50 protein-coding genes, 2 tRNA genes and 1 other RNA gene (2 of these 53 only partly in view) are annotated in these 57,407 nt (G+C 61.4%); 43 read left to right on the top strand and 10 right to left on the bottom strand.

The features are described 5' to 3' along the window. Positions 1-4,874, top strand: partial view of a beta-N-acetylglucosaminidase domain-containing protein gene (locus LK434_RS09760; RefSeq protein WP_006720662.1) — the 3' portion only. Its footprint begins 229 nt before the window's first position; the window shows 4,874 of its 5,103 coding nt (coding positions 230-5,103); its start codon lies off the left edge, out of view; the stop codon is at positions 4,872-4,874. A 165-nt stretch (positions 4,875-5,039) separates the two neighbouring features. After that, positions 5,040-6,245 carry a DUF362 domain-containing protein gene (locus LK434_RS09765; protein WP_006720663.1) on the top strand — a complete coding sequence of 402 codons (1,206 nt, stop codon included), beginning with the start codon at positions 5,040-5,042 and terminating at the stop codon, positions 6,243-6,245. Positions 6,246-6,436: 191 nt separating this feature from the next. Here LK434_RS09765 and LK434_RS09770 read toward each other — a convergent pair whose 3' ends face one another. Both LK434_RS09770 and LK434_RS09775 read right to left on the bottom strand, forming a co-directional pair. Next, positions 6,437-7,075, bottom strand: coding sequence for a helix-turn-helix domain-containing protein (locus LK434_RS09770; protein WP_006720664.1), 639 nt, complete (start codon positions 7,073-7,075; stop codon positions 6,437-6,439). Then, positions 7,056-7,733, bottom strand: a complete 678-nt coding sequence (locus LK434_RS09775; RefSeq protein WP_006720665.1) for a DUF3990 domain-containing protein — start codon at positions 7,731-7,733, stop codon at positions 7,056-7,058. Before LK434_RS09775 ends, LK434_RS09770 begins: the two co-directional genes overlap by 20 nt. A gap of 315 nt (positions 7,734-8,048) precedes the next feature. Between LK434_RS09775 and trhA the strand changes: the two genes are divergently transcribed. The 7 genes from trhA to LK434_RS09810 all read left to right on the top strand — a co-directional run bounded on the left by trhA (position 8,049) and on the right by LK434_RS09810 (position 15,301). Then, positions 8,049-8,873 carry a PAQR family membrane homeostasis protein TrhA gene (trhA, locus tag LK434_RS09780; RefSeq protein WP_227917742.1) on the top strand — a complete coding sequence of 275 codons (825 nt, stop codon included), beginning with the start codon at positions 8,049-8,051 and terminating at the stop codon, positions 8,871-8,873. A 103-nt stretch (positions 8,874-8,976) separates the two neighbouring features. Next, complete coding sequence (locus LK434_RS09785; protein WP_006720668.1) at positions 8,977-10,431, top strand: hemolysin family protein; 1,455 nt, start codon at positions 8,977-8,979, stop codon at positions 10,429-10,431. A 45-nt stretch (positions 10,432-10,476) separates the two neighbouring features. Continuing rightward, positions 10,477-11,121, top strand: coding sequence for a hypothetical protein (locus LK434_RS09790; RefSeq protein WP_006720669.1), 645 nt, complete (start codon positions 10,477-10,479; stop codon positions 11,119-11,121). A 91-nt stretch (positions 11,122-11,212) separates the two neighbouring features. Beyond that, positions 11,213-11,593: a YtxH domain-containing protein gene (locus LK434_RS09795; protein WP_006720670.1), complete on the top strand. Its 381-nt coding sequence runs from the start codon at positions 11,213-11,215 to the stop codon at positions 11,591-11,593. Positions 11,594-11,615: 22 nt separating this feature from the next. After that, complete coding sequence (locus LK434_RS09800; protein ID WP_006720671.1) at positions 11,616-12,428, top strand: PRC-barrel domain-containing protein; 813 nt, start codon at positions 11,616-11,618, stop codon at positions 12,426-12,428. Positions 12,429-12,445: 17 nt separating this feature from the next. Beyond that, on the top strand, positions 12,446-13,840 hold the full coding sequence (locus LK434_RS09805; protein WP_006720672.1) for a polysaccharide deacetylase family protein: 1,395 nt from the start codon (positions 12,446-12,448) through the stop codon (positions 13,838-13,840). Between the two features lie 9 nt (positions 13,841-13,849). Further along, positions 13,850-15,301, top strand: coding sequence for a polysaccharide deacetylase family protein (locus tag LK434_RS09810; RefSeq protein WP_227917743.1), 1,452 nt, complete (start codon positions 13,850-13,852; stop codon positions 15,299-15,301). An 81-nt stretch (positions 15,302-15,382) separates the two neighbouring features. Here the strand turns inward: LK434_RS09810 and LK434_RS09815 are convergent, their stop codons facing one another. Further along, positions 15,383-16,681, bottom strand: a complete 1,299-nt coding sequence (locus LK434_RS09815; protein ID WP_006720674.1) for an RNA-binding domain-containing protein — start codon at positions 16,679-16,681, stop codon at positions 15,383-15,385. A 254-nt stretch (positions 16,682-16,935) separates the two neighbouring features. Between LK434_RS09815 and LK434_RS09820 the strand changes: the two genes are divergently transcribed. From LK434_RS09820 to LK434_RS09870, 11 genes are all read left to right on the top strand, one after another. Beyond that, the gene (locus tag LK434_RS09820; RefSeq protein WP_006720676.1) at positions 16,936-17,679 is read left to right on the top strand and encodes a sugar isomerase domain-containing protein; all 744 of its coding nucleotides are present in this window, start codon (positions 16,936-16,938) and stop codon (positions 17,677-17,679) included. Between the two features lie 11 nt (positions 17,680-17,690). Next, positions 17,691-18,419 (top strand): N-acetylmannosamine-6-phosphate 2-epimerase, encoded by a 729-nt coding sequence (locus tag LK434_RS09825; RefSeq protein WP_040360884.1) that lies wholly within the window; start codon positions 17,691-17,693, stop codon positions 18,417-18,419. Next, positions 18,394-19,605 carry a MalY/PatB family protein gene (locus LK434_RS09830; protein WP_198002271.1) on the top strand — a complete coding sequence of 404 codons (1,212 nt, stop codon included), beginning with the start codon at positions 18,394-18,396 and terminating at the stop codon, positions 19,603-19,605. The genes LK434_RS09825 and LK434_RS09830 overlap by 26 nt, the downstream gene beginning before the upstream one ends. Positions 19,606-19,656: 51 nt before the next feature. Further along, a complete protein-coding gene (locus LK434_RS09835) occupies positions 19,657-20,142 on the top strand; it encodes a PTS system mannose/fructose/N-acetylgalactosamine-transporter subunit IIB (protein ID WP_006720679.1) in 486 nt (161 codons plus the stop codon). 33 nt (positions 20,143-20,175) lie between these two features. Beyond that, entirely contained in the window at positions 20,176-20,937 is a 762-nt protein-coding gene (locus LK434_RS09840) for a PTS mannose/fructose/sorbose/N-acetylgalactosamine transporter subunit IIC (RefSeq protein ID WP_006720680.1), read from the top strand. 2 nt (positions 20,938-20,939) lie between these two features. Then, positions 20,940-21,758, top strand: a complete 819-nt coding sequence (locus LK434_RS09845; RefSeq protein ID WP_006720681.1) for a PTS system mannose/fructose/sorbose family transporter subunit IID — start codon at positions 20,940-20,942, stop codon at positions 21,756-21,758. Positions 21,759-21,895: 137 nt separating this feature from the next. After that, positions 21,896-22,708: a MurR/RpiR family transcriptional regulator gene (locus tag LK434_RS09850; RefSeq protein ID WP_006720682.1), complete on the top strand. Its 813-nt coding sequence runs from the start codon at positions 21,896-21,898 to the stop codon at positions 22,706-22,708. A gap of 361 nt (positions 22,709-23,069) precedes the next feature. Continuing rightward, on the top strand, positions 23,070-24,962 hold the full coding sequence (locus tag LK434_RS09855) for a magnesium transporter (protein WP_006720683.1): 1,893 nt from the start codon (positions 23,070-23,072) through the stop codon (positions 24,960-24,962). Positions 24,963-24,974: 12 nt separating this feature from the next. Then, positions 24,975-26,216, top strand: a complete 1,242-nt coding sequence (locus LK434_RS09860) for an Nramp family divalent metal transporter (protein ID WP_006720684.1) — start codon at positions 24,975-24,977, stop codon at positions 26,214-26,216. Between the two features lie 178 nt (positions 26,217-26,394). Next, the gene (locus LK434_RS09865) at positions 26,395-26,685 is read left to right on the top strand and encodes a type II toxin-antitoxin system Phd/YefM family antitoxin (RefSeq protein WP_006720685.1); all 291 of its coding nucleotides are present in this window, start codon (positions 26,395-26,397) and stop codon (positions 26,683-26,685) included. Beyond that, positions 26,678-27,103, top strand: coding sequence for a type II toxin-antitoxin system VapC family toxin (locus tag LK434_RS09870; protein WP_006720686.1), 426 nt, complete (start codon positions 26,678-26,680; stop codon positions 27,101-27,103). The genes LK434_RS09865 and LK434_RS09870 overlap by 8 nt, the downstream gene beginning before the upstream one ends. A gap of 75 nt (positions 27,104-27,178) precedes the next feature. Here the strand turns inward: LK434_RS09870 and LK434_RS09875 are convergent, their stop codons facing one another. Both LK434_RS09875 and LK434_RS09880 read right to left on the bottom strand, forming a co-directional pair. Continuing rightward, positions 27,179-29,290, bottom strand: a complete 2,112-nt coding sequence (locus LK434_RS09875; protein ID WP_040360888.1) for an acyltransferase family protein — start codon at positions 29,288-29,290, stop codon at positions 27,179-27,181. A 185-nt stretch (positions 29,291-29,475) separates the two neighbouring features. Further along, positions 29,476-30,027, bottom strand: coding sequence for a LemA family protein (locus LK434_RS09880; RefSeq protein WP_006720688.1), 552 nt, complete (start codon positions 30,025-30,027; stop codon positions 29,476-29,478). A gap of 233 nt (positions 30,028-30,260) precedes the next feature. Between LK434_RS09880 and LK434_RS09885 the strand changes: the two genes are divergently transcribed. The 3 genes from LK434_RS09885 to tadA all read left to right on the top strand — a co-directional run bounded on the left by LK434_RS09885 (position 30,261) and on the right by tadA (position 32,979). Then, complete coding sequence (locus LK434_RS09885; protein WP_006720689.1) at positions 30,261-30,854, top strand: TetR/AcrR family transcriptional regulator; 594 nt, start codon at positions 30,261-30,263, stop codon at positions 30,852-30,854. Positions 30,855-30,878: 24 nt separating this feature from the next. Next, a tRNA-Ser gene (locus LK434_RS09890) sits at positions 30,879-30,968 on the top strand. A 67-nt stretch (positions 30,969-31,035) separates the two neighbouring features. Continuing rightward, positions 31,036-32,979 carry a tRNA adenosine(34) deaminase TadA gene (gene tadA / locus LK434_RS09895; RefSeq protein WP_006720690.1) on the top strand — a complete coding sequence of 648 codons (1,944 nt, stop codon included), beginning with the start codon at positions 31,036-31,038 and terminating at the stop codon, positions 32,977-32,979. Here the strand turns inward: tadA and LK434_RS09900 are convergent. Next, entirely contained in the window at positions 32,976-33,269 is a 294-nt protein-coding gene (locus tag LK434_RS09900) for a hypothetical protein (protein ID WP_006720691.1), read from the bottom strand. The genes tadA and LK434_RS09900 overlap by 4 nt on opposite strands. Beyond that, positions 33,270-33,557, bottom strand: coding sequence for a type II toxin-antitoxin system Phd/YefM family antitoxin (locus LK434_RS09905; RefSeq protein ID WP_227917744.1), 288 nt, complete (start codon positions 33,555-33,557; stop codon positions 33,270-33,272). A 203-nt stretch (positions 33,558-33,760) separates the two neighbouring features. Here LK434_RS09905 and ffs point away from each other — a divergent pair. The 20 genes from ffs to LK434_RS10005 all read left to right on the top strand — a co-directional run bounded on the left by ffs (position 33,761) and on the right by LK434_RS10005 (position 54,965). Then, positions 33,761-33,856, top strand: an RNA gene (gene ffs, locus LK434_RS09910) — signal recognition particle sRNA small type. Between the two features lie 213 nt (positions 33,857-34,069). Beyond that, positions 34,070-35,890 (top strand): ABC transporter ATP-binding protein, encoded by a 1,821-nt coding sequence (locus LK434_RS09915; RefSeq protein ID WP_006720695.1) that lies wholly within the window; start codon positions 34,070-34,072, stop codon positions 35,888-35,890. Continuing rightward, the gene (locus LK434_RS09920; RefSeq protein ID WP_006720696.1) at positions 35,883-37,856 is read left to right on the top strand and encodes an ABC transporter ATP-binding protein; all 1,974 of its coding nucleotides are present in this window, start codon (positions 35,883-35,885) and stop codon (positions 37,854-37,856) included. The genes LK434_RS09915 and LK434_RS09920 overlap by 8 nt, the downstream gene beginning before the upstream one ends. 517 nt (positions 37,857-38,373) lie before the next feature. Beyond that, complete coding sequence (locus LK434_RS09925; RefSeq protein ID WP_006720697.1) at positions 38,374-39,636, top strand: MFS transporter; 1,263 nt, start codon at positions 38,374-38,376, stop codon at positions 39,634-39,636. A gap of 121 nt (positions 39,637-39,757) precedes the next feature. Then, positions 39,758-40,387 carry a QueT transporter family protein gene (locus LK434_RS09930; protein WP_006720698.1) on the top strand — a complete coding sequence of 210 codons (630 nt, stop codon included), beginning with the start codon at positions 39,758-39,760 and terminating at the stop codon, positions 40,385-40,387. Positions 40,388-40,467: 80 nt separating this feature from the next. Then, a complete protein-coding gene (locus LK434_RS09935; RefSeq protein WP_006720699.1) occupies positions 40,468-41,652 on the top strand; it encodes a glycosyltransferase in 1,185 nt (394 codons plus the stop codon). After that, complete coding sequence (locus LK434_RS09940) at positions 41,652-43,052, top strand: sensor histidine kinase (protein ID WP_006720700.1); 1,401 nt, start codon at positions 41,652-41,654, stop codon at positions 43,050-43,052. Before LK434_RS09935 ends, LK434_RS09940 begins: the two co-directional genes overlap by 1 nt. A gap of 72 nt (positions 43,053-43,124) precedes the next feature. Next, positions 43,125-43,859, top strand: coding sequence for a LytR/AlgR family response regulator transcription factor (locus LK434_RS09945; RefSeq protein ID WP_006720701.1), 735 nt, complete (start codon positions 43,125-43,127; stop codon positions 43,857-43,859). After that, on the top strand, positions 43,859-44,314 hold the full coding sequence (locus LK434_RS09950; RefSeq protein ID WP_006720702.1) for a metallophosphoesterase: 456 nt from the start codon (positions 43,859-43,861) through the stop codon (positions 44,312-44,314). The genes LK434_RS09945 and LK434_RS09950 overlap by 1 nt, the downstream gene beginning before the upstream one ends. A 160-nt stretch (positions 44,315-44,474) precedes the next feature. Continuing rightward, a tRNA-Asp gene (locus tag LK434_RS09955) sits at positions 44,475-44,552 on the top strand. Positions 44,553-44,780: 228 nt separating this feature from the next. Further along, positions 44,781-45,266 carry an RrF2 family transcriptional regulator gene (locus LK434_RS09960; protein ID WP_040360890.1) on the top strand — a complete coding sequence of 162 codons (486 nt, stop codon included), beginning with the start codon at positions 44,781-44,783 and terminating at the stop codon, positions 45,264-45,266. A 33-nt stretch (positions 45,267-45,299) separates the two neighbouring features. Beyond that, on the top strand, positions 45,300-46,400 hold the full coding sequence (locus LK434_RS09965) for an HhH-GPD family protein (protein ID WP_006720704.1): 1,101 nt from the start codon (positions 45,300-45,302) through the stop codon (positions 46,398-46,400). Positions 46,401-46,610: 210 nt separating this feature from the next. Beyond that, positions 46,611-47,150 (top strand): rubrerythrin, encoded by a 540-nt coding sequence (rbr, locus tag LK434_RS09970; RefSeq protein WP_006720705.1) that lies wholly within the window; start codon positions 46,611-46,613, stop codon positions 47,148-47,150. Positions 47,151-47,357: 207 nt separating this feature from the next. After that, positions 47,358-47,756 (top strand): hypothetical protein, encoded by a 399-nt coding sequence (locus LK434_RS09975; protein WP_050754964.1) that lies wholly within the window; start codon positions 47,358-47,360, stop codon positions 47,754-47,756. A gap of 145 nt (positions 47,757-47,901) precedes the next feature. Beyond that, positions 47,902-49,233 carry a DNA recombination protein RmuC gene (rmuC, locus tag LK434_RS09980; protein ID WP_040360892.1) on the top strand — a complete coding sequence of 444 codons (1,332 nt, stop codon included), beginning with the start codon at positions 47,902-47,904 and terminating at the stop codon, positions 49,231-49,233. Between the two features lie 12 nt (positions 49,234-49,245). Continuing rightward, positions 49,246-49,908, top strand: coding sequence for an endonuclease III (gene nth, locus LK434_RS09985; protein ID WP_006720708.1), 663 nt, complete (start codon positions 49,246-49,248; stop codon positions 49,906-49,908). An 84-nt stretch (positions 49,909-49,992) separates the two neighbouring features. Beyond that, positions 49,993-50,946, top strand: coding sequence for a PRD domain-containing protein (locus LK434_RS09990; RefSeq protein ID WP_187371203.1), 954 nt, complete (start codon positions 49,993-49,995; stop codon positions 50,944-50,946). 197 nt (positions 50,947-51,143) lie between these two features. Beyond that, positions 51,144-52,739 (top strand): PTS transporter subunit EIIC, encoded by a 1,596-nt coding sequence (locus tag LK434_RS09995; protein ID WP_040360893.1) that lies wholly within the window; start codon positions 51,144-51,146, stop codon positions 52,737-52,739. A 36-nt stretch (positions 52,740-52,775) separates the two neighbouring features. Then, the gene (locus LK434_RS10000) at positions 52,776-54,098 is read left to right on the top strand and encodes a 6-phospho-alpha-glucosidase (RefSeq protein WP_006720711.1); all 1,323 of its coding nucleotides are present in this window, start codon (positions 52,776-52,778) and stop codon (positions 54,096-54,098) included. A gap of 453 nt (positions 54,099-54,551) precedes the next feature. Then, the gene (locus LK434_RS10005) at positions 54,552-54,965 is read left to right on the top strand and encodes a hypothetical protein (protein WP_148334522.1); all 414 of its coding nucleotides are present in this window, start codon (positions 54,552-54,554) and stop codon (positions 54,963-54,965) included. Positions 54,966-55,242: 277 nt separating this feature from the next. Here the strand turns inward: LK434_RS10005 and LK434_RS10010 are convergent, their stop codons facing one another. The 3 genes from LK434_RS10010 to istA form a co-directional block, all read right to left on the bottom strand. Next, entirely contained in the window at positions 55,243-55,944 is a 702-nt protein-coding gene (locus LK434_RS10010) for an ATP-binding protein (RefSeq protein ID WP_050754973.1), read from the bottom strand. Between the two features lie 136 nt (positions 55,945-56,080). Then, complete coding sequence (gene istB / locus LK434_RS10015) at positions 56,081-56,860, bottom strand: IS21-like element helper ATPase IstB (RefSeq protein WP_006722192.1); 780 nt, start codon at positions 56,858-56,860, stop codon at positions 56,081-56,083. Beyond that, positions 56,857-57,407: the end of an IS21 family transposase gene (gene istA, locus LK434_RS10020; protein WP_227917745.1), read on the bottom strand. The gene runs 682 nt beyond the window's last position; 551 of the gene's 1,233 nt are visible here — the last part of the coding sequence; its start codon lies off the right edge, out of view; it ends in the stop codon at positions 56,857-56,859. The genes istB and istA overlap by 4 nt, the downstream gene beginning before the upstream one ends.

Here is a 57,407-nt window from a genome sequence, read left to right on the forward strand (position 1 = left end):
CGCTCAAGCTCAAGGGCATTGCAGCCACGGCGAGTGAGACCGTTCCCCAGGGCAAGGGCACCGCGGTGCTCGTAGGTGTCAGGGGCTCCAAGGGCGCTGTCGATACGTATGTCGACAAGCTCGTCAAGGAGAACAAGCTTTCCTTGACCGACGACCTGTTCGGCAAGACCGACGCCTACCTGCTGGCCTCTGTGCCGGACGAGGGCAAGATTATCGTGCTGGGCAAGGACACCGATGCCGCGTTCTACGGCCTGACCACGCTGTACCAGATCTTCCAGCAGGTCGAGGGCGATACGCTGCGCGCGTTCACCGCATGCGACTACGCCGACGTCATCACCCGTGGCTTCATCGAGGGCTACTACGGCAACCCCTGGAGCACCGAGGACCGCGTTGAGCTCATGCGTTGGGGCGGTCACTACAAGCTGAACGCCTACTTCTACGCTCCCAAGGACGATCCCAAGCACAACGCCAAGTGGCGCGAGCTTTATACCGACGAGGAGCTTACGAGCAAGATCGAGCCGCTCGCCAAGGCGGGCAACGAGTCCAAGTGCCGCTTCGTCTTCGCGCTGCATCCGTTCATGAGCAATCCCATCACGAACGCCAACTACGCGGAGTCCGTCAAGACCCTCAAGGCGAAGTTCACCCAGGTTATGGATCACGGCGTTCGCCAGATCGCCATCTTGGCGGACGATGCCGCCAACCAGGGCAACGATCTTTACATCAAGCTCTGCAATGAGATGACCAACTGGCTGCGTGAGCAGCAGAAGGCCAAGAATTCCGACGGCACGCTCAAGTACCCCGGCCTTAAGGACACGCTCATTTTCTGCCCGGTCAACTACATGGGCCAGGGCGAGGCATGGTACAAGCAGCTGCCTTCGAACGTTCAGGTCATCAACACCGGCGGCCGCGTGTGGGGCAAGATCGACAACAAGTTCGCCTCGGCGTTCCAGAAGAACTCCGGTGTCGCGCCGTTCATGTGGATCAACTGGCCCTGCTCCGATAACGACAAGGACGCCCTGCACATGGGCGGCCACAACAACTTCCTGGGCTCCGACCTCAAGCCGGGCCAGGTTAAGGGTGTCGTTATCAACCCGATGCAGCAGTCCGAGCCCTCGAAGCAGGGCATCTTCATGAACGCCGACTTCACCTGGAACCTGTGGGAGTCCGAGGCTCACGCCAACGACACTTGGGAGAAGTCCTTCAGCTACGTTGACCACAACTCCCCGATCGCCACCGAGGGCTCCAACGCCCTGCGCAGCCTGTCCAATCACATGAAGCGCATGTACGGCGGCGGTGCCACGTGGGAGAACGGCGAGTCTGCGGAGATCAAGGACGAGCTCAATGCGTTCCGTTCCAAGCTCACCGCCGATACCGTGACTGCCGACGATTGCGACAAGATGATCGCCATCTTCGAGCAGATCAAAAACGATGCCAAGGTGTTCCGCGAGAGCGCCGGTACTCCTGCCATGCTCAAGCAGATGGAGCCCTGGATCGCTACGTTCGATGATCTTACCCGCGCGGCGATCACCGAGCTGAACGCGGTCAAGGCGTCCATCAGCGGCGACAACAACGAGTTGATCACCCTGTTCGCCGAGGGCACTTCCGCCTTCGATCAGGCGAACAACCACGAGCTGTGGTACATCAACCACTACGAGAAGGCCCGCGTGGGCAAGGCGTATATCACGCCCACGGTCAATGCGCTGAACGACTACGTGGCCGAGAAGGCGACGCTTGCCGCCGACCCGGACGCAGTGGTGACCAAGCTGGTGACCAACCGCACCGACACTCCCGTTGGCAGCAAGGATGCCGTTTTTGACGGCGATCCCACCACGGGCGCCGAGTACCGCGACCCGAACAAGGTTGCCCAAGGCGATTACTTTGGCATGACGCAGACCAAGCCGTTCGACCTCGACACGGTGACGTTCGTTCAGGGTAGCGGCAAGAACTTCTTCGACTGCAGCAAGGTCCAGTACTTCAAGGACGGGGAGTGGAAGGACGTCCCGAACGCCCAGGAGTACACCACGAGCACCGTCACGGTCGCCGATCTTGGCCTGAAGCAGGTCGAGGGCGTGCGCCTGGTGGCCGTTCGCGCCAACAAGCTCGACGCATGGCCGACCATCAACGAGATCATGGTCAACCAGGAGATTGAGACCTCCAGCACGTTCACCGGTACGGTGACGCTTGCCAAGCAGGAGTCGGCAGACACCTCCAAGCCCCTGCAGAATGCCTCCGACGCCAAGGACAACACCGAGGCGTGGTTTACCGAGAAGCGCGCGGGCGAGGGCAAGCACGACGGCACCGTGAAGGACGCCGCCGTGATTGTGACCTTCGACACGCCCAAGACCATCGACGCCATCGTGTTCAAGCAGGGCGGCAATTCCTCCGATGTCATCGACAAGGGCTCCGCGTACTGGCAGGGCACCGATGGCGCATGGCACAAGGCCGGCGATGTCACGAGCGACAAGAACCAGACCATCAAGCTGTCCTCCCTGGTGGAGGCCAAGGCCATCAAGGTCGTGAACGACCAGGCCAAGGAGGTCTGGTGGCGTGTGGTTGACCTGCATGCGACCTACGGCAAGTCCGCGGCCACGCAGGCTATCACCACCAACATGCCCGTGTACCAGACGAACAAGATCGAGCGCGCCATTGACGGCAACGACTCGACGCAGTTCTGGAGCAGCCGTGCCACGCAGGCCAACGACTGGGTGATGCTGAACTTCGGCGAGAGCAAGTACATCGACACGGTGCGCATGCTCCAGGGCGCTTCGGACTGCTTCACCAAGTCAAAGCTCTACTACACCACCGATAAGACCCCCAGCCAAAACGGCAACTGGACCGAGCTCGCCACGCTCAGCGGTGCGGCAGACCAAACGGTTGCCTTCGACCGTGTCGAGGCCACCGGTATCAAGGTCGTGGCAACCCAGGGCACTGCCAATTGGTTCCAGCTCTTCGAGCTCCAGGCTTTCGAGAAGTTCTCCTACACCAAGGACAATCTCTACGCCAACTTCGACCTTGCTAACGTGGACCTTACGGCCCGCGTGGGCGATGGCGCCTTCAAGACAACCGACGGTGCCGTGACGCTCGCCAAGAAGGGCGATGTCATCGCAATCGACCTGGGCTCCGTGCGCCGCGACATCAAACTGGCGAACCTTGACGGGCAGAAGCTCGTGAACGCTGAGCTCGTGTGCTCGCAAAACGGCCTTGAGTGGGTGAAGTCCGACAAGTCGAACGTGGAGCGCGCCCGCTACGTGGGCTTCCGCGCCACGGGCGACAACGCGACCGTGACCTTCAAGGCCCTTGAGGGCACCTACCTGTTCTCGCTCTCCCCGAACATGGTCAAGAGCGGGCTGCCGGGCAACCAGACCCTTGACGTTTCCAAGATGTTCGATGGGAATGTGACCACGGCCACCAAGTCCTCCGGCGCTCCCGCCGAGGGCAGCACCGTGGTGATCGATCTGGGCCAGACGCGCACGATCAACTCCTTCGAGTACTTCGTGCCCGAGGCGAGCCTCGACTTCATCCGCAACGCGGTTGTCGAGATCGCCGATACGCCCGATGCGGCCGATAAGGACTGGAAGCTCGTGCTCGACATCAACAGCAAGGGCGCCATCCAAGACCCCGGCACGCAGGCGACGGCAAAAGAGGCTGGCTGGCTCACGCACTCCAGCGAGACTCCCGGCAATATGTTCATCGAGGCCAAGGGCCTTGATTTGACCGGACGTTATCTGCGCATCCGCTTCACCAAGGCATATCCCGACCGCTGGGTCGAGATCGGCGAGCTGCGCATCAACAAGGGCGCGTACGTCTCCACCTACGCCGGTGGCGACTTCGAGTCCACAGTGACGGAGCAGCAGGGCAAGACCCCGCAGAACCTGATCGACAAGAACCTGCTCACCCCGTGGGCTCCTCAGGGTTCCAAGGCCGGTTCGCTCGTCTACCACGTGTCTGCCCCGCTTAAGGCAGACGGAACTCCGTGCCAGGGCGTTCGCATCGTCTCTCATGGCAAGCCGAGCAACGTGACGGTCAAGGCGGTTCTGTACACCGATGACACGTACAGCAAGACCGAGACGGTCGAGCTGGGCGTCGACAACAAGGTCCTCAAGGAGTTCAGCTTCGGCAAGCTCAAGGACAACGGTCGCGCACTTGCCGAGTACACCGCGGTGAAGGACATCATATTCGAGTGGTCCGAGGGCACCGAGCCCCAGATTGCCGAGGTTTACCTCCTCGGCGCGCTGACCGGCGTCGACTCCGATGCGCTCGCAGAGCTTCAGGCGCTGATTGATACTGCCAAGAAGCAGGACACCAGCACTTGGACGACCGACTCCAAGGATGCGCTCAACGCGGCGATCTCCCAGGCTGAGGAGGCCCTCAAGTACCCTGAGAGCCTGACCGCCGACCAGGTCGAGGACCTCAAGTCCGCGATCGAGACCGCGCTGAACAGCCCGGTTCTCAAGTACACCGGCACCGAGCTCTCTGAGCTGGTTCAGGGTGCGCTCACCGACGGTTCCAAGTACACGGCAAGCAGCTGGAAGGCGTATCAAGATGCGCTCGCAGCCGCCCAAGCCGGTTTGGAGAAGGGCGACAACCTGTCGCAGGCCGAGGGCGAGCAGCTCGTGGCCAACCTGAAGGCCGCGCTTGACGGTCTCGTGCTCGTCGGTGACGGCGGCAACAACGGCGACGGCAACCAGGGTGGTAACGGCAACCAGAGCGGTAACGGCAACCAGGGCAACGGCGGCGCCAATGGCGGCAACAAGCCCAACGGTGGCCTGCCGCAGACGGGAGACCCGTCCACGCTGCTCTCCGCAGTCGCGCTTGTCGCCGGTGGCGTTGTCACGGCTTCCGGTGCCTTTGCGGCATCGCGCAAGCGAAAGTAAGGAGCCTGCCTCTGCCGGCGTCTTCTGGGCGCAGGGCTAGGGTATGCACCTGAGCGAAACCTCCCACTCCCCAAGCAAAGCGAGGGGGTGGGAGGTTTCTTGCGTTGGAGCGGGCTTGAGGGCGTACCATACGGTGGTAACGAGACGTTGACCGAGAGGGGTTGTATGGCCACCGAGACCACCGCCGCCGTTCCCGCCAAGGTGTACTACACCAACTTGCGCACGCACGGGCGCGAGAGCCAGATCGACAAGCTCAAGCGCCTCATCCGCCGTGCGGGCATTGAGCAGATCGACTTCGAGAACAAGTTCGTCGCCATCAAGATCCACTTTGGCGAGCTGGGCAACCTGAGCTTTTTGCGCCCCAACTACGCCCGTGCGGTCGCGGACGTGGTCAAGGAGCTCGGCGGCATGCCGTTCTTGACCGACTGCAACACGCTGTACGTGGGCAGCCGCAAGAACGCGCTCGAGCACATTGACTGCGCGTACCAAAACGGCTTCACCCCGTATGCAACCGGCTGCCAGGTGATCATCGCCGACGGCCTCAAGGGCACCGACGAGACGCTCGTGCCGGTGCGGGGCGGCGAGTACGTGCAGGAGGCCAAGATCGGCCACGCCCTCATGGACGCCGACATCGTGATCTCGCTCACGCATTTCAAGGGCCATGAGCAGGCGGGCTTCGGCGGCTGCATGAAGAACCTGGGCATGGGCGGCGGCAGCCGCGCGGGCAAGATGGAGCAGCACGCATCGGGCAAGCCCAGCGTGGACGCGAGCCGCTGCGTGGGCTGCCATGCCTGCGAGCGCATTTGCGCCCATGGCGCGGTGGGTTTTGCCGGCACGCGCGAGCGCGTGCTCAAGAACGGGCAGACGGTCACGACCCCGGTGGCGAGCATCGACCATGAGCGCTGCGTGGGCTGCGGCCGCTGCATCGGCGCGTGCAACCAGGACGCCATCGAGGCGGATTACGATGCCGCGGCCGATGTTCTCAACTGCAAGATCGCCGAGTACACCAAGGCGATCGTCCAGGACCGCCCGCAGTTCCACATCTCGCTTGCCATCGACATCAGCCCCAACTGCGACTGCCACGGCGAGAACGACACGCCCATCGTGCCCGACCTCGGCATGTTCGCGAGCTTCGACCCGGTTGCCATCGACCAGGCGTGCATCGATATGGCGATTAAGGCCCCGGCGATGCCGGACACCGAGCTCACCGAGATGCGCGACAAGTTCGAAGCGGCGGGCGGCGTTCCCGAGCGCTGCCAGCACGACCACTTCAACATGACCCATCCGGACACCAACTGGCGCTCCATGATCGAGCACGGCGAGAAGATCGGCCTGGGTACCAGCGAGTATGAGCTGATCGAGGTCAAGTAGGGCCGTGGCCTATTCCGCGCGGGCATCGTATTTTCGCGCGTGAACCACCTCCCATTTCTTGGACGTGGAGACAAAAGTCCAAAAATGGGAGGCATTCCTATATCAATTGGCTTGAGATGCAGACGTGATTGAAAACTCGGAGAGCTCGATGCTGCCATGTTTGCGGCGGCGCGTGGCCCTGCTTGTCTGGGTCATACATCGAGCAGCGCGCGCGGGTCGGGCGCACCCACGGCCTGGGCGAGCCTCAGCACTGTCTCGAAGCTCGCGCGATTGACGCGTTTTTGACCTTGTTCATATTGTTGGATGCTTCGAACTGGCACTCCCGAAAGCGCGGCGAGTTGGCTCTGCGACAGTCCGGCGGACGTTCGGTACTTCTTAAGTCGCGAGGCGGGGGTGTTTGCGCCCATGAGTTCATCCATGCGCGCGACAAAATGTTCAAGATCCATTTCATGGTACGCGGGGTACATGCTCACGATTGAGGTGATGGGCACGCCCTCCAAAACGGTCGCGAACGGAAGCGCCTTGCTCCACTGGTAGTGCGCGAGCGCCCATCCTGCCCAGTATTCGGGACTTCGACTTGCGGTGTAGCGTGCCATGACGGCCCCGTCGCCGATTGTGCTCGCGAGTACGCTGCGGGCGAGTTCGACGCCCGATTGACCTGCGATGGTTCGCACATCTCCACGCTCGAACTTCGATGCGATCCCCGTGCTCAAAAACAACCGGCAGAATTGCGAGAGATCCATGTTTTCGCAGTGGGCCGCGTAGTCGAAGGCTCGGCCGAGCGATGTGCGTGCGATGCCGAGATAGGCCTCATCGTAGGCGTGGATCACCGGGCTTCATCCCCTCATCTATGATCTGGAGCACGTAGATGTCGCCCTTCTTACGTTTGTTGCGCGAAAGGTCGAGGTAATCGCGACGGGCGGTTTGGTCCCGCACCTGCTTTTTCCCATACCAGTCGATAGCACGGGCCTCCTTCGCCTCAATAATCGTGAGGCGCTCAAACGCCCGCTGGCTCTTGATGACAAATTGACTCCCGAGTTTCCCCAGGTGCATGGCATGTTGCAACTGGCGTAGGGAGATGGTTCCGTTGATGAAGTCCTGCGCAAAGGAAAAATAGCTGTCGTCCGCGCGGTATCCGGTAATGATGTCGTAGTCGCGGTAGGCGGGCAGGAAGTTCGCAAGAAGGTACTCACGTGCCTCGAATGTCAGCGGGGAGGGAACATCGAACTCGCGGTTTTCCAGGAGGACGGCAAGCCAGCCGAGCGTCGAGTATTCATCGCTGTTGAGGTGCAGGATGCTGAGTCCCGCGAGATCGATGTCATATACGTTGGCGAATCCGTCTCGCGCGATGTCAACAGCCCATTCCTGTGCCATGCAGAGCTGCTCGGTGCAGTAAAACCCGGGACCGTAGTCGTTGTGCGTCCGGCCTCCGCCAAAGATAGGGCGCTCGACGATGTGACTTGATCCGTGAAAAACACGTTTTCCCATGCCTGCTCCATTCTATACTCCTTTGGGAGTATACCCAATATCGATGGAGAGGACATAGTAAAGGGCCGGTCTGTGGAACCAAGTCGCGCGGCGGAAGAGCTTGGTCGAGGGGTATTGGTCAGGCGTGCTGCCGGTTGGCAGTCGGAGGTGCGCGGGCCGTCGGGTCTCCGGCCATCCGCCGGAAGGTTGGAGACGAGTGTCGGTCGTCTGGAGGGGAGGACGGGCGGAAGAGTGAGTGGACTGGATGCGACCGCAGTGCACGCATCTGCTATAGTATTGAGCAGTGTATCGATTTTGGAGGATGAGCCGAAAGACATGCCTGACTCGAGTGACAGTCCAACGCCGCGACCTGACGTTGCGGCTGCCCCTGTTCCCATAGTGCGCGCCGATGCGGCGACGCGCGCCCAGCGCCTGCTGCAGGCGGTGGGTTCGAGCGCGCGCACGGCCGTCGCCACGGCGGCGGCTCCGGTCAAGGCCGCGGCCCGCGCGGTGCGCGATCGCCAGCGCCCGCAGTATACGCTTGGTGAGGAGATCGCCAACGCCGTCACGCATGGCATCGGCGCGGGGCTCGCGGTTGCGGCGCTCATCGTCATGATCGTCAAGGCGGCCGTTGCGGGAGCCCACCCCGCCTCGCTTGCCAGCGCCATCATCTTTGGCATCGCACTCATCTTGGAGTATCTCGCCTCCACGCTCTACCACGCCATCGCGGTGCCCGCCGCCAAGCGCGTGTTCCGCATCATCGACCATAGCTGCATCTACGTGCTCATCGCCGGCACCTACACGCCGTTTTGCCTCATCACGCTCGCGGACGCGGGCGGCATTCCGCTGTGCATCGCCGTGTGGGCGCTCGCCGTGGCGGGCATCCTGTTCGAGGTCTTTATGCGCCAGCGCCAGTCGCGTTGGCTCACCATCGCGGTGTACCTGGTCATGGGTTGGCTCGTGGTCTTTCGCCTGCCGCAGCTGCTCGAGCTGCTGCATCCCACGGCGCTCATCCTGCTCGCCGCGGGCGGGCTGTGCTACACCGCCGGCACGGCGTTTTACGTGCTCAAGAAGATTCGCTATATGCACAGCATCTTCCATGTGTGGGTGCTCGCCGGCAGTGCCCTGCAATTCCTGGCGGTGGTCCTCTTTGTGATCTAGGCCCTGCATCCAGCCGATGTGTCATTTGGGGTCATTTGGGGTCTGACCCCAAATGACACATCGCATTTTGCCGCTTCGTACCAGGAGGTTTGAAACCGTCCCTATGGACATCACCATCAGTATCATCACCACGCTCGTGCTCACCGTCATCAACGGCTATTTCTCCATGTCGGAGATGGCGCTCACCACGGCCAAGCGCGCCGTGCTCGACCACGAGGCGGAAGAAGGCGACCGCCGCGCCGCCCGCGCCGCCGAGCTTGCGTCGGACTCCGGCAACTTCCTCGCTACCATCCAGGTCGCCATCACGCTTGTCGGCTTCGCCTCGTCGGCCGTCGCGTCCACCAACCTGTCCGACCCGCTCGCGCAATGGCTCTCGGGCTTTGGCATCGCCCCGCTCACGGCGGCGGCTCCCGCCCTCGCCCCGGTGATCATCACGCTCATCGTGTCCTATCTCTCCATCGTGGTGGGCGAGCTCGTGCCCAAGCGCATCGCCCTGGCCGACGCCGAGGGCATGGCCAAGCGCGTGGCGCATCCGCTCACGGTGTTCCAAAAGATCGCCCGCCCCCTCGTGTGGCTCACGCAGGCCTCGGCCAACGGCCTCGCCGCGCTGCTGCGCATCAAGAGCGGCGACGACCGTCAAAACGTCTCCGAAGAGGAGATCAAGTACATGATCAACGAGCAGGACACCCTGCTTGACGAGGAAAAGCGCATCATCCACGAGGTGTTCGACCTAGGCGACGCCTCCGCGCGCGAGGTCATGGTGCCGCGCGTGGACGTGACCATGGTCGAGGACATCCAAACGGTCACCGAGGTCATGGACCTGCTGTGCCAGACGGGCTACTCGCGCGTCCCGGTGTTCCACGAGGATCAGGACTCCGTGGTGGGCATCGCGCACATCAAGGACCTCATCGTTCCTGCCATGAACGGCGAGGGCGAGCGCCCCGTGTCCGATTTCATGCGCGACGCGACCTTCATCCCCGACACCAAGGACATCCTGCCGCTGCTTTCCGAGATGCAGACGGCGCACGACCAGATCGTCGTGGTGGTGGACGAGTACGGCGGCACGGCCGGTATCATCACCATCGAGGACATCGTCGAGGAGATCGTGGGCGAGATCGAGGACGAGTTCGACCCCGACAACAAGTACCTCACGCGCCTGTCGCGCCGCGAGTGGCTCGTGGACGGTCGGTTCCCCTGCGACGACGCCATCGAGCTCGGCTGGCCCATCGAGGAGAGCGACGAGTACGAGACCATCGCGGGATGGATTTTGGACCTTTGCGATTCCCTGCCGGACATCGGTGAGGTTTTCGAGGCGGACGGGTACAAGTTCAAGGTGCAGTCCATGCGCGGCCAGCGCATCTCGCTCGTGCGCGTGATCGCGCCCTCCGAGGAGGATCTCGCCGCCGAGGCGCAAGCGGAGCGCAGTGCGGAGCAGGACGAGCACGCGGCCCGCGAGCATGAGCGCGAGAACGCCGCGCTGGTTCGCTCGGTTCGGGCCGGGGCGGACATCGCGCCGGAGGATTTGACGCCATCCCGCACCGCGGGCGAGGGCGAATAACCCGGCACGCGCTGGACGAGGGCAGCAGATACGAAAGGAGCGGCCATGGCCGATCTGTTTAACATTCTCAAGGTCACGGTGGGGCCCAAAAAGCTCACCGCGCGCGTGCTCGTCAATCCCGGCATGCCACTCATGACGTCCGAGGACGTTGAGGCCACCGCGCGCGTGTATTACCTGGCTCCCGCCATCGCCGAGCACCTGTGCCTGGGCGATGCGGGCTCTAAGTTCCAGGATTGCATGGGCCACACCGAGCTCGCCCATCTGCTCGAGCACCTCACCGTCGAGATCATGAACGAGACGGGTCTCGCGGGCTCCGTCTCCACCGGTCGCACGCGCAACGTGATGGGTGATGACCGCCTGTTCGACGTCGAGGTCTCATGCCCCGATGACGCCCTGGCGATCGGCGCGCTCTCCTCGGCGTCGTTCATGATGAACTGGGCGTTTTTGCATCACGACCAGACGCCGCCGGATTTTGCGGGAACCGTCGCCGCGCTCACGAGCCTGGTGCGCAACCTGCGTGGCACTGGGGATGAGGGGGATGGCGCTGACGCCGTTCCCACCGACGCCGAGGTCGCCGCGGATGTCCAGGACGCCCCGTATGCGCACGATGTCATCGATACCGAGGGCGCGGTTGTCCAGCCGCACGATGCCTCCGGTGTCGTGTATGGCGGGGCGGCAGCGGACGCGTAAAAGGGGACGGGTCCCTTTTGCACGTCGGCGGGTATAATGAGTCACCAACGAATGGTTTGGCACGGACGTTTCGTCCAATGAAGGAGTAGACATGGGCAAGGGTATGAGTTTTGTCGCAGGCGCCGCAGTGGGCGCCGCCGCCGGCGTGGTGCTGGGCGTGCTGTACGCGCCCCGCTCCGGGTCTGAGACGCGCGCCATGGCCGCCGACATGGCCAATGACGCATGGGATTCCGCGCGCGATATGTACGAGCGGGGCGTCGACCAGGCGCGCGCGGCGATGGACGACTTTGGCCCCACGGTCGATGCGGCCACCGATGAGCTGCGCGCCAAGGTCGATCTTGCTCGCGAGCGCATGGATCAGCTTCGCGAGCAGCTGAACGACGCCGTGAGCGCCGGCACCGTCACCCCCGCCGCCGACGTCGTGGTCGAGACCGTCGCCCCCGACGCCGCCGCGGGTGCGGCCCAGGCGTAGCGCTTGGCCTACACGCAAACGCATGCTTGCCGGTGATTTTGCGGGCATCAAGCTCTACAAGCTCCCCGCACCAGACAAACGGGTCAAAAAAGACGGTACGCCGCGCGACCCCAAAAAGATCGGTAAGGTCCACTACCCGGTGTTCTCGCCCGAGGGCACGCGGGTAGTGGGTTTTATGCTGCGCCTGCCGGACATCGCCGGCATGGTTAAGCAGCCCGATCGCTTTATCGCCTACGACGCCATCGGCGTGAGCGGTGACATCATGGTCGCCAAGGACGACCGCGCCGCGTTCGACGCGCCGGCGGCAAAGCGCTTGGGCATCGATTTGGACGCATGCCTCATCTGGACGGGCATGGATGTTCGCACCACCTCCGGCAAGCCGGTCGGCTATTGCGCCGACGTCGACTTCAACGGTCGGACGGGCGAGGTACTCTCCTTTATCCTCACCGAGGGCGGGGCGTCGAACGCGCTCGTGGGGCATCGCGAGATGCCGCCGCGCATGCTCAAGGGGTATCGCGACGGCGCTATGGTCGTGAGCGAAGAGGCGCTCGACCTCGCGTTCTCGGGAGGGGCCGCGGCTAAAGCTGCCGAGGTGAGCGTCCATGCCGCCGCCAAGGCGTCCGAGGTGGGCGCCAAGGCCAAGGTCCAGGTCAAAAAGGGCGCCGCCATCTTGGACGACAAGGGCTCCAAGGCGCTCGACAAGGGCTCCAAGGCGCTGGGAAAGCAGCTCGGCAAGACCAAGGGCATGTTCGGCTCCTTTGTGAGCGAGTACAAAAAAGCGGCGGGTACGTCGTCGACCGCAAAGAAGAAGGCGCCGAGCACCAAGAAGAAATAATCGGGACGGGAGAACCATTGCCTAACCACATCACCTCCTATTCCACCAACGCAAGACCGCGGTATCGCAAGAACCCGGGCAACCAGCTGCCAAGCGGCCGCCGTCGCCAGCAGCGCCGCAAGGGCGCTCAGTACCTGCGCAGGTCGCAGGGGTTTGGCGGCAGGAGGCGCTCCGGGCGCGGCTGCGGTGGCAACGACCGCAAGACCTACGCGCTGATCATCGTGGGATGCGCGTTTTTGCTCTTTGTGGCGAGCATCGTTTGGTATGCCAACCGCAGCGTTGAGATCACGCTGAACGGGGAGGCCGCAAAGGTCCGGATCCATTCCAATATAGAGCGCGTGATCGCCGACCAAGGGCTCGAGCCGAGCGCGGGCGACCTGCTTGCCGTGGACGGCAGCGTGCTCAAAAAGGGCGCGGGCACCGCATATACCGCGGAGCTCGACGGCGAGAGCCTTTCTGCAGAAAAGGCGGCATCTGTTGAGCTCGAGGGCGGGGAGGAGCTGACCATCAAGGACGGCGAGAACGTCTTCGAGGAGCACGACGTCGCCGCCACCGAGATCCAGCCCACCCTGACCGTGGAGGGAACGGGCCCTGTCGCCTATGTCGAGACGTGGGGGCAGGCGGGTCGCTCCGAGGTGTGGACGGGCCGCGAAACGGGTATGGTCGTCGACAAGGGCGTTGTCAAGGAGCCGGTGAACGCGGTGGTCACCTGCACCTCCGTCCTGCCGAGCAAAAAGGACGCCAAGTACGTCGCCCTCACCTTTGACGAGGGGCCGAGCGCCCAGACGGAGCAGATCGTGCAGATCTTGCGGGAAAAGGACGCCCGCGCGACGTTTTTTGTGGAGGGCGACAAGGTCTCCTCGAACGCCGCCGCGGTGCGCGCCATCGCGGCATCGGGTAACGAGCTCGGCGTCAATGCATATTCGGACACGGACCTGACTGAGTTGGACGCGTCCCACGTGCGCGATCAGCTGACGCAGGCGTTCGCGGCGGTCGAGGATGCCGCGAACACGACGCCGACGCTCCTCCGTCCACCGTTCGCCGCGTTCTCCAACCAGAACTGGGCCGATGCGATGGATCTGGTAAGCGCGGTGATCACGTGGAGCGTCGACTCCGGCGACTGGCTGTTGCAGGGCGCGACCTCGGTGGTCGATACCGTGGTGGGGTCGGTGAGCAACGGCGACATCGTGCTGCTGACCGATAACGACGCGACCGCCGCGCAAACGGTGGAGGCGTTGCCCCAGCTCATCGACCGTCTCCGCGAAAATGGTTATAGTTTAGTCACCTTATCGGAGCTCATTGCCGCCGATAAGGACCTGCGAGATCTGATTGATGTGAATAACGTCGGGCTGCCCAAAGGCGCCTCCCTGCCCAAGCTGGAGGAACAGCCCGATTCCGAGTTGTCCGAATAGCAAGGACGCATGAAGACAAACAACCAGGGCCGCTACTCCGCCAAGGCCTGCCGCGTCTCGACGCCGCGGGCCACCGTGACGCCCCGCTCGAGCGCGGCGCCCGGCGCGGCTGCGCCTCGTCAGGGGTCGGCTCCCCGCCTTGCCGCGACGCGCAGCGCCTGCACGCGCGCGGAGGCCGCCCGTCCGGCCACAGTGCAGCCCGCGAGCTCCTACCCAAGGCATATACGCTCCACGCAGACCTCGGCCGTCGCGGGCTCCGCTCCGCTCAAGGCCGTCCTCGCGGCGTTCGCCGGCGTGGCGCTGCTCGCCGGCCTCGCGTACGGGTACTTCACCTTTTGGCGCAGCGTCCCCGTCATGGTCAACGGCGAGGAAGTCCGGGCGCGCATCCATTCGTCCGTCGAGGACGTCCTCAAGGGCAACAACTACTTCGACGTCAAGCTCGGCCGCCTGTTCTCGGTTGGCGGCAACGTGCTCAAGGAGGACGGCGGCGAGCGCTGCTCCGTCACGCTGGGAGAAGGCGAGCGGGCCGCGCCGCTGGAGCCGTCCAAGTTCGCCGAGACCGAGGTCGCGGAGGGCGATGTGCTCGCCGTATCCGACGGCGTCGACGTGACCGAGCCCTATGTCGAAGCGGCCGAGCCCATCGCCCCCGGCCTCCAGATGGAGGCGGGTGGGGCGATCCAGTACGTCAAGCAGTGGGGCCGTGCCGGCAAACAGGGCGTCTGGACGGGCGAGCAGTCCGGCGAGGTGGTGGACAAGGGCTTCATCGAGGAGCCCCAGGACCTCATCATCGGCTCCAAGAACGCCCAACCCAGCGGGTCGAAGAAGTATATGGCCCTCACGTTCGACGACGGCCCGAGCCAGTACACGCAGGCCATCCTCGACATCCTCGCGCAAAAGGGCGCTAAGGCGACCTTCTTCAACTTGGGCACGAGCGCCGGGGGCAGCCCCGCGCTCGTCAAGGCGGTGGTCGACGGCGGCCATGAGCTCGCGAGCCACACGAACGCCCATAAGAACCTGTCCACCGTCGGCGCCGATGAGCTCCGCGCCGAGATCTCAACCGCCTTCGACGCGCTGCAGAACGCCTCGGGCGTGCGCCCGCAGATGATCCGCGCCCTCTACGGCGCGTTCACCGCCACCGAATGGGCAGGCTCCGGCGACCTGGTGAGCTGCAACGTGCTGTGGAACATCGACGCGCTCGACTGGAAGCTCCCGGGACCGGGTGTGATCACCGAGACGGTCCTCAAGAAGGCATTCAACGGCGCCATCGCGCTCATGCATGACGGCGGCGGCAACCGCCAGCAGAACATCGAGGCCCTCCCTGGGATCATCGACGGCCTGCACGACGCCGGTTGCGGGCTCGTGACCGTGAGCGAGCTCATGAGGCTCGACGGCACGTTCCCCGAGGACGTGGTCAAGGGCACCGTCAAGATGCCCGAGGACGCCGCGATGTCCGCCGTCTAGCAGGACGCGCCTGCTACACAGTCTTCCAGCTATGAGATTCCTTCTCCCTCGAAGGGGTCTCGGTACGTTTGCGGCGGTACCTCAGCGTGAGATTGTGTAGCGGGTGTTCTTTCCACCGCCGATTCTTCGCACGCGCCCCTCCGCCTCCAAATCATTAAGAAGCCGGGTCGCCGTTGACTGGGAAACGCCGAGGGCGTCTTGGATCTCCCTCCTCGATCGAGGCGCACCGTCGTTCAGGACCGAACAGGCATCTGCGACGGGATCGCTCTCGACCACCATCCCGGCGCGTGGCACGTTGCGGTTAGGAAGCTCGACAGTGAAGGTGTTCGCAGTGACGAGGATCGAGGGCGTAAGCCCACTACCGACATAGCTGCCGCGCATGCGCCCGATGCCGGTCCCGTATGCCTCGATGAGCTCCAGGCGGAACAGGACGTTGGAAAGGAGCTTGTTCCTCGGCATGGAGATGTGGGCGCTCAAGTCCGGGTATTCGATTCCCAGCGGGAGTCCTCCCAGAGACACGATCTCGATTTCGCTCGGCATGACCGAGACGAGCGTGGGGCCGGAGAGCGCGTATTCGCGGTGCGCCACCGAGTTGACCAGCGCCTCGCGCAATGCGATAGGCGGCACGTCGTGATGGTCGATGCGCTCCAGGCCGTCGAAAGCCGTCCGGTAGTGGTTATTCCGCTCCAAGAATCCGTAGGCGTCTGAGAGCTGTTTGAGGATCGATCCCGAGTATTCCTCGCGCGAGGTGAATGTCGTCCGCTCGTCGTCGGAGAACAGCGCCGCTTTGATGGTCGGCGGACATTGATCGGAGAGGAGGAGGCCCAGGTTGGTGTAAGTGCCGGTTGGGGTCCTCGCCCCGAGCGTTCTTAGCTCGTCGGTCCCAATGGGGAGGCCCTTGCGGCCGAACTCCGCGGAGGCGTATTCGAACGTGAGGTCCTGTACGAGCGACAGGCGCGACTCGAAGGAATCCTGCTCCGACTGCCGGATCATATGGAGGATGGAGGACTCGCTAGAGGGGAGTGTTGCAGCGCCGCTTCGGATAAAGACGCCCTCCGGCCGAGGGCCCTTCGAGGCGAGGTAGTACGGGCGCTTTGTGCCCCGCTCCACGTGAACGCGGATGATGTTCTTGCCGTCGGTCATATCTGGGCGGACGGAGCAGTGCATGAGGATGTCCGGCCTGATCGAGTCGCGCATCATGCTCGAGAGCCTGGTGAGCTCATCGTCAAGGTTTTCGACCCCGACGACCTCGCCGTCGTCCGCGATTCCGATGTAGAGGTCACCGCCCTCGGTGTTGGCGAAGGCGATGATCGTTTTGATTACCCCGGCACAGACGGATCGCTTGAACTCAACCTGTCCGCTCTCCACGTAGTCGTTCATACACGTGCACCTCTCTAATCTTTCTAACCATTCTAATCATTCTAACCAGTCAGGTGATTAGAATGATTAGAATGGTTAGAAAGAAAACTCCCCTCATTACGAATACCTGTAAAAAGCTACCGTCCACCGATGCCGCTTGATTCATAACGGAGAAAACTCCACTGATGAATATTATAAAGACGTGGAGATTACTCCATTTAATTTGAAATATATGGAGTATAAAGGCAAATCGGTCTGAGTTAGGCGGTGGCTCCATGCAATGGTCGTACGAAGTCGAATGCAGTAAAGTTTTCAATCATGGGAAGAGTGTCATCAATCAAATACAGGACACTCAGCAAGCTTCCATCATCGCAGCGGCGAAATTGGTTGCAGACAGCTTCATGAATCAAAAGTCCTTCTTTGTCAGCGGCTCTGGCCACTCCCATACGGTTGCCGAAGAGTTTTATGGTCGCGCCGGAGGCTTGGCATTTGTGAAGCCCATCCTTACTGGTGAACTGACGCTTACTGAGCATCCGACCAAGAGCTCCTATATCGAGCGGCTTTCTGGATATGCCTCAATTCTCGCCGACTTGTATCGCATCGCGGAAGGCGATGTCGTATTGATTGCGTCGAATTCGGGACGAAACGCCTATCCTGTTGAGCTTGCTTTGAAAGCAAAAGAGCGCGGAGCGTCAGTGGTGGCAATAACGAGTCGTGCCCATTCCGACGCGACGACATCTCGCGATCCGTCTGGTAAGCATCTACTGGATGTCGCGGACGTTGTGATTGACAACTGTGGGGTTCCCGGCGATGCGTGCATGGAGATAGAAGGTGTTCGCACGGCAATGTGTCCGACCTCTTCAATGGCAAATGCTTTCATCGTGCAGGCGATTAGCGTACTTTCCGCTCAACTTATCGTAGAGGCGGGAGGAGAGCCTCCGGTGTTCGTGAGCCTCAACAGCCAAGGCACAGAGCATGTCAACGACGAGCTGTTCTCAATGTACACGCGACTGTATTAAGGCTGATGACGATGAGGAAAGATCAGACGATCGAGGCGCTCAGGGGGCAGCTTGTCGTGTCGTGCCAGGCATATGAGGACAATCCCCTGCATGGTGTTGATAACATGGCGATTATGTCCAGGTGCGTTCTCGAGGGTGGTGCAGGAGCGATCAGGCTTTGTTGGCCGGAAACGATCAGAGCAGTTCGACCATTTTGCGCCAAGCCCATCATCGGGATAAACAAGGTGATGCCAACCGATGCACACGATGCTTTCGAAAGCGTGTATATTACGCCGACGCTTGAGTCCGCTATCGCAGTTGTCGAGGCGGGTTGTGATGTTCTGGCGATGGACGGGACGCTGCGAGAGCGCCAACAAGGCGAGCGACTTGAAGAGATTGTCAAGGAGCTCAAAAGGCGGTATCCCGATCTGGTGCTCATGGCCGATCTTGCAACGATTGAAGAAGGAATCGCATGTGCCGAAATGGGCTTCGATATTCTCGCCTCCACCTTGTCGGGATATACGACCGAAACGCGGGAACGATCTGAGATGGAACCAGATTACGAGTTGATTAGCGCGTTGAAGCGGCGGACCGGTTTGTTGGTGAATGCCGAGGGGCGGATTTGGAATCTCCGTCAGCTAGATCGAGCTTGGCAGTGTGGGGCGGATATGGTGAGCATTGGTTCAGCGATTACCAATCCGATGAAGACGACCCAATATCTGACGGCGCATATGCATGTTCCGACTGGTGTTGCGGGGTGAATTGCCGATGAGGTACGACAAAGCGTATTTCGATAGGGAAATAGATCGATCCGGAACCGAAGCAACAAAATGGAGTCGATACGATAATTTGGGTTTTGGAGATAGCTGTTCCTTCCCGTTATGGCTGGCCGATATGGATTTGCCCACAAGTGTGGAAATCTCACGCGCTCTCATAAAACGCGCGGAACATCCAATTTATGGCTACACCGATAGAGGCCCGGAGTACCAGCGCCTCTTTGCGGAGCGGTTCGACTCGTCCCATCAGGGCGTTAAGCCAAGTGACGTCGTTCTGTCTACGGGTGTCATGTACTCAATCGCGGGGGCGTTGGAGATTTTCACCAATCCCGGGGATTGCGTTTTGATTATGCGGCCGTGTTATCGCCCCTTTGTTACGACGGTCGAGTCCCTTGGTCGCAAGCCGGTGTTTGTTGATATGATCCAGGGCAAAGATGCCTATGAAATTGATTTCGACGGGATGGATCACGCCGCGGCGCAATGCAGGGCGTTCATCTTGTGCAATCCGCACAACCCTACTGGTCGTGTTTTCACGCACGGAGAGCTCGAGTCCTTGGCGGCCCTGTGTGAGCGCCATCAGCTGATCGTGATTTCGGATGAGATTCACAGCGATTTTGTCTACGGAGATTCCAAATTCTCCTCAATTGCGACTGCCAGTCAATATGTCCGAGACCATGGGGTCTTTTGCGTGGCTCCTACCAAGGCGTTCAATCTGGCGGGAATCAAGATTTCCGCCGCTCTCATTTTCAACCAAGACATGAATCGACGTTTCGTTGGCCGGGCAAAGACGGTTGGCATCAATAGCATCAACCTGTTTGCCATGGAAGCGCTTAAAGCGGCATATGTGCAATCCGGGTCATGGCAAGAGGGGCTCTTGCAATATCTTGGCGATAATCGCGACATTGTGACGAGGTTTGTCGAAGCAAACAGGGAGTCAATCCAAGCTTATCGACCCGAGGGAACGTATTTTTACTGGCTGAATTTTCCTGAGGTTGAGAACGTCGCGACTCACCTTGCGCACGAGGCTCGTGTCGTTTTGAACGACGGTACCGACTTCTCGCCATATTGCAGCGAGTGGGCTCGCTTGAATTTTGCCTGTCCGCAACGCGTCCTCACGAGCGCGTTGGAGCGTATCGCGTCGTGGAGAAGGGAGCGATGTGGGAGGCTGTGAAGCCGAATGTGATTACCGTCCTGTGTCCATTCAAAAGAAGAAGGGAAAGAAATGAGCATTGTTTTGTTGAGGTGCGATGACCGACTTATCCACGGACAGTGCATCGTTCGCGTTCTGAATGACTACAAGGTCGACCAAATCATTCTCGCCGATGCGTTTACCGCGGCAAATCCCATCATGGAGAACGTTTATAAAATGTCAGTTCCCTCGACGGTGAAGTTGTCGTTGGTCGATCCGGCTTCCGGGGAAGCAATTGAACTTATCGAACGAGCCTCCGCAGATGAATCCTCGACGCTTGTATTGGTGAAGGATCCCGTTGTCGTCCTTGATCTTCAGAAACGGACGGACTCGCTTCCAAAATCCCTCGATATTGGCCCGATGAGCAATCGGGCGGGAACAAGAAAGGTCACGTATTTCTCCTTCCTTTTGCAGGCAGAAGAGCAAGCCTGTGAAGGCTTGAGCGACTTCGGGGTCCGCGTTTTTTTCCAGCAAGTCCCGGGAGAGAAGGAAGTCGAGTGGTCTGAGGTCAAGCAGTAGCCAATGTGGGGAGCGCAATAGAAGGGAGTTACCATGTCTTTGATTCAAGCGCTGCTTATCGCGTTGTTCGGTTACCTGGGATCCATTTACGGAACGTTCCTCTTCGGAACGGTCGGCGGGTGGAATCTTATCGGTCGGCCGATTGTCGCCGGTGCGATCATCGGTGTGATTATGGGAGATGTGACGAACGGCATTCTCATCGGCGCGGCGATTCAGGCGCTGTATGTAGGGCTCGTCACCCCTGGCATGTCAGTTCCGGGTGACGTGAACTTCGCGTCGTATATCGGCATCCCGCTGGCATTGGCGGCAGGCGCTTCTCCTGAATATGCTGTGGGCATTTCGGTTCCCCTGAGCCTGCTCGGTGTTGCGGCGATTTACAGCGTCGCGACGTTCAACGCAGTGTTCGTGCATCTTCAGGAGAAGTGGATTTCTGAGGGCAAGCTCAAGCACGCTACTCGTATTCCTATTTACTCGAACATCTCCGAGTTCATCGTTCGCTTTGTTCCTATTTTCCTGGCATGCTACTTTGGTGCCGATTATGTTCCGACGTTGATCGCCCTGATTCCCGAATGGTTGGGCACGGTGTTCCAGGTCCTCGGTGGAATTCTGCCTGCCGTTGGCTTCGGTTTGCTGATCAAGTTTACGCTCAAGAAGAACATCGAACTGCTCTTTTTCGTCGTGGGATTCATCCTCATGGCCGTTCTGAAGATGCCGATCGTTGCCATCACGTTTGTTGCTGCATTTATCGCCTATGTCGATTATCTCGGTTCCAATAAGTCCAAGGAGGTCGAATAGACATGGCAAAGCTCTCGAAATCCGATGTTCGCAAGTGTTACGTCAACTGGATAACGTTCTCATTGGGTTGCCAGAACATGGAGCGCATGATGGCTCCCGCGTTTGCACGCATGATGGGGCTCGTCGCCAAGAAGCTGTATGACGATCCCGAGGAGCAAAAGGCCCTCATGATGCGCCATACACAGTTCTTCAATACCGAAGAAGTCATGGGGGCTATTGTCCCGGGTGTTGTTTTGGGCATGGAGGAGAAGCGTGCCGAGGGCGAAGACATCCCTGACGAGCTGATCCAGAGCACCAAGACTGCTCTTATGGGACCATTTGCGGGAATGGGCGACTCTCTGCTCGGCGGAACGCTTCGGCCGATTTTGCTGTCGATCGCCATGGGCTTATCGTCGGGAACCGGTAGCCCTGCCGGTCCAATCTTCTATACGGCCGTATGGCTTGCCGTGATTCTGCCCCTGTCGTGGCTGCTGTTCTCCCGTGGCTATAAACTCGGCATTAACGCGAGTGAGATGCTGTTTAAGGGCGGTCGCAAAGATTTGCTGACGCGTGCTGCAAATATCGTCGGTCTGGTTATCGTAGGTGCGATTTCCGCGCAGTATGTCAGCGCAACTTCTGGTCTTTCGTATACGGCTGCAGGCGTTGAATATACGCTGCAGGGCATTCTCGACAGCATCATGCCCGGCTTGTTCCCCCTCGCGCTCACTTTGCTCGCCTGGTGGCTTCTTGATAAGAAAGCCTGGAAGATCACTCGGGTGTTCGTTGTGTTCATCGTCATAGCGATTGTGGCGGGCCTTACCGGTCTCATTGTCGTGGTGTAAAGCATGTGGGAGTAGCAGGCGGTCGGGGCATATTGCCCCTGCCGCCTGTTTTCGCCCGTTTGCCAGCGACTCAAATGTCAGACGGTACAACTGTCATAAACTAGTGGTGCCCGAGATCTAGAGAAGGGGGAGCTCGCATGTCCATCATCGGAAAGATTGAATCGTGCCTACCTTCCTTCACCAAAACAGAAACGATAATTGCGCGATTCATCCTCGATCATAGAGAAGATGGGGTCGAACAATACCTTCTCGGTGACTTGTCCCGCGAGCTGGGTGTTGGAGAGGCAACGATCGTGAGATTTTGTCGCAAATTGGGGTTGGGAGGATTCACAGAGCTTAAATTTTTGCTTTCTGTCGAGAACGAAGAGCATACAGCGGCACGAGAGAACTCCGGTGAAATAAAGGACATCCTCATATCGAGCATCAAGATGACCGATTCCATGGTTTCCTCGAAGGACATATCGGATGTAGTTGATTTGGCGGGAGCGGCTTCCGAAGTTTTCTTTTTTGGAATAGGCATGAGCGGATTGTCGGCGTCGATGGGCGAGTCTCGCTTGTTTCGTTTCGGGAAAAGGACTAAAGCCATAACGGAGGCGCATGCGCAGAATATGCAAGCAAGTCTGTGCGATGAAAACAGCCTTATTGTGGCGGTTTCGATATCGGGGGAGACCATAGATCTTATCGAGGCGGTCTCGCTGGCAAAGGAATCCGGTGCGAAAGTTGTTGCCATTACTAGCTATCTGCGTTCGACATTGGCAGAGCTGGCGGATTACGTGTTGCTGAGCTTCGGGAAGCCCAACTATATCAATGCCGGTGCGTTTTCAACGGTAGTTTCGCAGCTATACATTTTGGATTTAATTACTAGCGAGTATGCGTTAAGGTTCAGCGCGGAGGCGGCTCGATCGAAAAAGCGAATTGCGCGGTCGATTATCAACAAAATGGTTAATTAAAAACAAGTCTGTGTAATTCGCTAATTGCCTGTTCGTCCGTATAGGGTAGCGCCCCCTTTGTCGATGAGGGCTGGCGAATAAAGCCGGCGTGGAGGGCAGGTCGGGTCGGTCAGGCTGGTGATGGTGATTTTCGTGCGAGCCAGGCGCAATTTCGATAGGACGACGCTGGTACTGTTATGATGAGGGGCGGTCGCGATGTTGGCGCGGCCGCTCATTTTATTTAAGAGGGTCACGAGAAAGGCCTGAGGTGAAACCTAAACCCCGACCATACAGTCGCTGACCCCTGCGAGCGCCCCATGGCGTGGCCGAATGCCGCGCGCGGGTGCCCGTACGGGGTGCATCCGCAGCTTGAAGGAGCGCTATGAATTATTTATCCGAGATGCTCAGGCTCCCCGTCGTGGACTCGGCGGGCGAGAAGATCGGCATCGTGAACGACCTCGGCATCGCCACGGGCGAGGTCTTTCCCCGTGTGACCGCCCTGGCGTTCCAAGGCCCGGGCAAGACCCCGTTCATGATCAGCTGGCGCAAGTACGTGGAGCGTTTTGACGAGGACGGCGTGTACCTCAAGTACCCCGCCACCGACATTCGCTTCTCCTACCTGCAGCCCGATGAGGTCCTGCTGGCCCGCGACATCATGAACAAGCAGATCGTGGACACGCAGGGCATGAAGGTCGTGCGCGTCAACGACATCAAGCTTTCCGCCACGGGCGACAACCAGCTGCGCCTGCTCGGCGCCGAGGTGGGCGCCCGCGGCCTGCTCCGCGCCATCCACCCGCTGCTCGAGCGCGTGAGCGCGCGCGTTGCCAAGATGCTCGGCAAGCAGTTGCCCGAGGATATCATCGCCTGGTCTTACATGGACCTGCTGGAGCGCTCCACCAAGCAGATCAAGCTCTCCGTATCGCACAAGACGCTCTCCGAGCTGCATCCGGCCGACATCGCCGACATCATCGAGCAGCTCGATCCGCGCCTGCGCACGCAGGTGTTCGCCCAGCTCGACACCGAGCAGGCGGCCGAGGCCATCACCGAGCTCGACGACGACGAGCTCATGACCGAGATGCTCGAGGGCCTGTCCGACCGCGAGGCGTCCACGATGCTCGCCACCATGGACCCCGACGACGCGGCGGCCCTCATCGAGGAGCTCGACTACGAGAAGGCCGAGAAGCTCCTGCGCCTCATGGGCGTCAAGGAGGAGAAGGCCATTCGTAACCTGCTGGGTTACGAGGAGGACACCGCCGGCCGCATCATGACCAACGAGTTCGTGGCGCTGCCCGCCACGGCGACGGTCCAGGATGCCATCGACGCGCTGCGCGGCCTGGATGAGGACTTCGAGAGCATCTACTACGTGTACACCACCGATGCCGAGGGCGCGCTCACGGGCGTGCTCTCCATGCGCTCGCTCGTGGTGGCCGAGCACGATGCGCGCCTGAAGGACTTGGCGTTCCGCGATGTGGTGTGGGTCGCCCCCGACCTGGACCAGGAGCTCGTGGCCGACGAGATGACCAAGTACGACCTCGTGGCCATCCCCGTGTGCGACGAGAACCGCCATATCCTGGGCATCGTCACGGTCGACGACGCGCTTGACGTCATCGCCGAGGAGCATGCCGAGGACCTGCAGATCGCGGGCGTCTCGGTGGGAGAGAGCAACGCCGGCGAGTCCACCCATGCGTTCACCTGGTTTGCCCAGCGTCAGTACTGGGTCGTGGTGTGGGCCATCGCCGCGTGCGCCATCGCGGCCATCGTGGTGTCGCCGCTCTCCAACATCGATCTCACGTACCAGGACATGGGGATCGAGGGCGCGCGCGACATGATCACGAGCCAAGGTCTCATGGCGCTCATGCCTATCTCCATCATGCCGGTCGTGCTCATGGCCTCGATGCGCATGGTGTCCTTTGTTAAGAACAGCTATCTCGAGTACGACGAGCGCGACGATGAGCCCAAGCCCTACCTCGGCTTCTTTATCAAGACGACCTTCATTGGCGTGGTGCTTGCCGGCGTGGTGTTCCTGTGCGGCGAGCTCATGGCAACGACGCTGTTCGCCGAGGCCAATCCCTGGGCGGCCAAGACGCTGCTCGCGTGTTTTAAGAGCGCGGCGATGGTGATCGCCGCCACGTATGCGAGCGCAGTGGTCTACTTCTACATCCTGTTTCGCAGCGACGAGAAGGACCAGAGCGTCTCGGGCACCTCACTGACCTTTGCGGCGGTGCTGTTGTCCGCCCTTGCCTACACGATCCTCGGCTCCATGCCGCTTCTGTAAGGTGATGGGGTCATGGAGCAATCGACAAAGAAGAAACTGACGGTCGCGGCGGTGCTGGGCGCGATGGGTCCGGGGCTGCTGGCGGCGCTCTCCGGCAACGACGCCGGCGGCATCGCCACCTATTCGAGCGCGGGCGCGAGCTACGGATACGCCACGCTGTGGATGCTGCCCGTGATGGCGTTGCTGCTCATCGTGGTGCAGGAAACGGCCGCGCGCTGCGGCTGCGTGACGGGCAAGGGCTTCGCCTCGCTCATCCGCGAGAAGTTCGGCGTGCGCAAAACCGCGCTCGCCATGATTGCGCTGCTCATCGCCAACACGGCGGTCACCATCTCGGAGTTCGCGGGCATCGCGAGTGGCCTGGCGCTGTTCGGCATCCCCAAGACGGTGTCCGTGCCGCTGATGGGCCTGCTCATCTGGCTGCTCACCATGAGCGGCAGCTTTAGGCGCATCGAGAAGATCCTGCTGCTTGTGAGCTGCGTATTCGTGACCTACGTGGTCGCGGCCTTCCTGGCCGGCCCCGACTGGGGCGCGGTGGCCGCCTCCACGGTGACGCCGCACTTGATTCCCGAGCCGGGCTACGTGTCGCTTTTGGTGGCGACCATCGGCACCACCATCGCGCCGTGGATGATCTTTTTGGCGCAGAACAACGTGGTGGACAAGAACGCCGACGAGTCCGACATCGTGCTGCAGCGCATCGACACCACCACCGGCTCGGTGATCGCCTGCGCCATCGCGTGGTTCATCATCATCACGACGGGCGCGGTGCTCTATCCGGCGGGCATCCAGGTGGCCGACGCCGCCGACGCCGCCCTGGCGCTCGAGCCCATCGCCGGCGAGTTCGCCACCGTGCTGTTCGCCGCCGGTTTGGTGGCGGCGAGCTTCTTGGCCGCGTGCGTACTGCCGGGCGTGACGTCGAGCGCGATCTGCGAGGCATTTGGTTGGGAGCGCGGCGCCGACCGCAATTGGAGCGAGGCCCCCGTGTACCGCACGATCATCACGGTGATCATCGTGGCCTCCGCTGCGCTCGTGATCATGCCGGGCGTGGACCTGTTCCAGATCATGATGAGCGCGCAGGTCATCAACGGCGTGCTGCTGCCCATCCTGCTCGTGTTCCTCGTCTTTATCGCCGGGGACAAGCACATCATGGGCCGTTACAAGAACAGTCGCCTGTGGGACGTGCTCACCTGGGCGACCATCGTGCTCATCACCGTGCTAACCGTGGTGATGTTCGTCCTACAGGCGCTGGGGTATTAGCCGGGCGCCGGACGACCCGGCTTTCCGCACGGGTTCGGGGCGATGTCCCGTGCTCCTGTTGGACGCCCGTTCAACATCCCGCCTGTCGTTGCCTCCCTGTTCAACGGGCGCCCTGCGCCGACTAGGTTCCTCCTTTGTAGCCACAGTATGATATGATGTGGCTACAAAGGAGGTCGCTATGTCTACTTCTCTAACCGCTGTTGGGGTCCGTGAGGCAAAGAACCGGTTCAGTGCTCTGGCGGCACAGGTCAACGCCTCTGGAAGTCCCCTGACTGTCATGAAAAACAATACGCCGTGGGTGGTCATCGCGCCTGCCGATCCGGAGTCCCTTGAGCGCAGGGCGCGCTTGGAGCGCTTCCGCGCGCTCACCGCTTCGGTTGAACAGGACCTTGCAGAGGAGCCGACATGGGACCCATCGGTGTCCGATCGAGAGCTGCTCAATCGGGAGCGGGTGAGGCGCTTTGGCTAAGGTCGTGCTCGACACCAATATCATCTTGGATTACCTATGCGCCAAAAGGCCGTGTCATCGCGATGCGGTGGACGCGCTTGAGGCGATATATGAGGAGCCGGGGTGCTCGCCGGTTGTCTTGCTGGCGAACATCAAAGATGCGTATTACATCATGTGCCGGCAGTATCGCAACGAGAAGTTGGTCCGCACCCGCTTGCGGGAGTTCACGGAGATCGTCGACTTGGAGGAGCTGACCGTTCCCATCGCCATGGCGGCGTTCGAGAGCGATGAGCCCGATTATGAGGATGCCATTGTCCGCGTGACGGCGGAGGGCATCGGCGCCCGTGCGATCATGACGCGCGATGTGGACGCGTATCGAGGCTCGGTGGTTCCCAGCGTGGATGCAAAAACGTACCTAGAGCGGTTTGCAATGGAATAGGGGGTGGTTCCCGATTGCGACGATGTGGGGCGTAGCCCGCTGCATGGGTTCTTGGGCGGCATCCCGCCCCCTCTCCTACGATTCTGTTGGCCTGACGGGCTTGAGGTCGAGCGTGCATGCGGCTTTGAGCGCGTCGAGCACGCTTTGGGCCGTCTTGAGGCGGGGGTCGTCATCGTCGTCCAAGTGGATGGGCAGGAACATGCGAACCTCGCGATCGATGAGCGAGACGTACTCGGCGGCCCCTGCGTCGGAGAGATGGATGCCGTCGCCATCGAACAGCTCGTTGCGGTTGGCGCTCGCGCCAAACCAATCGATGATGTGCACGTTCTTGTAGCGCCCGGCGGCGTCTGAGAGCGTTTGGTTGTTGGGCTCGCACCATGGGCGCGCGGCGCGGTTGTTCACAAAGACCACGATGCGGTTCTTGCCGGCGACCTTCATGAGCTCGTCAACGTCACCGCCGGAAAACGGTCCGTTGGTGCCCAGGGCGAACACGGCGACGCGCCCCGCCTGCCCTTGGTCGACGAGCGTGCGGTAGATGTCGATGCCCGCGGTGAATTGGCGGTTCATGGCGGCGTCGATATACCCGTGCGGGAACGTTTGGTTAAAGGTGTCGACGGCGCGCAGCGACACGGAGTCGCCGATCATGGTGATGTCGTATGCGCCTTCGGGGATGTCCGCCCCCTTGTTGGAGTCGGAATCTGCAGACGAGTCCCCGGCGGACGCATCGTCCGCGTTGCTGCCGTTTCCTTGCAGAAGGGCCGCGCCCTCCTCGCTCAGCGCGGACGTGGCGGGCACGAATATGATGCCGCCGAGCGCCACGAGGCATGCGACGCCCGTCAACGCCAGCGCGGGCAGATGCCCCTTGGCCCACGTCGGGATCGTGTCACGTTCGTGTTTGACGCGGTGCAGAAGGGCGCCAAAGGCCCCATGGCGAAACGGCGTCTCGATCCAACGGTACGAGGCCTCCGCAACCGCGACGACCACCGCGATTTGCAGGGCGTAGACCCACCACGGCTTGGCGCTCACGTCGCTCGCGGGGTTCATCAAGAGCAGCAGCGGATAATGCCACAGATAGATGCCGTAGGAGCGCTGCCCGAGCCACACCAGGGGCTTCCAGGCAAAGATGCGCGCCAATCGACTCTCCGGTTGCGCGCAGGCGGCCACGAGCATGACGGCGAATATCGACGCGAGCAGGATGCCGCCACGGTAGGGGAAGGCGCTGTAGCCGTTCGTGAACGCCATGAGGGCGAGAGTCCCCAACAGGCCGACGACGCCCATGAGGTCCGATGCGGCGCTTGCGCTCAAGCTCGATCCTGCTGTGCCGTTTTGGTTATGAAGGGGCGTCGCATGATGCGCGGACGGATCTTCATGGGCGGGTGCGTGAGTTGGGGAGCCCTGCTGGTCGCTGTTTTGCCCGCTCAGGCCCAGCTGGCGCCCCTGCGCATCCAGGGTGTGCCGCAGCGCGGGCAGGGCGCGCGAGAGGGCCCTGCGGGTGGCGCCCGCAAGGTCGGCATGGGGAATAAGGGCGAGCCAGGCGCCCAGGAGCAGCGAGAAGGCGCGCGTGTCCGTTCCGTAGTACACGCGGCTCGGGTCCACGGCGGGGTTGTAGAGCAGCGCCATCTCCAGCGCGGAGACGCACGCGAGGGCGAAGGTCGCGCGCCTGATGCGCCGCCTGCCCTGCCCCGCGTTCAGCGCGATCATGAGGGCGACGGGCCACACCAGGTAAAACTGCATCTCGATGGCGAGCGACCAAAAATGCGTGAGCGGGGAGGGATCGCCCACGGCGTTGAAGTAGGACTGCTGGTTAAAAATCTGCCACCAGTTGTTCACAAAGAGCGCCGAGGGGATGATATCGGGCCGCATCTTGGTGAGCATGACGTGGTTGAGGCCCGTGCACAGCGCCGCCGTGACCACGATGACGGCGACGACGGCGGGCACGAGGCGCTTGAGTCGGCGGTGCCAAAAGCCCTTGAGGTCGATGCGGCCGGTGCCGGCGTGCTCCTCGAGCAGCAGGTGCGTGATGAGAAAGCCCGACAGCACAAAGAACACCGTGACGCCCTGCATGCCGCCGGGGGCGAGCGAGGGGACGAGGTGATACAAAATGACTGCCGCCACCGCCAGCGTGCGGATGCCGTCGAGTGCGGGGATATAGCGGTTGCGGTGTCGTTTGGTGGGCTGGGTGACCAAGGGCGCGTCTCTTTTCAAGTTTGCTGTGTTTGCGGTCAAGGCCGACTGTAGCGTGTTGCCGTGTGCGGCGTTTATGCATGCGGTGACGTTTCTGTAAGCGGGCGGCGACCCGTCGCATCGTATGCAAAACGCCCTGCAAGCACCGGGCCTGCAGGGCGTCGAGCGAGCGGGGGATGCGCGGTTGTTTAGAACTTGACCTGCGGAGCCTCGCGCGCTGCCTCTGCGGCCTCAAAGCCGGTGCGTGGCTTGAACTGGAATATGCCGGCGAAGATGTTGCCGGGGAAGGTCTGAATGCCGTTGTTGTAGTTGAGTACGCAGTCGTTGTAGCTTTGGCGGGCGTAGGAGATCTTGTCCTCGGTCTCCTGGAGCGTGGCCTGGAGTTGGATGAAGTTGGTGTTCGCCTTGAGGTCGGGGTAGGCCTCGGCAACCATGAGCAGCTGACGCAGGGCGCCGGTGAGCACGTTGTCGGCGGCCATTTTCTCGTCGGGCGTCACCGCGGAGGTCGCGGCGGTGCGGGCGGCGGTGACGGCGTCGAGGGTCTCCTGCTCGTGCGCGGCGTAGCCCTTGACCGTCTCGACCACGTTGGGGATGAGGTCGTTGCGGCGTTGGAGCTGCGTGTCGATGTTTTGCCAGGCGTTGTCGACGCGATTGCGCAGGGTGACGAGGTTGTTGTAGATGCCGGCGATCGCCATGGCAATGGCGACGATGACGACGATGCCTATGATGAGCGGAATCATGCGAGCTCCATTTCTGATGGGGCATCTGGCGCCCCGTTGCCGTTGAGGACAAGTATACCCATGCGCACCGGCGGTCAAGCATGGACGGGCCGCGCCGTTTACCGGAGGCCCAGCTGCGAAGGTTGCCATTTTCTCGACAGGAACTAAGATAAGAGACAAATATAAGATATCTATCTCAGTATGCTCAAATGCGCGATAGCGAACGAGCGTAATATAGAGGGTAGGGGATTGGTGTGGACCTGCGCATTCAAAAAACGTACCGCTCACTGCTCGCCGCATTTACCAGGTTGCTCGAGACGCACCGGTACGAGGACGTGACCGTGGCGATGCTGTGCGACGAGGCGATGATCCGTCGCACGACGTTTTACAAGCATTTTGCGGACAAGGCGGAGTTCTTCAGCTTCTTTGTGGACAGCCTGCGCATCGAGATCACCAACTACGGCGAGCAACAGACGGCCGCCGCACGGGGCGAGGACGCCGCGAGCGGCGCGGGAGACGAGGAAGAGGGCCTGGCGATCCTGCGGGCCTTCGTCGACTTCATGCTCGAGCACGAGAAGATGGTCGAGAACATCTTTGAGAGCTCGATGAGTGGGATGATGGTCCTCATGATGGCCGATCGCATTGCCGAGACGCTGCGCGAGCGGTATCGCGATACGTTCCGCGCGAACGGCGAGGACGCGGTGACGATCGCGGCGGCGTCGGAGTTCGTGGCGGGCGGCATCGTGCAGCTGTTTGAGAAATGGTGGGAGCGCGGGCACAGCGTCGAGAGCAAGGTGGAACTGATTACCGTTGCCGAGACGATGGTCGCGCGCGTGCTGAGGCCGTAGGGATGGTATGATAGCCAGGCACGCGGAGAGATGGCAGAGCGGTTGAATGCGGCGGTCTTGAAAACCGTTGGGCATGCAAGTGTCCCGAGGGTTCGAATCCCTCTCTCTCCGCCAGTTTGCGAGATGGGCGAGTCGTTGCTGCGACTCGCTTTTTTTCTTATAGGGAAGCGGGGCAGATCGCATGGTGGACAATCGCGCGGTGGACGAGCGCTTTATGAGCATGGCCCTCGAGGAGGCGCGCGCCGCGGCCTCGATTGGCGAGGTGCCCATCGGTGCCGTCGTCGTGCATGAGGGCCGCGTGATCGCTCGCGCCCATAACCGTCGCGAAGCGGATGAGGACCCGTCGGCCCATGCGGAGTTCGCGGCGATGATGGAGGCGTCCCGAGCGCTGGGCCGATGGCGCCTGACCGGTTGCACGGTGTACGTCACGCTCGAGCCCTGCCTGATGTGCGCCGGCTTAATGGTGAACGCTCGCATCGACCGGTGCGTGTTCGGCGCGTACGACCCCAAGGGCGGCGCGGTGGGAACGCTGTACGACGTGAGCTGTGACGAGCGTCTCAACCATGCATTCGACGTGACGCCCGGCGTGCTGGAGGACGAGTGTGCTGCCGTTCTGCGAGCCTTTTTCCAAGAGCTGCGCGCTGGGCGCGGCCTCGGATCTAGGGCAGATGGCGCAGCGCCGGTTGCCGGTGCCCTCGCTGCCGATTCCGCCGACGCCGGATATGTCGCCGTTGAGGCCGGGCTGGAGGTGCCGCCCGTTGGGGTGGAGCTGGAGGCGCCGCGCGTTGATGAGGGCGACCTTCAACGTCGAGGCTCCAGGCCAATGGCCGCTTCCCGCTCCAACGGCGGTTCAGTGCCGGGGTCCGTGCGCGCACTTCGTCGGGGACGGGCACCGCACGCTGGCTGCATGCTTCTCGCTATCGACTCGTTCAAGGGCTCGGCTACGAGCTCCCAGGTAGAGGAGTGGCTCGCCCAGGGTGCTCGTGCCGCGTGTTCCGATCTTGCGTGCGTGCCCGTTCCCGTTGCCGACGGTGGCGAGGGGACGTTGGAGGCGTTTCACTCGGCGCTCGGGGGCGAGGTCCGGCTGGTCATGGTTCCTGCGCCCATCGAGGGTTCGCATGCGGCGTCTTTTTTGCTTGCGCCCGATGGGGAGGGGAGACTCTGCGCGGTCATCGAGATGGCGCAGGCTGCGGGGATAGACGCCTCCCCCTGCACGCACGAGGCGGCCCTTGCGGCAAGCACGCGTGGCGTTGGCGAGCTCATGTGCGCGGCGATTGAGGCGGGCGCAAAGACGCTCTATGTTGGATTGGGCGGAAGTGCCACAACTGACGGCGGTGCGGGGATGCTGCAGGCGCTGGGTGCTCGCGTGCTCGATAGAGCTGGTAACGAGGTGCGTCCGGGCCTTGCCGGATTGCGGGATGTCGCGTCGATCGATGTGGCTTTTGTCCGCGAACGGCTTGCGGGCGTCGCTCTCAAGGTGTTGACCGATGTGAAGAGCCCGCTCGTGGGAGCGCGCGGTTCCGTTCGGATGTTCGGTCCGCAAAAAGGGTTGGGGGCAGATGTGTCCGCGGACGAGCGCGCGGCGCTGCTTGCGGAATATGACCGATGGATGGCGGCGTACGGCGCAAAGCTCACTGACGCACGTGATGCGCTTGATGGCACGGAGCTGCAGGTTGCCGTTGCCGGTGCGCGCCCCAAGTCGCTTGCGGGGGTGCCGGGTGCTGGGGCGGCTGGCGGCTTGGGTGCGGCTTTTCTGGCTTTGGGGGCGGAATTGACGCCGGGTGCGGATGCGCTGCTCGACCTTGTTCAGTTCGACGAACTGGTACGTGGGGCGTGCGTCGTCGTTACGGGTGAGGGTTCTGTTGATGCGCAGACGGCAGAGGGCAAGGTGCCCGCTGGCGTGGCGCGTCGGACCAAGCGCGTGCGCCCGGATGTGCCTGTGTATGCGGTGTGCGGTTCGCGAGCCGAGAACCTCGAGCGCGTGTACGCCGCGGGCGTCGACGTCGTCTTGCCCATCGAGATGGGTCCGCAAACGCTGGGGCAGGCGCTTAGCGCCGTTCAGACACGCGCCAACCTCATCGCCACGGGCGAGACCCTCGGCAGGATCATGAGCTTGGGCTGCTAATCCCCAAAGCGCCCTAGCGGGTCGCGGCGCGTGTCTTCTACATATTCGATGCAAACGGTGCGATTTGCATCGTCACAGGTGTAGTAGATGCCGATGTGGCCGGCGTAGGTCACCAACACTTCGTGATCGGGTCGGGCGGCATCGTAAATTGGGTCGTACACCATGCCAAAATGCGGGGCTGTCGCAAGTGCGAGGAGGCGTTTGCGCACGCGACGTTGGTCGTCTCGGTTGGTTAAAGTTGCGAGCTTTTCAATCACGGAGGGCGCAAGGATTACCCGAAACTCATCCAATTACATCCCCCAAGTCTCTTCGAGCTGCCTGAGGGCGGTGCCAAGGGGCACACCATCGCCTTGGGCAATCTGGCTGTGCCCTTGCATGATTCCGGCGTAACGGTCCTGTTCACGTTCGATGATCGCGTCGCGGTAGCTCATGCGGCGGTCGAATTCCTCGGCGTCGATAAGCACCACGGAGGCCTTTCCGTGTTTGGTGAGGTAGATAGGTTCTTTTGTCTGTGTTGCACGCTCGGTGAGCGAGGCGCTATTACGTTGCATCTCGCTGATGGGCTCCATGTGGGGCATAGCCATTCCTTAGAACGTTCCTGTATTACATAAGATTATATGTAATACAGGAACTGACGGGAGTAGAAATCTCACGCCTTCTGTATCTCGCGGGCTTCTTTTCGCCCGCATGCGCTGGCCTTTTGGCATATGAAACTCTGAGGATGTTCATGCTGGACGTGCGTGCGATAAGCGGCTACTATAGTCAAACACGCCTTGCGCGTTCGATGGGTTCGGGTGACGATATGTTCCGAACCTGGTCAGGTCCGGAAGGAAGCAGCCATAAGGAGCCTCTGCCGGGCACCCGTTCCCATCGAGCGCACGGGGCGTTTTTCCGTTTCGATGGCCTTTCCTTGAGGCTTCCTCGGCTCATGGGGCGACGTCCCCAAGGTGCGCTCGATCACCGGCCTGCACGTGCAGACATGCCGTACCGCTATCCGCCGCGGCGCGCTGACAAGAGTACAATGTGACCGTTTTGGTGTCAGAGGGCGTTGTTCGCGCGCGAACGGCCCGATGGATTGGGATAGTCCCGTATGATCGAACTGCTCAAACGGTTTGGCCGACCCTTTCGTCGCGAGCTCACGCTCGGTCCGGCGAGCAAGCTCATCGAGGTCGTGTTCGACTTGCTTTCGCCCCTCGTCGTCACGCTCATGATCGACCGCGGCGTGGGTGAGCGCAACGTCGAGGCCCTCTTGATGTACGGCGCCCTGCTCGTGATCATGGCGCTCGCGGGCTTCGCCTCCACGCTCGTCTGCCAAAAAATGGCCGCCCGTGCCTCGCAGGGACTGGGCACCAGCATGCGCGACGCGCTGTTCGCCCACATCAACGCATTCTCCTTTGCCGAGCTCGACCGATTTGGCACGCCGTCGCTCATCACGCGCATCACCAACGACGTCAATCAGGTGCAGCTCGCCATCGCCCTGGCGATCCGCCAACTCACGCGCTTTCCGCTCCTGGCCCTGGGTTCCATGGTGGCGGCCCTGCTCATCGATGTGAAGCTCGGTCTGATCTTCCTGGTATCTACACCGCTCATCGGCGCGATCTTCTGGTTCGTCATGGCGCGCTGCATCCCGTACTTTAGGCGCATGCAGCGGCAGCTCGACCAGATCGGGCTGATCACGCGCGAGGGGCTGTCCGGCGCGCGCGTCGTCCGCGCGTTCGTGCGCGAGGAACACGAGCGAGGTCGCTTTGCCCGTGCAGCATTCGACCAAGCGGACACCGCGATCGCCGTGGGGCGTCTGTCCTGCGTGCTCAACCCGGCGACGTTCCTCGTCATGAACCTCGCCGTGTGCGCCATCCTGTGGGTGGGCGGCTTTCAGGTCGAGGCGGGTGCCCTTACGCAGGGGCAGGTCATGGCGTTCGTGAACTACATGACGCAGACCCTGCTCGCCATCGTGTACGTGGCCAATCTCGTGGTCGTGTTCACCAAGGCGAGCGCGAGCGCCGATCGCATCGTGGAGGTGCTTGCGTGCGAGCCGACCATTCGCGACGTTGCCGAGCAAGACGTTGGGCGTGGCTCGGGCTCTGCGGGCGATCCGCTTACGGCCGATATCGACCTGAATGCCCCGGCGATCCGTCTGTGCGGCGCGTCGTTTGCCTATCCCGGCAGCGCGGAGGATGCGGTGCACGATGTGACGCTCGAGGTTCCGCGCGGCGGCACGCTCGGCGTGATCGGCGGCACGGGCTCTGGCAAGTCCACGTTGGTGAGCCTTCTGCCGCGCTTGTACGACGTCACGCGCGGATCAGTCGAGATCTGCGGCCGCGATGTGCGCACCTGGCCAGTGGAAAACCTCCGCCGTGCCTTCGGCTTTGTCCCTCAAAAAGCGGAGCTGGTAAGCGGCACCGTTCGCTCGAACTTGCTTTGGCGCGACCCTTTGGCGGCCGATGACGACCTGTGGCGCGCACTGGAGGTCGCCCAAGCGGCGGATTTTGTGCGCGCCCTGCCGGAGGGGCTGGATGCCCCCGTCGAGGCCGGGGGCAAGAACTTCTCGGGCGGGCAGCGCCAGCGCTTGACCATCGCTCGCGCCCTGGTGGGCGACCCGGCGCTGCTCGTCATGGATGACTCAGCCTCAGCGCTCGATTACAGGACCGACGCCGCGCTCCGCAAGGCGGTTCGCGCGCTCGGTGCGTCCGGGTCCTGCGGGGGCATGACGACGGTGGTGGTGAGCCAGCGGGTGTCTTCGGTGAGCGATGCCGACCTCGTCTGCGTGATGCGTCACGGCCGCGCGGTCGGTGTGGGCACGCACGAGGAGCTCATGGCGACATGCGCGGTCTACCGCGAGATCGCCGAGTCCCAGCTGTACCAAAAGCCCGCCGCGCTCGCGGCGGGGAAGGGGGTGGCCGCGCATGCCTAATCCATACGCCTCGACCGCCGGTGCCTCCACCATCACGGCGACCGTTTCGGGAAACGACAACCTCAACGACTTTCACGATCCGCGCGGTGGCGATCGGCAGCGGGAATCCATGGGCGCCCGGGAGGTAGCGCGCCGCATCTTCACCTACGTGCGCCCCCATGCAGGGCTGTTCACGGCGTCCTTTGCATGCGCCGCGCTCTCGGTTGTCCTGCAGCTCTTCGTGCCCATCCTCATCGGCTGCGCCATCGACCTCATCGTGGGTGCGGGCCGCGTCGACCTGGCGTCCCTGATCCCTCTGCTCGTCCAGCTCGCCGCGACGGTCCTCGCGGCCGCCGCCTTGCAGTGGGTGCAGGGCGCGTGCGTGAATCGCCTGTCCTGTGCGACCGTGCGCGACCTGCGGACCGAGGCGTATGACAAGCTCACGTGCGTGCCACTCTCGCTTATCGACCGCCATCCGCACGGCGACTACATCTCGCGCGTGGTCAACGACGTCGACCAGGTGGGCGACGGCCTGCTCCAGGGCCTAACGCAGCTGTTCAACGGCGTGGTGACCATCGCGGCCACCCTCGTCTTCATGTTCACGACCTCGGTTCCCATGGCGTTCCTCGTGGTGCTCGTCACGCCGTTTGCCGTGCTCGCGGCGGGCGCGATGGCCCGGTTTGCAGGGCGGAGCTTTGCCGCGCAGATGGGCATCCAGGGCGAGCTGTCCGCCTATGTCGAGGAGTACGTGGGGGCGCAGCGCCTGGTGAGCTCCTTTGCCTATGGGGACCGTGCGCGGGAGGGCTTTGCGCACATCAACCGCGAGCTCTACACCGCGGGCGAGCGCGCGCAGTTTTTGAGCTCGCTCGCGAACCCGGGCACGCGGTTCGTCAACAACTGCATGTACGCGGTGGTGGCGGTCGCGGGATTTGTGGGCGTCGTCACGGGGTTTCCCGCCGTGCTCACCGTGGGCGACGTGCAGGTGTTCCTGTCGTATGCAAACCAATACACCAAGCCGTTCAACGAGATCTCGGGCGTGGTGACGCAGATCCAGGGCGCGTTCGCCTCTGCTCGTCGCGTATTCGCCCTGCTCGACGCCCCTGAGGACGGCGCGGGGGAGGCGCCGACGGCCGTTTCGCCCATCGCCCCCCGCGCGGATGACGGGGCTGCGACGGGCCTCACGTGCGGCTCCGCTCCTTGCATCGAGTTGGATGCACCTGCCCTTGGCGGCGCATCTCCCGCCGGCCCGCTCGTCGGCGACGTCGTCTTCGATCACGTGGACTTTTCCTACGTGCCTGGACACCCACTGCTGCAGGGCATCTGCCTGCACGCCCGTCCCGGCATGCGCATGGCGCTCGTGGGTCCCACGGGCTGCGGCAAGACCACCCTCATCAACCTGCTGCTGCGCTTTTACGATGTCGACGCGGGCGAGATCCGCGTAAACGGCAAGCCCACCACGGCGTATGCGCGCGAGGACCTTCGCCGCGCGTTCGGCATGGTGCTGCAAGAGAGCTGGCTGTTCGAGGGGTCGGTACACGACAACATCGCCTACGGCTGCCCGGGAGCCTCGCGCGAGCAGGTGGAGGACGCCGCCCGTCGCGCCCGCGCAGACGCGTTCATCCGTGCGCTCCCCGCAGGCTACGACACGGTTCTGCCCGAGAACGGAGGGTCGCTCTCGCAGGGTCAGCGTCAGCTGCTGTGCATCGCGCGCGTCATGCTCGCGGACCCCGAGATCTTGCTGCTGGATGAGGCCACCAGCAGCATCGACACGCGTACCGAGCTCCAGGTCCAGGCTGCGTTCGATGATCTTATGCGGGGCCGCACGAGCTTTGTGGTGGCGCACCGCCTGAGCACCATCCGCGAGGCGGACTGCATCTTGGTCATGCGCGACGGGCGCATCGTCGAGCGTGGCACGCACGACGGGCTCCTCGCCGCCGGCGGCTTCTACGCCGAGCTTTACAACAGCCAGTTCGCGACGACGTGCTGAAAAAATCCCTTGCAGTAAAATGTCAACGACAGCGGTGCATATCTGTTGATTTTCAGCCGTCAATCCACCTGCGTTTTTGCCGATGGCCGATACCAAGTTAAATGCAGCTGCAGGTATAGGAATTTACAGCAAGGGATTTATGCAGCAGCGCGCCAACGCGGGACCGTTTTATTGCGGGCGCCCTGCCTTGCTTTCGCGGATTTGCGCAACTGTGGCCGCCGTGAGTGGCGCTCTCTAAAAAGTATGAGCTCTACCTGCGAAATCTGCAAAATCAGGACAATAGAACGGCTAAAACCTGCAAAACACGAACTTTAATGAGGTGAAAACCTGCAAAATTCGGATGTCCGCGGGACCTCACGCCCCACGCCCCGCGCTCGCCATATGACTCCCGTTGCACACCCTTTACCGGTGCTTGAGGGAATCTTGACCCGCGTGGCTCCTGAGCTACCGTATCATTTTCCTATCTAGGCATGTAGGCCGAGCATGCGCGCGGCCGCGAGGGGAACGGAAGGCCGCCATGGCACTCAAATACACAAAACTCGAGCGCAACTGGGTCATGTACGATGTGGGCAACTCCGCTCTCGTCCTGCTGAACACGGCGGTGGTGCCCATCTACTTCAACGCCATCAACACCGGCGCCCATCCGGCGGAGCTCGTTGCCGCCTGGGCCAACGCACAGACCGTCGCATCGCTCGTGGTGGCGCTGCTCATGCCCATCTTGGGTTCGCTTGCCGACTACGCAGGCAACAAGATCAAGTTCTTTACCGGGTTCTTCTTCACCGGTCTCATCCTGTGCCTGGTCGAGGCGATTCCCATGGGCGCGTTGCCGTTCTTGGTGGTCTACGTCCTGTGCACCATCGGCCTCAACTCGTCGATGACGTTCTACGACGCCATGCTCACCGACGTCACCACCGATGAGCGCATGGATGCGGTGTCCAGCTCGGGCTTTGCCTGGGGGTATGTGGGCTCCACCATCCCGTTCATCGCCTGCATCGCGCTCATCTTTGGCGGTCCGAGCATCCTCGGCCTCGATACCCTCACCTGCACGCGCCTGTGCTTCATCATCACCGCCGCGTGGTGGCTCGCCTTTACCATTCCGCTGCTGCGCACCTACAAGCAGCGCTATGGCAAGGAGCGCGACGAGGGTGCGGACGGCGTCATGCGCAACATCGCCAACACGTTCAAGGGCCTGCTCGACACCATGCGCAGCATCCTGCACGACCGCGTGCTGCTGGTGTTCATGGTCGCGTTCTTCTTCTATATCGACGGCGTGCACACCGTTATCTCCATGGCCACGAGCTACGGCGCCGCGCTGGGCATCGACTCCACCCAGCTCGTGCTCGCCCTGCTCGTCACGCAGTTCGTGGCGTTTCCCTCCGCCATCATCTACGGCAAGCTTGCCGGGCGCGTGGGCACGCTGCGCATGATCATCGTGGCGGTCGCCGCGTACGTGGGCATTGTGCTGTTCGCCGCGTTCTTCCTCAAGTCCGCCGTGGAGTTTTGGATTCTCGCGGTGCTCGTGGGCATGTTCCAGGGCGGCGTGCAGGCGCTTTCGCGCAGCTACTTTGGCCGTCTGATTCCCAAGGACCGCGCCAACGAGTATTACGGCTTCTTCGACATCTTTGGCCGTTACGCCTCCGTTATGGGAACTCTGCTAGTATCTGTCGTGACCTCGCTCACGCACGATCCTTCTTTAGGAGTGCTTTCCATCGGGATCTTGCTTGTTGTGGGCTTGGTCATGCTAGTAAAGCTCTCCCGAATGCAGGAGGCGCACGCCTAGGCGCCGGCCCGCATCCCGCGACGCGCGGCTCACGCCCGTCGTCGCTCGGGCGACCATACCACCTTGCGGAGGGTTTTACTGGCAGCAGTAAAGCCCTCCGATTGTATAGAAGGTGGAGAACATGAGTCAGAACAAGAACGAAGCGAAGGACCGTGCCGCGAAAAGCCGGGTGGGGGACGCCCGCTACGTCGCCCATGTGGGCGTGATCGCCGCCGCATATGCGGTGTGCACGCTGGTCGCCATGATGTTTTTGGGCAGCCTTGCCTGGGGCCCCATCCAATTCCGCGTCAGCGAGGCACTGTGCGTGTTGGCGCTGTTCACGCCCGCGGCGGTTCCCGGCCTGACGCTCGGCTGCGTTATCGCCAACGTCGCCAACATCGCCATCTCGGGCACGGGCATGCTCGGCATGCTCGACGTGGTGTTCGGCTCGCTCGCCACGTTCGCCGGCGCGCTGTTCACGTGGAAGATGCGCCGCCGCCCCCTTGTGGCGCTCGCGGGCCCCGTGCTGGCAAACGCGCTCATCGTGCCCGCGTACCTGCCCCTGCTCCTGCAGGGCATCGGTTTTTACACCATCCCCTTCACGTCCATCTCGCTCGACGGCGCCTATCCGCTCATGTATGCCTTTGGGTTGGTGACCACCGGTTTGGGCGAAGCGGTTATCATGTACGTGTTGGGCTACCCGCTTTCGCGATCTTTGGCAAAAACGCCGTTCGTCAAGCGCGAGCTCGCTCAGTTGGGTACAACTAAGTAACAGAAACGGAAAGGTTCGTCGCCGCTTGCGCGTAGCGCGGCTTGCAGGCGCCCTGCCGTGATTGTAAGGGAGGGGGCTGCATGAATCCGACCATCGTCATTCCGAGTTACTGGGCGGGCGATCCCGCCGAGCTCAAATCGCCTGGAGCTTACGACCACTCGTCGGACTTGGCCGCGACCCGTCCCGAGCTGGACCGCTGCTTGGCCTCGCTCGAGCAGGTTCGCGACCTTCCCCGCATCATCGTGCTGCTCGTATGCCCCCAGCGGCTGACGGACCGCATCGCCGAGCGCGTGCAGGGCGTGATCGACGGTCACCCTTCGCTCGAGGTCACGCTCGTCACCAACCGCGAGGCGTCGGTCGTCATGGAGCGCGTGAGCCAGATCGCCCCGAACGTGCGGGGCGAGACGGTGTCCCTGCGCGGCTACGGCGCCATCCGCAACATGGGCTTGGCGTGCGCGGCGATTTTGGGCCACGATGCCGTGGTGTTCCTCGACGACGACGAGGTCGTGCTCGCGCCCGACTTTATGGAAAAAGCGCTGTACGGCCTGGGGCACGAGACGCGCCAGCGGTTGCCCATCCTCGCCAAGAGCGGCTACTTTTACAACAAGGCGGGCTCCCCGCTCGCCGACACGTCAAAAAAGAACGGCATCACCTGCCGCTGGTGGACCAAGCGCATCGAATTCAACCGCTGGATGGAGCGCGCCCTCTCCGGGACGCGCATCTCGCGTTCCAACTACGTGTGCGGCGGCTGCTTCGCCGTGCACGCGCGCGCGTTCAAGCGCGTGGCGTTCGACCCCTACATCACGCGCGGCGAGGACTTGGACTACCTGTTCAACATGCGCCTTTCGGGCATGGACGTGTGGTTTGACAACGCGTGGGTGGTCAAGCACCTGCCGCCGCACCAGGTGGAGGAGTCCCCGCGCTTTATGCAAAACGTCTACCGCTGGTATTACGAGCGCGCCAAGCTCGCGAGCGCCTCGCGCCGCCCCGAGATCACGTCCGTCACCGCCGCATCGCTCATGCCGTATCCGGGCCCCTGGATTTCCAGCGGGCTGGACGAGCGCGTGCGCAAGACGGCGCTCGTTCGCATGATGTTCACGCGGGAGCATCGCGGATACTGGCACATCTACCGCCACGGCATCGCCGAGGCGCGCGACTATGCCGCCAAGCACGAGGACGATTACCTCAGATTTGTCAGTTTTTGGCCGAGTATCATGGGTGGGCTTTCCGGCGACGAGCGCCTTGCCGCCCTATTGGAGCGTTGATGACCGAACCCATATCGCCAGAACCGCCTAAAAGTCCCAAGGGGACAGAGTACATCACCGAGGGCTCGTATCGCGCGGGCATGCTCGACGCGAACGAGGCCCTGCGCCTGCTGGCCGCGCTCGTCGTCTTTACCATGGTGGGCTTTTTTGGCTACGCCATCCTCACGGGCGTCGAGACCCTCACCACCATTGCGGCCCTGGTGTTGCTGGTGCTGTTCACCTGCGGGTTTATTTACGTGTTCTTTAGCCCCGACACCCTGCGCTCGCAATATACGGAGCAGACGCTCGCCGTGGCCTCCGGCATGCTCGAGGACATCACCGGCGGCCTCACGCGCGAGAGCGCCGAGGAGATCTGCCGACGCCTGCTGCCCGAGACCCGCGCCATGACCATCGCGGTGACCGACCGCGACGTGGTGCTCGCCTGCGTGGGCGAGCTCGCCGACGACTTTCCCGCGGGCTCGCCCATCCATACGCCCACCACGCGCTACGTCATCGAGCACGGCATCGCGCAGTCGTTCACGAGTGTGATGGACGTGCGCGGCGAAAAGGGGAGCCAACGCAACATCCCGGCGGGCATCATCGCCCCGCTCAAGATCCGCGGCAAGGCGGTGGGCACCCTCAAGTTCTATTACCGCTCCGCCCGCCATGTGAACCGCACGCAATACGCCCTCGCCTCGGGCTTTGCCGAGTTGCTGTCCACGCAGCTCACCGTGTATGAGCTCGAGCGTCAGGCCGAGCTCACCGCGCGGGCCGAGGTCCGCGCCCTGCAGGCGCAGATCAACCCGCATTTCCTTTTCAACACGCTGAACACCATCGCTTCGTTCACGCGCACCGACCCGCTGCGCGCGCGCGAGCTGCTGCGCGAGTTCTCTCAGTTCTATCGCGCGACGCTCGAGAACTCCGGCCAGCTCATCCCCGTCAAGCGCGAGATCGCCCAAACGCTGCGCTACCTCACGTTCGAGAAGGCGCGGTTTGGCGAGGACCGCGTGCTGGTGAGCGTCGACGTGGACGAGGACGCCGAGGAGGTGCTCATCCCGGCGTTTGTGATTCAGCCGCTGGTCGAGAACGCGGTGCGCCACGCCATGCCCGACGAGGGCGCGCTCAAGATCTCCATCACCGTGGAGCGCGCGGGCGAGGCGGCCGTGTCCATCCGCGTGGCCGATGACGGCATGGGCATGGACGAGCAGACCGCGATGCGCCTGTTCGACCGCTCCATAGCCGCCCCCGACCCCAATGCGCCCCAGGGCGGCGGAGCGGGCGTCGCCATGCACAACATCTCAGAGCGCATCAAGCGGTTTTACGGGCCCAAATCCCGTACGTCCGTCGAGTCGGCGCCCGGTAAGGGCACCACCATCGCGCTCCACCTCGATCTCGAGGGAAGTATGTACGACGAAGGGTAGAATAGGAACATGACCGTACGGATGGCGCTGTGCGCCAGGTCCTGTTTGCAGTAAGAAAGGTTTTCGATAGGTATGCTACGTGCGATGATCGTTGACGACGAGGCTCCTGCACGCTCTGAATTGCGCTTTCTGCTCGAGCAAACGGGCAAGATCGGCTCCATCATTGAAGCCTCGAGTGTTCGTTCCGCCATCGAGATGCTCATGGAGGCCCGCGTGGACGTGGTCTTTCTGGACATCTCCATGCCCGGCGCCTCCGGGTTGCAGCTCGCCGAGGCGCTGTACAAGCTCAAGAATCCCCCCGCGATCGTGTTCGTGACCGCCTATAGTGACCATGCGGTCGAGGCGTTCGACGTGGACGCGGTGGACTACCTCATGAAGCCCGTCGAGGAGGCGCGTCTCGATCGCGCCATCGAAAAGGTCATCGCCCGCGCAAAGCCCGCCGCGGCCGTCGAGCCCGCCGCCGCCAAGCCCTCGAATATCGAGCGCATCCCGGTCGAGAAGGGCGGTCGCAAGGTCCTGATCCCCGTCGATCAGATTCGCTTCATCATGGCCAAGGACGACTACTCCTGCATCTTCACGGATGACGACCGCTTCTTGTCCACCACTTCGCTTGCGCAGTTCGAGTCCAAGCTCGGCGAATTTGGGTTCTTCCGCGTGCATCGCCGCTACATCGTCAACCTCGCCAACGTCGAGGACGTCGAGACGGTTCCCTCGGGCGCCATCCAGCTGGGCGTGAACGGCGTTGACGAGCGCATTCCCGTGAGCCGCCGTCGCGTGGTGCCGCTCAAGAAGGCACTGAACCTCTAATGGTCCGTCGCGTTGACATCGTGTCCGATACCCACGGGTATCTCTCGCCCGAGCTTTTGCGGGCGATTGACGGGTGCGACATGCTCATCCACGCCGGCGACATCACGTCTGAGAGCGATTTTGCCGAGCTCGAGGTGAGTGTGCCGTGCCTTCGGGCCGTCCTCGGTAACAACGATGGCTATTTTGACTACGGGCCCGACGTGCGGCGCGTGAACGAGTTCGCGTTTGAGGGGCTGCGGTTTGCCGTCGCGCACTACGCCGAGGACCTCCCGCTGGCCTCCGCGGACGTCGCGGTGTGCGGGCACACGCATCGTCCGCGCATCGAGCGCGTGCGGGGGTGCCTGGTGGTGAACCCCGGGTCCGCTTCGCTGCCTCGGGGACGGCGCGTGGCTTCCATCGCACGTCTTATGGTCGAGGACGGCTGCGTACTCTCGGCGGAAATCGTTGACTTGTAAGGGGTCGCGCGTGGGCGCGGCTCCTTTTTCTTGCAGGTAGACGGGGTAGTCCGGGCAACCGTCCGCGCGGGCAAAATTATTTGAAAAAAGTTCTTGCGCACAAAGACGGACTCTGTGTATACTAATCCCCGCAGCAAGGAGCGCAAGCGAATTGCCGCTTGGGGAGTTAGCTCAGTTTGGTTAGAGCGCCGGCCTGTCACGTCGGAGGTCGCGGGTTCGAGCCCCGTACTTCCCGCCATCGCAATTAAAGCCTCGTCGCAAGACGGGGCTTTTTGCGTTAGGGCGAACATGCACATGGCGGACAGAAGCCCTCCATGTGTTGCGCATCCCCTGCACCGCTCAGAGAAACAGTGTATATTACTGGACGCACACGAAACCTAGAGGAACGCTCGTTGGTGGCACCACGCCTCTGCGCCGCGGCATGTGCATCCGCGGCGCGGCCACCGTTTGCTTGCAAGGAGAAGAGATGGATATCTCCCGGAAGACCGACTACGCCCTGCGCATGCTTTCCATGCTGGCGGAAGGTGAGGACTGTCTTCTGTCTGTCCGCACTGCCGCCGAATCCGTGGACGTGCCCTATTCGTTTGCCCGTTCGATCCAGCACGGCTTGGTCCAGGCGGGTATCATCGAGAGCCTGCGCGGCGTGCGCGGCGGCATGCGCCTCAAGGTCGACCCCAAGGACGTGACGATCCGCCAGATCGTCGAGGCGGTCCAGGGCCCGCTCGTCATGAACGACTGCACGGCCGAGAACGGCGCGTGCCCGCGCATGGACGGTTGCTGCTATCATCCCCTCTGGGTGGGGGCCCAGGAGCTGCTCCGCAGCTATCTGGACTCCATCACGCTCGACGACATCGTCAACAACCGCCGGTACCCGGCTGTCGACCCCAAGTTCGCCGACCGCGCGAATTTCCCCGAGTACGCCTCGTGCTCCAAGGGATGTTCGTGCTTGTAGAGTTGGCGAGCGTTCCCCAATAAGGAGCTAGATATGAACATGGACCCCTTCCGTACGCTGGTTCGAACGGAAGGAGTTCGTCTGTATCGCGACCTTCCGTGGCGGCGCACCCGCGACCCGTACGAGATTTGGCTGTCCGAGGTGATGCTGCAGCAGACGCAGGTGGCGCGTGTGGAGACGCGTTGGGCAGAGTGGCTCGACAGGTTCCCGAGTGTGTTCGCGCTGGCCGAGGCGGGAACTGCCGAGGTGCTCGCCGCGTGGCAGGGCATGGGGTACAACCGCCGTGCGCTCGCCCTCAAGGCCGCCGCCGAGGAGGTCGTGCGCACGTATGACGGCGTGTTTCCCACGGGCGTCAAGGAGCTGACGGCGCTGCCGGGCATAGGGCCCGCCACGGCTCAGGGGATTCGATCGTTCGCGTTCGACCTGCCGGGCGTGTATTTGGAGACCAACGTGCGCACGGTGCTGCTGCACCATTTGTTCCCGGATGTCCCGAGCGTGCCCGACAAGGAGCTCGTGCCGCTCGTGCGGGCAACGTGCCCGGACGGTGGTGCGTGCGTCTTGGAGAACGCTTTGGGCGGCGGCGATGCGCATGGCTTGATGGGCGCTTCGGGCGGCAACGATGCGCATGGCTTGATGGGCGGTTCGGCTGATGGCGGCGCGCGTGACGGCGCGAGTGGGCCGGTTCGTTGCGATGCGCGCGGCGGGAAGGGCGGCGTGGGGCGTGTACCCGCTCGCGGCGGGGTCTCTAGTGGGGTCCGCGGCGAGGTGAATCCCTTTGCCACTCCCCAAGACGTGCAAGACACGCCGCGCGCCTGGTATTACGCCATGCTGGACTACGGTGCGTACCTCAAAAAGACCGTGCCCAACCCGTCCCGCCGCGCCAAGGCATACACGCGCCAGTCGCGCTTTGAGGGCTCGCGACGCCAAAAACGCGCCGAGATCGTGCGTCAGCTGCTGGATACCCAGGCGCGCGGCGAGGGGCGCGACCTGGCCTCGCTGGTGACCTCGCTCAATGCGCTCGAGCAGGCGGCGGGCCGTTCGGCCGTCGAGCGCGATCTGGTCTCGTCCATCTTGGAGGATTTGGCCCGTGAGGGCTTTTGCCGGGAGCAGGGCGGTGTGTGGCGCATCGCGTAGCGGTGGCTGCTTAGGCGCCGCATCGCGCAGCGGTGGACGCTCGGATCGCGCATTGCCCCGTATCGTGAAATATCGCGACATTGTAAGAGCGACGGCGAGTTCGGGTACAAGGGATGCAATGGCCGCTCGATGTGGGCTGCCGTTTTGAGCCTGGCGCGGTGTGGCGCATCGGCGGGCTCATCTGTTCCTCACGCCAACAAGGAGGTACTGATGGATTTCGAGAATTCTCAGACTAAGAAGAACCTCGAGGCGGCCTTTGCCGGCGAGTCTCAGGCACACACCAAGTATCGTTACTATTCGTCCAAGGCAAAGAAGGAGGGCTTTGTTCAGATCTCCAACATCTTTATGGAGACTGCCCTGAACGAGTCCGAGCACGCCAAGCTGTGGTTCAAGGAGCTGCATGGCGGCGAGATCCCCGGCACGCTGGAGAACCTGCGCGACGCCGCCGCGGGCGAGAACTACGAGTGGACCACCATGTACGATGAGTTCGCCAAGACGGCGGACGAAGAGGGCTTCACCGCCATCGCGGCGAAGTTCCGCGGCGTGGGCGCGGTCGAGCATGCACACGAGGAGCGTTACAACAAGCTCGCCGAGCGCGTCGAGAAGGGCGAGGTGTTCGCCCGCGAGGGCGTGAAGGTGTGGAAGTGCCTCAACTGCGGTCACCTGCACGTTGGCCCCGAGGCCCCCGAGATGTGCCCCGTGTGCGCTCACCCCAAGGCGTACTTTGAGGAGCAGGTCGTCAACTACTAGCACCGAGCGGTGTGAGTGATCGGAGTTGACGGTTGCTTTACGTGGAGCCTGCAGTCAACTACCGGCACCGAGCGGTGTGTGACCGGCTCTTACACGATTCGAGCACCCCGTGTCGACACCTTTGCATGAGGGGTTGACACGGGGTGTTTTCGGCGAGAAGCTGAAAGCGTCGTTCCATGCATGTTCTCCCTTAAGGAGGATGTTTGCATGGACCTTTTTCTAAGACGAGATCCGAATACGTTCGCGGGGCATCCTGATGCCGAGCCCCGCCCGCCGCGGCCTGATTCCTCGCGGGAGGAAAGGCGCTCCGCTCGCGAGGTCAAGAATGCCCCGGAGGCTGCTCCCGTTCCGCTCGAGGAGGCCTATGGGCCGGAGCGGAAATACGATACCCGTAGAGCGCGGCGGCGCGCTGTGCTCGGCGTTGTTCGCGCGGTGCTGCTCGTGTTGGCGGTCCCCCTCATGATGGCCGTCGTTTTTGTCGTTTCGTACGCGTTGACGTGCATTTTGGACGGCGCGACTCCCGAAGAGCTGATCGAGGCGCTCGCGATGTTGTACGAGCAGGCTCGTGAGCTTTTCACGCGCGCCCTTTCCGCCGCTTTTGCCTAGCGTGGCAATTGAAAAGCGCAAGCGTGGCAATTGAAAAGCACGGGGGTTGGATGGGGCCGTCCAGGTCGATGCGTCGCGTCCTCCTGATAAGATGGGGGAGTTTGGCCGATGGATTGTTCTGCGCGTGCGCGCGAAAGGTGGGCGCATGGAATTCGAGATGATTTCTGTGGTGGCGTCTGTTGTGGCGGCGGTGCTTGCCGGCTGTGCGGTCGTCCTGTCTGTTCGGGCGCGTAAGGAGCGAGCAGCGCGCGAGGAGGAGGTGGCGCGGACGGCGGAGGAGGCCTCGCGTGCACGTGAGGCCCTGGGGGCGGCGAATGCGGCGTTGAGCCAGCTGTCCGTCACGTTGCATGCGGTGCTCAATCAGGCGTCGAGTCTGTCCATCATCGAGCAGCAGCATTTCGAGGCGACTCAGCGCTCCTTTGATCAGACGGCTGCGAAGGTCGATGACGTGCGGCGCGAGGTGTCCCAGCAGCTCGACCTCAACCGCGATTCGGTTGAGCAGCGCTTGGACAAGGTGCGCGAGACGGTCGATGCTCAGCTGGGCGCGATTCGCGGTGATAGCGAGCGCAAGCTCGAGGCGATCCGCGTGACGGTTGACGAGAAGCTCGCCGCCACGCTGAACGACCGCCTGGGCGCGTCGTTCAAGCAGGTGAGCGACCAGCTCGAGGCGGTGTATCGCGGTTTGGGCGACATGCAGAGCATCGCCGCGGGCGTGGGCGACCTCAAGCGCGTGCTCTCGAACGTCAAAACGCGCGGCATTCTGGGCGAGGTGCAGCTCGGCGCCATTCTGGCGGACATCCTCACGCCCGATCAATATGCGGAGAACGTGGCAACCAAGCCGGGAAGCTCCGAGCGCGTGGAGTTCGCGGTCAAGCTGCCCGTGGAGGCGGGGGAGCCGGTGTGGCTGCCCATCGACTCCAAGTTCCCGGGCGATACCTACGAGCGCCTGCGAGATGCGATGGACGCCGGCGACGCCGAGGGGATCGCCGCCGCGCGCCGCGCGCTTGAGCAGGTGATCAAGCTCGAGGCTAAAGACATTTCGAGCAAGTACCTGAGCGTTCCCGAGACCACGAACTTCGGCATCATGTTCCTGCCCTTCGAAGGGCTGTACGCCGAGGTGGTCGACCGCCCAGGGTTGATCGAGTGTCTGCAGCGCGATTACCAGGTCAACGTTGCCGGTCCCTCAACTATGGCGGTCATCTTGAACAGCTTGCAGATGAGCTACCAGACGTTTGCCTTCCAGCGCCGCGCCGATGAGATTCAAAAGGTCCTCTCTGCCGTCAAGGCGGAGTTCCCCAAGTACCAGGCCGAGTTGCGCCGCGCGCTCAAGCAGATCGAGACCGCCGGTAAAACGGTGGACGGCATCATCAACACCCGCACGAACGTGATCGAGCGCAAGCTCAAGAGCGTGACGGCGTTGGAGGACGAGGTGCAGGCGGCGGAGCTGCTGGGCATCGAGGACCTAGAATCAGAGTAGGAAGGGACGGACATGCCACGAGAGACGAATGCGGCAAAGCGCGAGCGCGCCATTGAGACATGCCGTAGGTTGAACGAGCGCTACGGTCCGGTCGAGTGCTTTTTGGACCACGAGACGCCGTTCAGGCTGGTCATCGCCGTGCTGCTCTCGGCGCAGACCACCGACGCCCAGGTCAACAAGGTCACGCCTGAGCTGTTCCGCCGCTGGCCCACGCCCGAGGCCATGGCGGGCGCCACATATGAGGAGCTCTCCGGGGTCATCAAGTCGCTCGGTTTCTACAAGACCAAGGCGAAGCACTGCATCGAGTGCGCCCAGATGATCGTGGCGGACTACGGAGGCGTGGTGCCCGCGGACATGAAGGAGCTCGTCAAGCTTCCCGGCGTTGGCCGCAAAACGGCGAACATCGTGCTCAATGTGGGTTATGGCATCGTGGACGGCATCGCGGTCGACACGCATGTGAACCGCATCGCGCATCGTCTCAAGCTTTCGCCCAAAACGCATGAGAAGGAGCCGCTCAAGACGGAGCAGGACCTGCTCAAGATCTTGCCGCGCGAGTATTGGAACGACGTGAACCACCAGTGGATCATGCTCGGCCGCGAGATCTGCGACGCGCGCAAACCCCTGTGCGGCGAATGCCCCCTCGCCGACATCTGTCCCAGCGCCAAGGTGGGGTAGCTGCTCGGTCATTTTTCGTTTAGGTAAAATGGAAGTCAAACGCTTGCCGAAGAATCCATGCCGTTCACGGTAATTTGCGCTTGTGTGGAAATCGACGTCGCGGTATCTTCGGTTGCGCAAGGATTGTTACTGAGTTCGACCAGGCAAGACCCGCATCACTACCCGCAAGGTGTGATGTGGGTCTTTTTTATTGGAGGCTTGAGGCGGGTGCAGATCGTCAAGGTGTTCAACAACAACGCTGTCGCATCAATAACCGACGATGGCCAAGATGTTATCCTCACTGGTGCCGGCATTGGATTCCAAAAACATACGGGCGATGCGGTGGAGGAGAATGCGATTGAGAAGCGCTACTACTTCCATGATGGAGAGAGCGATTCGATTTATGGGCTCTTTGCTCACACTCCTGTCGAGTTCTTTAATATTTCTAAGTCGATTATGGATGAGGCTGAGAAGCGGCTCCACATTGTTCTCAAAGATCAGGTGCTTATTGCGTTAACGGACCATATTGTTTTTGCCGTTGAGCGCGCTCGGAACGGTGAAGGCTTTTCAAATCTGATGTTCTCTGAGGTGCGCGGTTTGTATCGAAGGGAGTATGAGATTGGCCTATGGGGCATTCACTTGGTTGAGGAGGCTTTGGGTATTCGCCTGCCAGAGGACGAGGCGTCTTTTATCGCCCTGCATATTCTGAACGGTCAGTCTGATCTTTCTGCGACTGCGGTGCTTGATACCATTCACTTGGTGAGCGGATGTATCCAAGTAATTGAGGAGCTGTATGGGATTACGTTTGATAGTGATGAGCTTAGTTACATACGTTTGACGACTCATCTGAAGTTCCTTGCACAGCGCATTTTTAGTGGCACGACAGATGAAGATGGTTTTTTCGACCAGCAGATGTTTGACCTGCTATGTGAGCGCAATCCTCTCGCACATGAGTGTGCAAGAAAGATAAGCGCTTTTCTCAAGTCCGATTTTTTGTATTCCCTGTCAGATAGGGAGGAGTTTTATCTGATGATCCATGTCTTAAAAACGATTGGATAGAAGAACCAGCTGACACAAGGGATTGTTACTTTTGGTAGGCAAGACCCGAAAGTCGCTTGGAATTCGTGATGCCGCTGCAAATGTGCCTGCAAACGCATCATTGGTTTCGGCGCTTTCGGGTCTTATCTATATAGGCACAGAACATGTACTGAACAGTTTTGGTGGCGCGTGCCACCTTTGCAGGAAAGGAGATGGGCATGAAGGACAAAATCGTCGGAGCAATGCAGCAGTTTTCCAAAGCTATTGTCGTCCCCGTTTTGTATCTTCCGGCCATTGGCCTGATCATGGTCGTGTGTAACTTTGTTACGAATGCGAACATTGTCGCCGCGGTTCCGTTTCTCGGTAACGAGGTGATTCAAACAGTATTCAGCATGGCATACACGGGATTGAATTCTATTTTCACGAATCTCGGTCCTATTTTTGCAATTGGTGTTGCTTTTGGCTTGGCAAAAAAGAAGAAGGAGCACGCCGCTCTTATTGCATTCATGTGTCTCTATATCTTCTGCGCTTCACAGAGTGCGTTTTTGACTCTAACTGGTCAGTTGCACGAAGCGACGGGCAACGGCCAGAACATGATGCTTGGCTTCCAAATCGTTGATATGGGCGTGTTTCTGGGCATTATTATTGGCGTGTTGGTTGGCGTGCTGCACAACAAGTATTGTGAAAAAGATTTGGGTGAGGTCTTCTCTGTATACGGAGGTACGCGCTTCGTCTTCCTGCTGTGCATTCCGCTGATGATGACCCTCGCCGTGCTCTTTGCGTTCGTGTGGCCTCCTATTCAAAGTGGAATTGCTGCCATTGCGACCTTCATTTCTACGTCGGGTGGCTTGGGTTACTTCACCTTTGGATTCCTTGAGCGCTTGCTCGTTCCTACGGGCTTGCATCATCTTCTTGGTAGTGCAATCTGGTACACCGATCTTGGCGGTGTTGCCGAGGTCGCTGGTGAGACCTACGCGGGTGCTTGGCCTATTGCTCTTGCGGAGCTCGGCGATCCCGAAACTGTCAAACTTTCGCTTACGACTATTTTCAACAATGTGACACTTGCAAAGGTGTTTGGTCTGACTGGCGCGGGCCTGGCCATGCTCTCTTGTGCCAAGCCGGAGCTTCGCAAGAAGGCAAAGGCCATTTACATCCCTGCAATCCTGACTTCATGTCTCGCCGCCATTACCGAGCCCATCGAGTTCACGTTCCTTTTTGTGAGCCCAATTTTGTTTGTTATTCACTCGCTGCTAACGGGCATCTTTTTCTTCCTGCTCTACTTCTTCCAGATTACCTGCTGCACAGCCGGTGGCATTTTTGAGACGCTGCTTTATAACGTGCCTGCGGGTATAGAAAAGACTGGCTGGCCTTTCTTTATCCTGCTCGGTTTGGTTCAGCTCGTTGTGTACTTCATTGTATTCCGTTGGTTCATTTTGAAATTCGATGTCAAGATTCCCGGACGCGATGATTCTGATGATGTCAAGCTGGTAACTAAAAAGGACTATGAGGCGGCGAAGAGTACGAATGCTGCTCAAGTTGTGGCCTCATCTTCGACCGACAATGCCTTGGGTATGCAGATTTACGCTGCGGTCGGTGGTATCCAGAACATCAAGTCTATTGATAACTGCTTCACGCGCCTTCGCATCGTTGTTAATGATCTTGACGCCGTTGATGAGGCGGCATTGAAGCTGACGGGATCGCGTGGTTTGGTGAAACGCGGCAAGGAGATACAGGTCGTATACGGCACGAATGTAAGCAAATTCCGAAAGGCGCTTGAAGACTACATGGAGGCCGAGGGGCTGCAGATCGCTTAGTGCTTCAACTTCGAACATATTGAAAGGAACAGACCTATGGAGCCGAAAATTATTACCATTGCCGGTGGCGGTAGCACGTATACACCCGGTGTCGTGAAGGCCATCCTGTCCAAAAAAGACACTTTTCCTGTAAAGGAAATTCGCGCTTACGATATCGACGCAGGGCGTCAAGACGATGTTGCGATTATTGTTCGTGAAGTGGTAAAGGCCAACTGCCCCGAATGTGTCTTTACGACCACCACGGATCCCGAAGTCGCATTTAGGGATACTGATTTTGTATTTGCCCAGATTCGTGTCGGAAAGTACGCAATGCGCGAGCAGGATGAAAAGATTCCGCTTCGCCATGGGGCAGTAGGCCAGGAGACTTGTGGATGCGGTGGTCTTGCATACGGCATGCGAACGATATTTCCGATGGTGGAAATATTGGATATGGTCGAAAAGTATGCCAACCCCAATCACTGGATTCTAAACTATTCAAATCCTGCCGCCATCGTTGCCCTCGCTTTGAAGAAGTTGCGTCCCAACGCTCGTATTATCAATATTTGCGATATGCCCGTTGCGATTATGAATGGTATGGCAGATATTCTGCACTGCGATCCCCACGATATCGTTCCCGATTACTTTGGGTTGAATCATTTCGGTTGGTTTACGGATATTTGGGTAAATGGCGAGAGTCGATTCGATGAATTGAAGAAGCACGTTTTGGAGCATGGCTATCTTTGCGACGTGCCCGATGAGCAGCATTGGGAGCCCTCGTGGGTTCATACGTACGGCAACGCTAAAACCATTATGCAGCGCTTTGGCGACTACCTGCCGAACACTTACTTGCAGTATTACCTGCTTAGCCAGGATATTGTCGATGAATCCAATCCGGATCATACGCGAGCAAATGAGGTTATGGAGGGACGAGAGAAGACGCTATTCGATGCTATCGCTCGGTATAAGGAGACTGGTAGCTACGATGACGGTATGTTTGTCGTGGGAGCCCATGGAACGTTTATCGTTGACCTTGCTGAGTCTTTGTGTCGCGAAAACGGGGGACGTTATCTGCTTATCGTGAAGAACGAGGGCGCAGTCGCTGATCTCCCTGATGACGCAATGGTTGAGATTCCATGTTATGTGTCGCCTCGTGGTGTGGAGAAGGTGAGCGTTGGCCACATTCCGACGTTCTATAAGGGCATGATCGAGCAGCAGTATGCATCTGAAAAATGCCTGGTAGAGGGTGCGATTGAGGGGTCATATCAGAAAGTTCTCATGGCATTCTCTCTCAACAAGACTGTTAAGTCCTCAACTCAGGCTCAGGCTATTCTTGATGAGATGATTGATGCGAACAAGGGTTATTGGCCTGAACTTGCCTAGTTGCTGCGCATGGGAAATTGCACGGGTGTGGGCCTGATCGATATCGCAGCATTTAAAGCGCGTGATTAGGTAGGCCGCGATGGCCGGAGCTCAATGAGGCCGGGAGGGCAGTGCCCCTCCGGCCTCATTTCTTATGACGAGTACAGCCAGCTTGTGGTACGGAGGACTTTTTTGCGGCATTTGGGGTGGAGTATTTCTTCGACGATTTTTATTTGATGCCAAGGTGGGGTGACTGTAAACGATTTGTTGCAGTGAAAAGCGTGCCTGTCGGGTAATAACGGACTTGTGCGTGAAGAAACTGCAGGTAGCTTGGTTGATACTTCTATGGTGTATCCGGGGGGGGGGTGACGCTTTCACTGCAACAAATCAATCCGTCTTTCGTCACGACCTTGCGATAGGATGATTCGAGTGCTTGGGTGCCCCAGAAGCGGCGTTGGATGGGAGCCTGGGAGCATGGTGAATCGCTGCGGGCGGGCGGTATGGATGCAAGAGATGCGGGTGACGCGCCAAGGGTTTTTGGCCGGCGCGGCGAGCTTGGCTTTCTTACCTGCCATGCGAATGCTCACTGGATGCTCGGACGTGCAAGTGATTGACTCGTATTTGGAGCGTCATGCGGTTTCGCTTCATCTTGATTGGGAAGACGGTGCGTTTCCGCTTGAGAACATGGACAAGTATCGAGTTCTTCTTGCTGGCGAAAGCCATGGGTTTGCAAAGAACTACGAGGCCAAACGAGCTCTTGTGACTTCACTGCATGAGCAAATGGGCATGAGCCACGTTCTTTTGGAGTGCGGTGTGGGGGCGGGCATGCTCCTTGATCGGTACCTTGAGACGGGTGACGAGGACGTGCTCGATGTCTTTGTGCAATAGGCGCAGGGAACGGCAGCAGGTTGCCGGGAGGAAATTGACTTTTGGCATTGGCTGCGTGAGTACAACCTTGGTCTTTAGGAGTCGCGCCGCATCCATGTTCACGGCGTGGATATTGACCATCAGACATACCTTGCGTTGTGGGCGCTTCGGCATATAGTGACGCTGGACGCTGTTAGCGTCGGAAAATATTAGCCAAGTATAGTCGGCCGAGATTGACCAATCCCAGCCGACCCATTCTAGCCAACACGCCCGCATCTATGACTTTCCTATCGCTTTCCTACATCCCCTCGGGCTGGATCCCCCTCACCTTCACCGCCTGGGGGACGGCCTCCACCGAGTACGTGTCGAGCCCCCTGCCGCGGTAGCTCGGGCCCCGCATCACGAACACCGACGCCTTGTCGAACAGCCTGTCGAGGGCGCAGAGGAGCGTGTCGTCGCCCGTGAAGAACTCGTCCCACCCGCTCGGTGCGATGTTGCTCGTGAGGACCATCGCGTTCGGTCCCTCCTTCTCGTAGCGCCTGTCGACGACGTCGAAGAACAGGTCGGTGCACGGCCTGTCGTAGACGCATCTTCCCACCTCGTCCACGATGAGGCACGACGGCTTGACGAGCGAGGAGACGACCCGCGAGGTGTTTCCCCGCTGGACGGCCTTCTGGAACCTGTCCCTGAGCTCGGTCGCCTTGATGTAGTAGGTCTTGAGCCCCCGCATGCAGCACTCGCGCCCGTAGGCCTGCGCGAGGTGCGTCTTCCCTATGCCGCCGGGCCCGACGAAGGCGACGTTGCGGTGCGCGTAGAGGTCGGCCAGCGACGGGAGCTTGCCCAGCGCGGCCGCGTCCCGGCCCTGGATCCTGGAGAAATCGAAACCCTCGAAGGTCTTGGGCTCGCGCCTGGGCAGCCTGCTCAGCCTCAGCAGCGTCTCGATGGGGGCGAGCCTCCTCTTCTCCGCGAGGTAGGAGAATGTGGCGGCAACGGCGGCCATCTCCCCGTCGCCGAGGTCGAGGTCCGAGGCGAGGTGATACTGTCAATGAGAAATTACCCATCTACACCAACGAAACTTACCCGATCGCGCCAACGCCCGTTGGCCAGCGGCGCCAGCCGACCCTACCCGGTTTCGGCTACTTCTGCTCCTCCTTCCTCTCCACCGGGACGTCCTTGAGCCTGTAGGAGCGCCCGGTTATCCTAACGATGTGGCAGTGGTGGCATATCCTGTCCGCTATCGCGCTGGCGGCGACCTCGTCCCCGAAGACCTTCGCCCACCCGCCGATGCCGACGTTCGTGGTGATTATCGTCGAGCGCTGCTCGTAGCGCGTGCCGACCAGCTGGAACAGCAGGTCGGCGCCCCCTTCGTCGATGTCCAGGTAGCCGAGCTCGTCTATGATGAGGAGCTTGGAGTGCGCATAGTACTTGAGCCTCTTCTTCAGGATGCCCCTCGCCTGGGCGTCCCTCAGGTCGTCGACGAGCCTCGCGCAGTCGATGAACTTGACCTCGCGACCCGCCCTCACGGCCTCGACCCCGATGGCGACCGCGAGGTGGGTCTTCCCGACGCCCGGGCTCCCCACCAGCAGGACGTTCTCCGCCCGTTCCATGAACCTGAGGGTGGAGAGCTCCTCGAGAAGCGGGCGCGGGACCGACGGCTGGAACGTCCAATCGAAGTCCGCCAGCGTCTTCACGCACGGGAGGCCGGAGGAGCGTATCCTCAGCCTCGTGATCCTCTCGGTCCTCGCCTCCACCTCGACCTGGGTCATCTCCGCGACCGCGCGGGCGAGGTCGGCGTCCCCCTCCGCCACCATCCTCATGTAGTCAGGCAGCATGGATGCCATCTCGTGGAGCCCGAGCGTGCACAGGTTCGCCTGCGCCCGGATGTAGGGGCTGGCCTCGCCCACCGCCGCCGTCACAGCCCGCCCCCGATCCCCTCGAGCAGCTCGAGGTTGGCCCGGGCCTGCTCGCGGATGTCGGCGTCGGCCGCCCACGCCTTCCCGGCCATGGCCTCGACGTAGTGGTCCTCGGTATAATTGATGCGCGCGGAGCCCCGCGAGGCATCGTGCACGGCGACGAGCCCACCCGCCACGGTGACCCGTATCTGCCCGCCCGGCATCGACACCACCCTGGCCTTCCTGCCTATGCACCCGCGGGGCACCGACCACTGCCTGCCCGCCGCCCTGACCAGCATCGTCGGGGGCACGACCTGCTCGGTGACGTCGCCGACCATCGACTCGAGCAGCGCGACGTTGCCGATCGGCCGCAGGTGCTCCTTTTCCCGCAGGAACAGCGCCGCCGGGGGCAGGCCGGTCGTCTCGTTGGGCTCGGAGTTGCTCCTCGACTCGATCCGCGCTATCGCCTCGAGCAGGCCCTCCAGCCCGACGAAGTCGCCGTCGTAGGCCAGAAGGCGCGACAGGAACCTGTTGGCCGACTCGTCCTTGCCCTTCGTCTGCGGCGTGCGGG

This window comes from Collinsella stercoris DSM 13279, assembly GCF_020735465.1.
Taxonomy (GTDB): Bacteria; Actinomycetota; Coriobacteriia; order Coriobacteriales; family Coriobacteriaceae; genus Collinsella; species Collinsella stercoris.

What these genes read in the sequence shown, in the direction of transcription:
- LK434_RS09765 (WP_006720663.1), top strand. Translation starts at nt 5,040, where the DNA reads ATGGCCACCGAGACCACCGCCGCCGTTCCCGCCAAGGTGTACTACACC.
- LK434_RS09775 (WP_006720665.1), bottom strand. Translation starts at nt 7,733, where the DNA reads ATGGGAAAACGTGTTTTTCACGGATCAAGTCACATCGTCGAGCGCCCT.
- trhA (WP_227917742.1), top strand. Translation starts at nt 8,049, where the DNA reads ATGCCTGACTCGAGTGACAGTCCAACGCCGCGACCTGACGTTGCGGCT.
- LK434_RS09785 (WP_006720668.1), top strand. Translation starts at nt 8,977, where the DNA reads ATGGACATCACCATCAGTATCATCACCACGCTCGTGCTCACCGTCATC.
- LK434_RS09790 (WP_006720669.1), top strand. Translation starts at nt 10,477, where the DNA reads ATGGCCGATCTGTTTAACATTCTCAAGGTCACGGTGGGGCCCAAAAAG.
- LK434_RS09795 (WP_006720670.1), top strand. Translation starts at nt 11,213, where the DNA reads ATGGGCAAGGGTATGAGTTTTGTCGCAGGCGCCGCAGTGGGCGCCGCC.
- LK434_RS09800 (WP_006720671.1), top strand. Translation starts at nt 11,616, where the DNA reads ATGCTTGCCGGTGATTTTGCGGGCATCAAGCTCTACAAGCTCCCCGCA.
- LK434_RS09810 (WP_227917743.1), top strand. Translation starts at nt 13,850, where the DNA reads ATGAAGACAAACAACCAGGGCCGCTACTCCGCCAAGGCCTGCCGCGTC.
- LK434_RS09815 (WP_006720674.1), bottom strand. Translation starts at nt 16,681, where the DNA reads ATGAACGACTACGTGGAGAGCGGACAGGTTGAGTTCAAGCGATCCGTC.
- LK434_RS09820 (WP_006720676.1), top strand. Translation starts at nt 16,936, where the DNA reads ATGCAATGGTCGTACGAAGTCGAATGCAGTAAAGTTTTCAATCATGGG.
- LK434_RS09825 (WP_040360884.1), top strand. Translation starts at nt 17,691, where the DNA reads ATGAGGAAAGATCAGACGATCGAGGCGCTCAGGGGGCAGCTTGTCGTG.
- LK434_RS09830 (WP_198002271.1), top strand. Translation starts at nt 18,394, where the DNA reads ATGTTCCGACTGGTGTTGCGGGGTGAATTGCCGATGAGGTACGACAAA.
- LK434_RS09835 (WP_006720679.1), top strand. Translation starts at nt 19,657, where the DNA reads ATGAGCATTGTTTTGTTGAGGTGCGATGACCGACTTATCCACGGACAG.
- LK434_RS09840 (WP_006720680.1), top strand. Translation starts at nt 20,176, where the DNA reads ATGTCTTTGATTCAAGCGCTGCTTATCGCGTTGTTCGGTTACCTGGGA.
- LK434_RS09845 (WP_006720681.1), top strand. Translation starts at nt 20,940, where the DNA reads ATGGCAAAGCTCTCGAAATCCGATGTTCGCAAGTGTTACGTCAACTGG.
- LK434_RS09850 (WP_006720682.1), top strand. Translation starts at nt 21,896, where the DNA reads ATGTCCATCATCGGAAAGATTGAATCGTGCCTACCTTCCTTCACCAAA.
- LK434_RS09855 (WP_006720683.1), top strand. Translation starts at nt 23,070, where the DNA reads ATGAATTATTTATCCGAGATGCTCAGGCTCCCCGTCGTGGACTCGGCG.
- LK434_RS09860 (WP_006720684.1), top strand. Translation starts at nt 24,975, where the DNA reads ATGGAGCAATCGACAAAGAAGAAACTGACGGTCGCGGCGGTGCTGGGC.
- LK434_RS09865 (WP_006720685.1), top strand. Translation starts at nt 26,395, where the DNA reads ATGTCTACTTCTCTAACCGCTGTTGGGGTCCGTGAGGCAAAGAACCGG.
- LK434_RS09880 (WP_006720688.1), bottom strand. Translation starts at nt 30,027, where the DNA reads ATGATTCCGCTCATCATAGGCATCGTCGTCATCGTCGCCATTGCCATG.
- tadA (WP_006720690.1), top strand. Translation starts at nt 31,036, where the DNA reads ATGGTGGACAATCGCGCGGTGGACGAGCGCTTTATGAGCATGGCCCTC.
- LK434_RS09905 (WP_227917744.1), bottom strand. Translation starts at nt 33,557, where the DNA reads ATGCCCCACATGGAGCCCATCAGCGAGATGCAACGTAATAGCGCCTCG.
- LK434_RS09915 (WP_006720695.1), top strand. Translation starts at nt 34,070, where the DNA reads ATGATCGAACTGCTCAAACGGTTTGGCCGACCCTTTCGTCGCGAGCTC.
- LK434_RS09920 (WP_006720696.1), top strand. Translation starts at nt 35,883, where the DNA reads ATGCCTAATCCATACGCCTCGACCGCCGGTGCCTCCACCATCACGGCG.
- LK434_RS09925 (WP_006720697.1), top strand. Translation starts at nt 38,374, where the DNA reads ATGGCACTCAAATACACAAAACTCGAGCGCAACTGGGTCATGTACGAT.
- LK434_RS09930 (WP_006720698.1), top strand. Translation starts at nt 39,758, where the DNA reads ATGAGTCAGAACAAGAACGAAGCGAAGGACCGTGCCGCGAAAAGCCGG.
- LK434_RS09935 (WP_006720699.1), top strand. Translation starts at nt 40,468, where the DNA reads ATGAATCCGACCATCGTCATTCCGAGTTACTGGGCGGGCGATCCCGCC.
- LK434_RS09940 (WP_006720700.1), top strand. Translation starts at nt 41,652, where the DNA reads ATGACCGAACCCATATCGCCAGAACCGCCTAAAAGTCCCAAGGGGACA.
- LK434_RS09945 (WP_006720701.1), top strand. Translation starts at nt 43,125, where the DNA reads ATGCTACGTGCGATGATCGTTGACGACGAGGCTCCTGCACGCTCTGAA.
- LK434_RS09950 (WP_006720702.1), top strand. Translation starts at nt 43,859, where the DNA reads ATGGTCCGTCGCGTTGACATCGTGTCCGATACCCACGGGTATCTCTCG.
- LK434_RS09960 (WP_040360890.1), top strand. Translation starts at nt 44,781, where the DNA reads ATGGATATCTCCCGGAAGACCGACTACGCCCTGCGCATGCTTTCCATG.
- LK434_RS09965 (WP_006720704.1), top strand. Translation starts at nt 45,300, where the DNA reads ATGAACATGGACCCCTTCCGTACGCTGGTTCGAACGGAAGGAGTTCGT.
- rbr (WP_006720705.1), top strand. Translation starts at nt 46,611, where the DNA reads ATGGATTTCGAGAATTCTCAGACTAAGAAGAACCTCGAGGCGGCCTTT.
- LK434_RS09975 (WP_050754964.1), top strand. Translation starts at nt 47,358, where the DNA reads ATGGACCTTTTTCTAAGACGAGATCCGAATACGTTCGCGGGGCATCCT.
- rmuC (WP_040360892.1), top strand. Translation starts at nt 47,902, where the DNA reads ATGGAATTCGAGATGATTTCTGTGGTGGCGTCTGTTGTGGCGGCGGTG.
- nth (WP_006720708.1), top strand. Translation starts at nt 49,246, where the DNA reads ATGCCACGAGAGACGAATGCGGCAAAGCGCGAGCGCGCCATTGAGACA.
- LK434_RS09995 (WP_040360893.1), top strand. Translation starts at nt 51,144, where the DNA reads ATGAAGGACAAAATCGTCGGAGCAATGCAGCAGTTTTCCAAAGCTATT.
- LK434_RS10000 (WP_006720711.1), top strand. Translation starts at nt 52,776, where the DNA reads ATGGAGCCGAAAATTATTACCATTGCCGGTGGCGGTAGCACGTATACA.
- LK434_RS10005 (WP_148334522.1), top strand. Translation starts at nt 54,552, where the DNA reads ATGGTGAATCGCTGCGGGCGGGCGGTATGGATGCAAGAGATGCGGGTG.
- LK434_RS10010 (WP_050754973.1), bottom strand. Translation starts at nt 55,944, where the DNA reads ATGGCCGCCGTTGCCGCCACATTCTCCTACCTCGCGGAGAAGAGGAGG.